The following is a 57,110-nucleotide window of genomic DNA, read 5'->3' as shown; positions in this document are numbered from 1 at the left end:
CATCAATTCCGCCGCGCGCATCGAGGCGTAGGCCTTGGCGATCGGGAACTGGATGCCTTGATTTTGGCCGATCGGCCGGCCGAACACGCTGCGCTCCTTGGCGTAGTTGGTGGCCTTGGCGATGAACCATTTGGCATCGCCGACGCATTCGGCGGCGATCAGGATGCGCTCGGCATTCATGCCGGAGAGGATGTAGCGGAAACCCTTGCCTTCCTCGCCGATCAGGTTCTCCGCCGGCACCTTCATGTCGGTGAAGAACACTTCGGTCGTGGCGTGGTTCATCATGGTGCGGATTGGGCGGATTTCGAGGCCCTTGCCCTTCACCTCGCGCATGTCGACGATGAACACCGAGAGCCCGTCGGTGCGCTTTCGCGATTGCTCCTTCGGCGTGGTGCGCGCCAAGAGGATCATCAGGTCGGAATATTCGGCGCGGCTGGTCCAGATCTTCTGGCCGTTGACGACGTAATGATCGCCGTCGCGGCGCGCGAAGGTCTTCAGCGACGAGGTGTCGGTGCCGCTGGTCGGCTCGGTGACGCCGAACGCCTGCAACCGCAACTCGCCGGTCGCGACCTTCGGCAGATATTTGGCCTTCTGCGCGTCATTGCCGTGCCGCAGCACGGTGCCCATCGTGTACATCTGGGCGTGGCAGCCGCCGCCATTGCAGCCGGCGCGCTGGATCTCTTCCAGGATCGCCGCCGCTGCGGACAGCTTCAGGCCCGCGCCGCCATATTCCTCGGGGATCAGCACCGAGAGATAGCCGGCTTCCGTCAGCGCATCGACGAATTCCTTCGGATAGGCCATCTGGCGGTCGAGCTTGCGCCAGTATTCGCCGGGAAACTGCGCGCAGAGTTTTGCCACCGCGTCGCGGATGTCGGTGTAGTCGTCGGTGTGTTGATCGTGTGCGGTCATTGTTTCTGTCTTGCCGAGAGGTTGCGCTTGACGCGGACAAAGCGCGCCCGCTGTTGTGGGGGCCCGGTAAACTCCCTATGCTGTTTTGTTATAGCGTATGAACCTGCCTTCCAGGATTGGCAAGTATGGATTTCCGCCAGCTTAGGACCTTTGCGTGCGTCGCGGAACTCGGGAGTCTGAGCAAGGCATCCGATACCTTGCGGGTCGCGCAGCCGGCGCTGAGCCGGCAGATCAAGCTCCTGGAGCACGAGCTGCGCACCGAACTGTTCACGCGCAACGGACGCGGCATGGTGCTGACCGACGCCGGCCGGCTGCTGCTGGCGCGCACCAGCGGTATCGTGCGGCAGATCGACCAGATCCGCGCCGACATCCAGTCCTCCGGCGGCGCGCCGTCCGGGCGCGTCGTGCTCGGCCTCGTGCCGACGGTGAGCTGCGTGCTGTCGGCGCGGCTGGCGCGGCGCACGGTGGAGCGCTATCCCGGCATCTCGCTCTGCATCGTCGAGAGCTACAGCGGCCATCTGATCGAGTGGCTGCACCGCGGCGAGATGGACCTTGCGGTGATCTACGGCCCCTCGGTCGACCTGCATCTGGCGGTGCAGAGCCTCGGCCGCGACTCGATCGTCGCGGTCGGCCCGCGCGGCAGCGGGCTGAAGCAGAAGAAGCAGGTGGATTTCGGCTGGCTGATGCGCCAGCGCCTGGTGCTGCCCAGTCATTCGCACGGCCTGCGTGCGCTGCTCGAGCATGCCGCGGCTCGAAAGAAGATCGATCTCGACGTCAAGCTCGAGGCGGATTCGTTTCGCGTCCTGACCAGCCTGGTCGAGGAGGGGCTCGGATACACCATGCTGCCGCCGTCCTCGGTGCGCGCCGAGGTGGCGGAGGACCGACTCGAGACGGCCGCCATCGCGCGCCCGGCGCCGCGGCGCGAGCTGACTTTGGCCTCGCCGGTCGAGCATCCCGGCTCCAATGCGATGACCCTGATCGCGAAGCTGTTGCGCGACGAGGTCGCCGCGCTGCGCGCCGAGGGTCTCTGGGACATCCAGCTCGCCTGAGCGCGGCTGCAGTTACTTCCGTCATTGCGAGCGAAGCGAAGCAATCCATCGTGCGGCGTGCGCGGAGGCATGGATTGCTTCGTCGCTGTCGCTCCTCGCAATGACGGCGGTGTGTGCATTAGATCTCAGCTCACCTTGAAGCCGAGATGGCCGCGGAAGCGGTTCTTGAGATAAGTGCCGTCGCGCGGCGGCAGCGCGCGCTCGACCTCGCCGGCGGCGATCCGGATCCGTGCCAGCCGCGGGCCGCCACCGAGGTCGCGCAGGCCGTTGCGCAAGCTCTCGATGCCCGCCATGTCGGCGATCTCCGAGACACTGCGGTTGCCGGCGCCATCAGCGATCACCTCGAGCTTCGCGCCGAGCCCGGAATGGCTGAGCTGCATGCCGGTCTCGCCGAAATGGCCGTTGTCGAGCACCGCGATCGAGAGATTGCCGGGCTGCTTGGTCGCGATGGTCAAGAGGCTGCCGATCCCCATCAGCTGCTCGCCGTCGCCGGTGATCACAAGCACCGGCCGCTTCGGCTGCGCCAGCGCCAGCCCGAGCCCGACCATCGCGGCGCCGCCCATCGCGCCCCAGAGATAGAAATTGCCGGGATGCTCGCCGGCATCGAACACGTCGTAGGAGGAGGAGCCGAGCCCGGAGATCACGAGCAAATCGCCGCGGTCGGCAAGCAGCGCCTTCACGGCGGCGCGGCGGTCGAGGGTGCCTGTTGCTGCGGACATCAATGCGTCTCCCTGGTCCACTTCTTGCGGCCGATCATCCGCTGCGCGATCAGCACGGCGACCTGCTGGTCGCCGTCATAGGCGAGCGAGGCGGCGGCCGAGATCACGTCCTCGGCGTCGTCGGGGTTCTCCAGCCGCAGCACGGTCGTGCCCATGATCTCGAAGGCCTGCCGCGTCGCCCGGCCCATCGGGATCTGCCAGGGATTGAACTCGGCCCATTCGCCGCGCATCGTCACCAAGGTCAGCAGCGGAAAGCGGCAGCTCGCCATCAGCGACAGCATGTTGATGCAATTGCCGACGCCGCTCGATTGCATCAGCAGCACCGCGCGGTCGCCGCCGAGCCAGGCGCCGGCGGCCAGCGCCACGCCTTCCTCTTCGGTCGTCAGCACCGTGGTCTTGATGTCGGCGTCTGCGTGCGACAGCTTGATCAGCTTGGAATGTCCCGCGTCGGGGACGTAGGACACCTGCGCCACGCCAAAGCTCTTCAGCGTGCGGTAGATCGCAACCGGCCAGTCGGTGCTGGTGGCGCTGTCCTGGTGAACGGCAATCTGGTCCATCATGGCCTCGGTACGGGGCGCGCAGCGGCGCGTCCTCGCCGAAGCCTTACTGCGCGAGCAGCTTTAATTCCCTTCGCATCTGGCTCGCGCAGCTATACCGGATTTGTATACCCGCGTCGCCGCGGCCGGCGACCTTCGAACTCAGGCGCTCGGCTGCAGGAACGCACCGTACTGCCTGCTCGCGATGACCGCGGCGGCGGCCTCTCCGATGACGCGCATCGCGGCCATCATCGGCCAAGGCCCAAGGCTGATCCTGCGAACACCGACCCGGGTGAGCTCCGGGATTTCGGGAACGCCCCGCGTCACCATGATGTTGACCGGCAGCGGCGTGAGCTGAACGAATTCCTCGATCAGCGCGAGGTCGGTGAGTCCGGGTACGAAAATGCCGTCGGCGCCGGCATCGGCATAGACCTTCGCACGCCACGCCGCCTCATTCAGGCATTCTTCCGGCGAGCCGAACTTCAGCAGAAACGGGTCGGTGCGCGCATTGATGAAGAGATGGATTCCGAACTGTTGCGCGGCGGTCCGCACCGCCCTGATCTTTGCGGCATGCTGCTCCGGGCTGACGAGTTGCCGTTTTCCGTCCAAAAGCCCGTCCTCGATGTTGATGCCGATGGCGCCGGCCTTCAGGATTCTGATCGCCGAATGTGCGGCCGCCTCTGCCGTGTCGCCATATCCTGCCTCCAGATCGATCGATACCGGAATCGAGACAGACGCGGTCATGCGCGAGACCAAGCCTTCCACCATGTCGAGGGGCGCATTTTCCCCGTCCGCATAGCCCAGCGCGGCTGCAACCGCGCCGCTGCTGGTCGCCACCGCCGGCGCGCTCTTTGCGATGGCCTTCGCGGTGGCGACGTCCCAGGCGTTGAACAGGACGAGCGGATCGCCCTGCCTGTGTAGAGCATGAAACGCTTCGGCGTATTGCTGCTGTGTGGTGGCGTCCATTGCGCGCACTCCTTTTGAGGGAAGCGAAAAGATATCGGCTGACGTGGCCGCTGCTCGCGGCGCGCCGGTTCAATCGTCGTGGCTCTTGAACCAGTCCATGATCAGACTGGTGACTTCGGCCTCGCGCTCGAGGTGCGGGAAGTGCCCGACGTCGGGCAGGACGATGCGCCGATGTGGCCCCTTGAAGAGCGGCTCTTCCTTGATCGAATAGCGCGCCGTCGGGTCGTTGCCGCCATAGATCGTCAGCGTCGGCGTATGCATGTCGGTGATCGGCAGCAGGCCCGCAACTCCCGCATCGATCAGGCCGTTATAGTATTTCAATGCCGCCTTCATGGTACCGGGCGAGCTGAGCGTCTGCTTGACCGAGCGGATATGCTCGTCGTTCTCCAGGGCTGGCGACCACAATTTCCAAAGGTAGTCGACGAAGGGAAGTCCCTCGATGTTGACCGCCGCGTGAGCGCCGGGCACCGTGAAGAAATAGACATGGAAGACCGATCGAACCGCATCGGGATCGCTCCTGAGGCTCGGGATTGTGATCGGATGCGCGGTATTCATCACCACCGCGGCCTTGATTGCCGACGGCGCGGTGGCCAGCGCCTGGAAGGTCGATGTGCCGCCCCAATCCATGCCGACGACGCAGGCTCGTCCGTCGTCGCTCAGCGTTTCGATCAGCGCTACGAGATCACGGCCCAGCGCGATCGGATCGAAAACGCCATCCGCCGGAATCTCGGTCGGCGCGTAGCCGCGCAGGAACGGCGCGACTGCGTGATAGCCGGCATCGGCGAACACCTGCAGTTGCTTGCGATACGACCAGGCGTTGTCGGGAAAGCCGTGCATGAACATCACGAGCGGTCCGCTGCCCTGTTCGAGATAGGCAAACCGCACGCCGTTGGCCTGCACGTATTTCAGCATGGGCTCGCTGACGGTCTTGTCAGGCGTTGCCAGCACGGTGCTTCGGATCGTCATCGCGGATCTCCATTTTTCGTCATCATTGCTCTCACGGGCAAATATGTGCGCAGCGCACATATAGGGTCAAGTTGTTTTTTGTGCGCAACGCACATATTATTTCCGGCATGGAGAACGGAATCGCCAATCTGCTGGGCGCGCTGTCGCTCGCCGTCATGGATCGCATTGAGCAGAGTGCACGCGAGGTGGTCGGCCGCGGCGGCGAGACGCCCGCGGCGCTCATCGTCATCGGCTACGGCCAGGGCATGACCAACGACAAGCTGAGGCGGATCCTCGGCCTGTCGCATTCCGGAACGGTCCGGCTGGTCGATCGGCTGGTGTCGGATCGGTTGGTCGAGCGCCGGGCGGGTAAGGACGGCCGTGAAGTCGCTTTGCACCTGACGGCTACCGGCGCTGCATCGCGCAACGAATTGCTGGCGTCGCGGATTTCAGCCGTGACGTCACTTCTCGACGTGCTGTCGGCGGCCGAACGGAAGCAACTCGCGACCTTGATCCGCGAGTTGCTGGCAAGGCAGGACACCTCTGAGATGGATCGCTTTACGATCTGCCGGATGTGCGACGACCGGGTCTGCACGAATTGCCCGTTGCCGACCAATAAAGGCCAGCACGCGCGCTAGCGTCCTGCTGTTAAGGTGCGCTCTTTCGCGCCGTGAATACGTACATGTCCCAGAACGTCTCGGGATGCTCGATCTCGAAGCGGTGCCATTGATCCAGGTTGGTCTCGTCGGCCGCGCCCGGAAACTGCTTGCGGAATTGGTCGAGCACTGACGGGTCGTCAAACGGCTCAAAGCCCCGGAACGTCAGGCCGTGCTCGCTGAGGAAGGCCGCGATCTCGGGGATCGTGAGGCGATGTTCCATGACGTTGAACAGGAGGTCGCGGCAGCCGCTCATGCTGTAGAAATCGCTGGCGCCGATCAGCGGTTTCCATTGCTCCGCCTCGCGGAAGATCTCCTGGCGGCACCGTCGGATGTCGTCGGCGGTGGCGCGATAGCCGCGCGCGGCGATGCGGGCGCGGGCTTCGACGATGACGCGACGCGCCAGCTCGCTGTACAGGCCGATGCGCATCGTGCCGCCCGGCCGCAGCAGCGAGACCAGCACGCGCCAGCCGGCAAACGGCTCGGCGAGATGATGCAGCACGCCGACCGATTCGATGCTGTCGAAGCTGCGATCGATCGCGCCCAATTCCAGGATATCCCCTTGCGCGTATTCGATGTTGCGCAAGCCCAGCTCGCGGGTCTTGCGTCCCGCATAGGCGAGGCTGGTCATGCTGATGTCGACTGCGAGCAGGCGGGCGTTCGGATAGACCTGCGCGATCTGGATCGCGTGCGAGCCGGTGCCGCAACCGGCGATCAGGATATCCCGTTCGGCTTGCTGTTCCGCGGTCGCGACGGTCCGCCCCCGCGCCCGATCGGCCGCGAATGCCGTCAGCGGATTGACGGTCCAGCGCGGATAGGGATTTTCCTCGTATTGTCGCATCACCTCGACGGAGACGTCGTTCTTGATCGGGGTGAGCGCCGCAATGGCGCTGCGTTCGGCGATCTCCTCGCGCGGCTCGCGAAGCTGCACCCGGAGCAGGCCGGCGATGGTCGCAGGCCAGTCCCGGTGCAGCAGCGCGTCCGCCGCGGGCAGGTCGTGAAGCGGGCAGTAGGCCGCAACGACCGCCAGCGTCAATGGCGCGACCGCAGCGCCTGACGCAAGGTCCCGCAGCAATCGATCACGCAATGCACCTGCGCGATCGCTGTCCGCCGCGGTCTGTCCATAGACATATTCGTTGATGAAGCATTGCCGGGCGAGCGCGCAGGCAAAGCCGACGATGTCGTCATCGACGTCGTCTGCGTTGGTCGCGAGCCGCAGCAGCTCGGCCCGTGCATGTCCCAGCAGCAGCTCGAGCTGCATGCTGGCCAGCGTCGTCGCTTCCATCGCCGAGCGCAGGAACAGATCGCTCGCAAGCGGGGCGATCCCCTCGCTGCCGAACAATTCGGCGTTCGCGATCGGCAGCGGCCACTTGCCCGCGATCCGTTCGACATAGCGGGTGACGGTCGGGCTCTGCAGGATGAAGCCGATCGCCTTCGTATCCATGCCGAGCGCCAGCGCCTTGCCGAAAAGCGCCGCCGCCTTGGTCCGATTGCCAAGCGCCTGGTAGGAGTTACCGGCGTTGTAGTGGCAGGCGGCGTTCACCTCGTCTGACGCAATCGCCTTGGTGAACAGCTTCGCCGCGGCCCGGTGATCGCCGGCTGCCTGGGCCATCAGGCCGAGCAGGTTCAGGCTCTGCACATGGCCAGGTTCGCGCGCAAGGATTTGCCGGCAAATCTCCTGCGCGTCGCCAAAGCGGCGCATCGCGTAGAAGCGGCTGGCCTCGGCGGCAAGGCCGGCAATGCTGACGGCCGTGGAGCCGAAAACAGGTGCGTTCCTGGCGGAGGCGTCCCGTCGCTTACCGGCCGCACGCCGTTCTTTTCGGTTCATGTTTCGTCACCGGCCAAATCATGGAGCGCCGCAGCGCGCGGCTGACGGTGTCTACCACATTGCGGGCCGGATGGCGGAGCAGCAGGCGCTTACCACCGATAGCGCACCGTGCCCCTGCCGGCGTAGGAGGTCGTCACGCTGGAGAATTCGCCGTCGAAGACGGCGGCGGCCGACCAGCCGTTCAGCCAGTTCATCTCGATCGAGGCCGTCGTCAGCGCGGCATCGCTGGCCTGCGCAGCGCCGTTGACGACGAAGCTCGCGCCCGGCAGCGACTGGAAGGTCGCCCCGATCGAGCGATCGGGATCGAAATCATGGGCCCAGGCGAGGCGGCCGCGCAGCGTCAGGACGCCATCCGGCATCGCAAAGGACTTGTCGGTGCGAACGCCCAATTCGCTGCGGACGTCGGTGACGTTCTTGGCAGCGTAGGCCAGCGCAAAGGCGGGCGAGCCGACCGCTGTCTGCTCGGCATAGGCCGGCAAGATGAAAGTGGTGAACTGTCCCGCCGCATAGGGCGTGATGCCGACGCCGCCGACAACGGGCGCAACGAACCGGTAGCCGCCTTCGAGACGGCCGGACCACGCATTGGCGTTGAACTCGGCGCGCAGCTGATCGAGACCCGCGATCGTGACGCTGCGGTTGGTGGTGATGTCCTGCCAGCCATAGGCCAGCGCGGCTGAGAGGTAAGCGGCACCGTCATTGTGACGGAGATAGGCACCCGCCTGGAACAGGTCGGAGCGGCCGTAGCCTGCGCCGTTCACGCTGAAATTGGTGCCGCCGCCGGCCACTGCAAAGCCCGCGACGGTGTTCGGCGAGAACAGATAGTCGGCGCCGACGGCCGTGCCGACGATGCTGCTGCTGGTGTTGTTCGATCCCGTCGCCGCGTTGCCGTCAGTGGTTTGCGAGCCGCCGAAACCGGTCGCCCACACGCTCCAGCGCTGCGTGAACGTCGCCGGGGGCGCCTTGGTGAGCATTGCATAGGCATCGCGATGGCTCGCCGCGTAGCCCAGTGACGGATCGGCATAGCCGTTCCCGGACGGCATGGAGGACGACGCGCCGTTCCGGTTCTTGAAGGGGCCGGTCAGGATGCCCATGAACTGGTTCATCGCGCTGAACGTCGCCTGTTGCGCACCGCTGCCGAGCTCACCTGAGGCCTGCGAAAGGCCCGACGGCGTCAACGTGCCGTACACCAACGGAATGCCGCCCTCCTGTTGAAGAAATTGACCAGCGCATTGCCGACGGCCTGCTGATTGCCGGACAGCCCGCTGCCGAAATCCGGAGCGGACGGTGGCGGGGTGTAGTTGAGCGTCAGGTCGAGATAGGCGTGACTGGCGTCGTAGCTCAGCCCGGCTGCAAAATTCGACGGCAGGTTGCTGTTGACCAGAGAGCCGAATGTGCCGGAGACGCCGCTGCTTGCCGTGACGATGGTGTACTGCTTGGAGACGTAGCTGCCGTTGGCGAAGATCGCGCCGACCGTCGCGCCGCCGAGTGTCGCGACACCGTTCACGCTGATCGAGGCGGATGCCGACGGCGTCACGTGCACCAGGTAGGATGCGCCTGATTGCAGCACGAGATTGCCGTCGATTGCCAGCGCTCCGGTCGGATTGGACGCATTGCCCGGGGCGAGTGTGCCGCCGTTCATGATCGTGGTCGACACCGGATCGACGGTGCCGATGCCCGACAATGTGCCGCCGGAGCCGACGGCGACGCTCGCGACATTGAGGCTGCCGTTCACGTCGACCGTGCCATTGTTGATCGTCAGGGCAACCGGACTGGCGCTATTGCCCGTCAGCGTCCAGACGCCGCCGACCACGCCGAAGCTCGCAAAGCCCTGGTATTGCCGGCCGCTGCCGAAGGAAGCGAGATTGAAGTTGGCGGTGCCGCTGCCGCCGAGCTGGAACGCGTCGTTGCCGGTGCCGACCACATTGCCGACGATGGTGGAGCCGGACTGAAGCTGCAGTGTGTTGCTGCCGCCGGTGAACTGGATCGCGTTGGCGCGCGTGACGCCGTCGCCGCCGAGGCCGCCGGAGATCGAGCCGCTGTTGATGATTGTGAGATTGGCGCCGCTGACGCCGACGCCGCCGAGACCGGCCGCCGCCGACGCGCCGGCTGTGCCGGTCGCAGTCCCTGACGTGCCGTTCGTGCCGGCCAGGCCGTTGCCTCCGGAGGTGCCGTTCTGGCCTGTGGCGCCGTCCGCGCCGGGCGGGAGGCCCGGCCCGGGACTTGCTCCTCCCGCGCCGCCCGCACCACCTGCGCCTCCGGCGCCGCCGATGCCGCCGATTCCTCCGCTGCCTGCGCCGCCCGCTTGGCCTGCGCTGCCCGCCGCACCGGCGGCGCCGCCATTGCCGCCGGTGATACTGCCGCGATTGATCAGCGTGCCGCCATTGGCGAACGTCGCACCGGCGCCGCCATTGCCGCCATTGCCGGCGTTGCCGCCGTTGCCCGAGGCCGTGCCGCCGTTACCGGCATTGCCGCCGGCCCCGCCGGGGCCGCCGAAGCCGCCAAGACCGCCCGCGCCGCCGGTGCCGCCGGGCACTCCAGAGGAACCGCCAGCCCCGCCATCGCTGCCGCTGCTGCCGCTTCCGCCTGCTCCGCCGTTGCCGCCGCTGCCGGCATTGCCGGCGTTGCCGCCATTACCGCCGTGACCACCCGCGCCGCCGGTGATCATCCCCAGATTGGTCAGCAGGCCGCCGTTCGAGATCGTCGCGCCGTTGCCGCCGTTGGCGCCGCTGCCGCCATTGCCGCCATTGCCCGAGGCGTTGCCGCCGTTGCTTCCGGCGCCGCCGCCGGCGCCAAAGCCGCCGCCGTTGCCGATGCCACCGGGCACGCCGCTGAGGGGAGTGCCGGCGGTACCCGGCGCGGATGTGGCGCCGGCGCCGCCCACGCCACCATTGCCGCCATTGCCGGCGCTACCGGCGTTGCCGCCATTGCCGCCGTTGCCGCCTGCGCCGCCGATAATCGCGATCGAGCTTGTCGCGTTGCCGCCGCTCTCGAGCCGAAGGCCGTCGCCGCCCTTGGCACCGTTGCCGCCGACGCCGCCATTGCTGGTCGCGTCGCCGCCGTTTCCGCTGCCGCCGCCATTTCCGCCTGAGCCGCCAGTGAATATGGATCCAGAGCTGACGCCGCCTGCGCCACCTGCGCCACCATTGGCGCCGGCGCCGCCGTTTCCGCCATTCCCGCCATTGCCGCCGGCACCGCCATTACCGCCGGTCACGGTTTGCGAAATCGCGAGTGTGGCGGCGCTGATTGCCTGCAGGCCGATCGCACCAGCGCCGCCATCGGCGCCGCGTGCGCCGTCGCCCGACGAGACGCCGCCGGCGCCGCCGCTGCCGCCTGATCCACCCAACCCGCCGATCGCTCCTGGCAAGCCAGCAAGTCCGGGGGGGCCGCTGCCGCCGTTCCCGCCATTGCCGCCGGCGCCGCCGCTACCACCGATTCCGCCAGCGCCGCCGCTGACGGCTTGCGAGACGGTCGTGGTGCCTGTGGTCGTGACCTGCAGGCCGGTGCCGCCGGAAGCTCCGCTGCCGCCGGCGCCGCCTTGAGCGATTCCAATGCCGCCGATTCCGCCCGGAATACTGAAGATGCCGGGCGCTCCCGGAAAACCATCAGTCCCGGCGCCACCGTTACCGCCCGCGCCGCCGGAGCCGCCCGTGCCGGCACCGGCTGCGCCTTCACCGCCACCACCGCCGCCGCCGCCGTTCAGGGAGGATGATGTGCCTGTTCCGCCGTTCGCACCATTCGTGCCGTTGCCGCCGATGCCGCTGCCGCCATCGCCGCCATTTCCGCCATTGCCGGCGTTTCCGGAATCTATGCCGCCAAGGCCGCCGGCGCCGCCTGCGGCGCCGCCACCGCCACCACCCGCGCCCTGGCCGGTTGAATTTCCACCAACCCCGCCGTTCGGCGAGACACTGGTACCTGCCGTACCTCCGCTACCGCCTGCGCCGCCACCGCCGGCCCCGCCGACGCCTCCATCGGCGTATGCCGCGGCGACCGCCGCCATCAGGGCAACGGCCGTGCTCGTCAGGAGTGCAAGGCGATGGGTAGCGCGATGACTTCGTGCAATGGGCTTGGGCGAACGGTTCATGACCGGCAGTTTTCTTGGCCGACTGGACTTGGACGTATCCTCGCCGGCGAATTTTAGTTCGGATCGTGGTGACGATAATTCATCGAAAGTCTCAAACACGCGATTTTTGTCGCTCCGGCTCTGCAATCTTATCGTGTGATGCGCAACGGCCACAGCCAGGACGCCACATGCGTGGGATGAGAAGCGAGCGGCCTCGTCGCATCACCGCAACGGTGCGATCAAGCAGTCCGAGCTGATCGCCGTCATGGCGGGAGCGCGAGGTCGAGCTGGCGTTGTTCCTCAGCCCGGGATCCGGACCGGCAGGGTCTCGATGCCGCGGACGAAGCTGGAATAGACCCGCTTCGGTTCGCCGACCACCTCGATGCGGTCGAATCGCTTCAGCATCTCCTGCCAGACGATCTTGAGCTGCAGCTCGGCGAGCCGCATGCCGACGCAGCGGTGGATGCCGAAGCCGAACGACAGATGGATGCGCGGCCGGGCGCGGTCGATGATGAATTCGTTCGGGCGCTCGATCACCTCGTCGTCGCGGTTGCCCGAGACGTACCACATCACGACGCGGTCGCCCTTCCTGATCGTCTTGCCGCCGAGCTCGGTGTCGACAAGGGCGGTGCGCCGCATATGCGCCAGCGGCGTCTGCCAGCGAATCACTTCCGGCACCATGGTGTCGATCAGGTCGGGGTTCTCCTTCAGTTTCTGGAATTGGTCGGGATGCTCGTGCAGCGCCAGCACCGAGCCGCTCATGGTGTTGCGCGTGGTGTCGTTGCCGCCGACGATGAGCAGGATGATGTTGCCCATCAGATTGTCGGGGTCCATGTGCCGGGTGGCGTCGCTATGCGCCATCATCGACAGCAAATCGTTGCGCGGTGCCGAGTTGACGCGTTCGTTCCACAGCTTGGAGAAATAGCCGTAGCACTCGTCCATCTCCTGCCGGCGCTGTTCCGGCGACTCGACGATGCCGCCCTTCGGCAGCGCGGTGGAGACGTCGGACCAGCGCGTCAGCTTGCGCCGTTCCTCCCAGGGGAAGTCGAACAGCGTCGCCAGCATCTGGGTGGTCAATTCGATCGAGACGCGCTCGACGAAGTTGAAGGTCTCGTTGCGCGGCAGATTGTCGAGCACGCTGGCCGAGCGCTGGCGGATCAGCTTGGCGAGTTCGTCGAGGTGCGTCGGCGTGAACATCGGCGACACGGTTTTGCGCTGATGGGCGTGCTTCGGCTGATCCATCGCGATGAAGCTCGGATAGTCGTAGCCGGGCGGCACGTCGCGGATCGAGATGCCGCCGAGCGTGGAGTCCGAGGAGAAGATGCCGTGGCTGGTGTCGACATGCATGATGTCGTTGTATTTCACGACAGACCAGTAGGGCTCGATCGGCGCATTGGTGCAGTAGTGCACCGGCTCTTCCTTGCGCAGCCGCTCGAACCACGGCCACAGCGTGTCGTTCTGGAACAGTTTTGGCGCGCCGGGATGAAAATCCTTCAGCGGCGTCGCGTAGGCTTCCTCGCGCGCCTGGCGCTCCAGTTCGGCCCGGTCGGCACGGATGGCGGTCTGGACGTTCATTGATCTCTCTCTTCGCAATTTTCCAAAGCCGCACGGGACGTGGTCGGGCTCTCTCCCCCCTTGCGGGGGAGAGTTGGAGAGAGGGGTGAGCCACGAGAGCTGTCTGCGCGGCTTACCCCTCTCCCTAACCCATCCGATTCTGCCTTCCTGAACGCAAATGTATCAACACGACAGCGAATGCACCCTCACGCGGCAATGCGCACGGGCAGCGTCTCGTAGCCCTTGATGAAGCTGGAATACACCCGTTGCGGCTCCTCCACCACCTCGATGGTGTCGAAGCGCTTGAGGATCTCTTCCCAGATGATCTTAAGCTGCAACTCGGCGAGCCGCAGGCCGACGCAGCGGTGGATGCCGAAGCCGAACGAGATGTGGGTACGCGGCCGGGCGCGATCGATCAGGAACTCGTAGGGCTTCTCGATCGCCTCCTCGTCGCGGTTGCCCGAGACGTACCACATCACGACCTTGTCGCCCTTCCTGATCTGGCGGCCGCGGAATTCGAAGTCGGAGAGCGCGGTGCGCCGCATATGGGCGAGCGGGGTCTGCCAGCGGATCACCTCGGGCACGAAGCTGTCGATCAAGGCCGGGTTGTCGCGCAGCTTGCGGTACTGCTCCGGATGCTTGGCCAGCGCATAGATGCTGCCGGACAGCGTGTTGCGCGTGGTGTCGTTGCCGCCGACGATCAGCAGGATCAGATTGCCGAGGAAGTTCTTCGGGTCCATGTTCCGCGTGGCGTCGCTGTGCGCCATCATCGAAAGCAGGTCGCTCTTCGGCGGCTGGCTCGATCGCTCCTTCCAGAGCCGCGCGAAATAGCTCGCGCATTCCATCAGCTCGGCCTGCCGCTCGTCCTCGGTGGCGACGAGGCCGCCGGCGCCGGGCAGGGTGGTCGCGACATCTGACCAGCGCGTCAGCTTGCGGCGGTCCTCCCAGGGGAAGTCGAACAGCACCGCGAGCATCTGCGTCGTCAGCTCGATCGAGACCTTGTCGACCCAGTCGAACACCTCGCCGCGCGGCAAATTGTCGAGGCACTCGGTCGAGCGCTTGCGGATGTTGATGGCGAGCTCGTCGAGATGCGTCGGCGTGAACATCGGCGCCACGGTCTTGCGCTGCGCCGAATGGCGCGGCTGATCCATCGCGATGAAGCTTTCGCGGCGCAGATCCGGCGGCACGTCGCGGATGGTGATGCCGCCGAGCGAAGCAGCCGAGGAGAACACCGAATGGTTGGTCTCGATGTCCATGATGTCGTTGTAGCGGGTGATCGACCAGTACGGACCGAACATCGAGTTCTTGCAGTAGTGCACCGGATCCTCGCGGCGCAGCCGGTCGAAATACGGCCAGAACGTATCGGTCTTGAACAGCTCGGGATTGCCGGGATCGTAGTCTGCGAGCGGCAGCGTGTTGGCGCGTTCGCGCGCGGCGTCCAGATTCCTGTCGTCGACGAGATCGATGGTCCCGTGCATGAGCGGCTCCTCAACCGTTGCCGCGCGCGGGGCATCGCCGGCGCGGCATGTTTTACGGAATTACATTCCCATTCCGGCGTTCGCGCAAGGGCTGTCGACGCGCATTTGGCCGCATTGATGTCAGGCCAAAGCGGCCGAATCCGGACCTTTCCGGTCGTGGAGGCGACGATGCGTGTTTGAAACGGCGTTTGATTCGGCTGGACGGCGTCGGTGCTGGTCTCTATTGGCTGTCGCTTTTTTCGCCGCCGGCTTTTTCGCACGGATAGGTGTCCTGCATGCCCCACAGCAGCAGGAGAGCGATCGCCATGTCGCCTTTCGCGGATCGCTTGTCGGCGGACTTGAGCATGATCTCTTCGACTTGCTCGCTGCTCAGTGCAAGGTCGCCGGGCATGCAGAACAGCATTTGGCCGCCATGCCGCTTCAGCCAGGCATTGGAGGCCATCAGGCCGCCCCTGACGCCGTCCAGGTACATATGATTGAAGATACGAAAGTTCTCGTTCTTCGGATTGCGATAGGACTCCAGCCGCACATCGACGGCGGCAGCGGGAGCTGCCGTCAGCGCAATGAAGAACGTCGAGAAGCATGCCGACATGATCCACTTGTTCATCGCGACTTTCCTCGGTTGCGGCGACGTCTTGCTTGCAGCGCCTCATCCATAAGTCATCTGGTTCCCTCCTTGGGTTCGACGCTCACGCACGACGGGGTGCAGGCGGCGCCCTTGCCCGACGGGGGATACCGGCACCGGGGATCGCCCTGTTCCGGCAATCCCGTTAAGGCATGGCCAACCGCATCAGGCCAAAAATCGCCCGGCGATCTCGACCTTGTGTGAAACCTGGATCACACTCGGAGCGACAAACCTGTGCTTTTGATGCGCAGAGATTGTCCCGTCCTGGAGTGACGCCGTGAACGATATGAGCTGGACCCCGCTGGGGCCGCCGCAGCCGCCCCCGCAACCGCCGCCGATGCCGGTGGCGTTTTCAGGGAAGCGGAAGGAGTTCTTCCGCCTGGTGGCGCGTGGCGCCGGGCTCGAACTGATCACCGTCGGCTTCTACCGGTTCTGGCTCACCACCGACATCCGCCGTCACCTCTGGTCGAACACCCAGATCGACGGCGACGCGCCGGAATATACCGGCCGCGGCAAGGAGCTGTTGATCGGCTTCCTGGTTGCGTTGGCGATCCTGGTGCCGATCTATCTCGGCTACTTCCTGATCGGCATCGAGGCCGAGCATCTCAAAGCGTTCGCCTCGCTGCCGCTGGTTGCCTTCTTCTACCTGTTCGGCCAGTTCGCGATCTATCGCGCGCGGCGCTACCGGCTGACCCGCACGGTGTGGCGCGGCGTTCGCTTCTGGATGAGCGGCTCGGGCTGGATCTATGCGCTCAAGGCCTCGCTCTGGGGCCTTCTGGTCATGATCACGCTCGGCCTGGCGCTGCCCTGGCGCGAGGCGGCGCTCGAGCGCTACAAGATGCGGCATTCCTATTACGGCGACCTGCAAGGTTCGTTCGAGGGCCGCGGCTGGGAGTTCTTCAAGCGCGGCTGGTGGCTGTGGCTGTTGATGCCGTTCGCGCTGTCGTCCTACGTCTTCGCGCCGTTCGCCTATGCCGCGTTCAAGGCGGTCGAGTGGCGCTGGTGGTTGTCGGGCATCCGCTTCGGCGAGGTGCGGCTCGAATCGACGCTGAGCCGCGGCGCGCTGGTCGGCCTCTACTGGAAGGTGATCGGCTGGATCTTGCTGCTCGTCGTGGTATTTGCGGTCTACGTTATGCTCTGCGTCTTCCTGGCCGCCAGCATCAACGGCTCTTCGATCGATGCGTTCTTCAAGACCGAAGCGTTCGCCAAGAGCATTCCCCTGATCGTCCTGCTCGGTATCGGCTATCTCGCCTTTGCGCTGACGATGAACGTGGTGATGCGGGTCTATCTGATGCGCGATCTCTGGGTCCGGGTGCTGTCCTCGACCATCGTGCACAACATCGCTGCGGCGGCCAACGTCACCGCGCGCGGCGATCTCGCCAATGCGCTCGGCGAAGGTTTTGCCGACGGCCTCGATGTCGGCGGATTCTAGCATCATGGAGTCCGATGCCGGCGCGGCCAACTCCGCAGCGCCGCCGGATCCCGGCGGCGTCTTCTTCGACGGCCTCTCGAACCGGCGGCGCGTCGTCGGGCTCAAGCTGACCGATGCGCTGGAGATCAGGCAGGATGCTGAGCTGCTCGCGCGCTGGGCGTTCCACGATATCCGCCGCGCCGACAGCCCATCCGGATTGTTGCGGCTGAGCTGCCAGAGCGCGCCATCTTTGGCGCGGCTCGAGATCCGCGATCCCCAGCTGATCGCCGAGCTTGTCGCGCGCTGCGATACGCTCGAGGCCGACCTGCCGAACCGCAGGGGCGTCGCCGCGATCGTCGGCTGGTCGCTCGCGGCCGCGGTGTCGATCGTGCTGGTGGTGCTGTTCGGCGTGCCGCTCGCCGCCGAGCGGTTGACGCCGCTGGTGCCGGAGTCCTTCGAGCGCCGGCTCGGCGATGTCGCGGAGGCGCAGGTCAAGGTGGTGTTCGACGGCAAGCCGTGCAGCAACGCGGCGGGACAGGCGGCCTTCGCGAAGCTGGTCGGCAAATTGCGGGACAGCGCAGGCCTCGACAATTCGGTGCATTCGGGCGTGCTGGCGACGTCGGTGCCGAATGCCTTCGCGCTGCCGGGCGGCAAGGTCTATCTGTTCGACGGGCTGCTGGAGAAGGCGGAAAACCCCGACGAGATCGCAGGCGTCCTGGCGCATGAGCTCGGCCATCTCCGGCATCGCGACAGCATGCGCGAGCTGATCCACAATGGCGGCACCTCGTTCCTGATCGGGCTGCTGTTCGGCGACGTCACGGGCTCCGGTGCGCTGATCTTCGCCTCGCGCTCGCTGGTCACGTCGTCCTATTCGCGCGACGCCGAGACCAATGCCGACACCTTTGCGATCGAAACCATGCACAAGCTAGGCCGTCCGGCGAAGCCGATGGGCGAACTGATGTTCCGTGTCACCGGCAAGGAAGGCGGCAAGGGCCTCTCGCTGGTCTCCAGCCATCCGCTGACCGAGGACCGCCTTGCGCGCATGGACAAGGCCGATGCCGGCATCCGGCCGAGCGGCCCGCCGCTGCTGTCACCGGCCGAATGGCAGGCACTGAAGGGCATCTGCGGATCGGGCAAGGGCAAGGTGTGAGGTAGGGATTTCGAGACCGGTAGCCCGGATGAAGCGCAGCGAAATCCGGGGCCGGTGCTCCCGAATTGCGCTTCGCTTCATCCGGGCTACGTCTTGTTGGACGTCCTACTTCACCAGCCGGAACTTGCCGCCGTCGACCTTGATCACGAATGCTGACCGCTCGTCATAGCCGTTGTGGTCGGTCGGGCTCATGGTGGAGAGGCCGTTGTTCAGATAGACGTCCTTGCCGCGTTCGAGCTCGTCGCGCAGCGCGGCGCGGAATTCCGGCGTTCCGGGCTTCGCCGTCTTCAGCGCGATGGCCGCCGCGCGCTGGAACAGCGTCACGGCGTCCCACAGATGCGCGCCGAAGATATTCGGCTTGTGCCCGTTGACCTTTTCGTAGGACGACACGAATGCGTCGCGCACCTGGCGGAACGGATCGTTCGCCGGCAGGTCGTCGGCGATGGTGAAGGCCTCGCCGGTGAACACCGCGCCCTCGACATTGGCGCCGCCGAGCTTGATGAATTCCTCCGACGCCACGCCATGGGTCTGGAAGATCTTGCCGGCATAGCCGCGGCTGCGCAGCGCTTCCTGCGGCAGCACGGCCGGCGTGCCGGCGGAGGCGATGAACACCGCCTCCGGGTTGGTCGCGATCACCTTCAGCGCCTGGCCCATCGCGCTGGTGTCGGCGCGGGCATAGACCTCATGGGTCGTGACTGTCAGGCCGAGGGTCGGCGCCAGCCGCGACACCTCGTTGTAGTAGCCTTCGCCGTAGCCGTCGGAGACGCCGATATAGCCCAGCGTCTTGACGCCGGACTTGGCGATGTATTTCAGGATCGCGGCCGCCATCAGATCGTCATTGGGCACCACCTTGAAGGCCCAGCGGCGGCGCTCGTCGATCGGTCGCACGATCGCAGTCGCCGCCGCGAGCGAGATGATCGGCGTCCTGGATTCGAAGGCGACGTCGAGCATCGGCATGGTCACGGGGGTGAGCGAGGAGCCGATCAGGATGTCGACGCCGTCCTGGATCACCAGGCGCCGCGCATTCTGCGTGCCCTTGGTGGGATCGGATTCGTCGTCGAGCGCGATATAGCTGACCTTCTCGCCGCCGATCTCCTTCGGCAGCGCCGCGATGGTGCGCATCTGCGGCTGGCCGAGCGCCGAGCCCGGTCCGGATGCCGACACCACGACGCCGACCTTGATGTCGGCCCGCGCGTCCGGCGCAATCAGGACGGCACCCGCGAGCACCCAGATTCCGGCCATCGCCAGCTTCATCGCAAATCCTCCCAGCAGGTTGCTTTTGTGCGACCGGATAGCCGGCCGCCGTCCCGCTCCGCATCATATTGATTCCGCAGGCTGTGTCTGTCCCCTTCGCGGGGGACATGATCGGCTGCCGCGGGGTCGCGAAACTTCGCGTTTACCACGTCCTTAAAGGCCGCGCGAACCAGTTTCCCTAAGCGGACGGCAACGACCTGCTGCTATCGATGGAGGAGAAGAGGGAGTACGAACCATGTTCAGCATTGTTCGGATCCTGGTTTTGATCGCATGTACGCATGCGGGATCCGCGTTCGCGGAAATGCCGTCTGACGGCTCGCGGCCTTTGCAAGCAATTGACGTCCAACTGGTCCACGTCGATGCGTGAGCCTCATCTGATCGCGCCCGAGCACGCACGCGCCATCTGCGAAGAGATCGGCGAGCGGCTGCGCCACGCCTTGCGCGGCGATTACGCCGATCTGCCGCCACGGCTGCAAGAACTCCTGGACGAGCTTGCTCTGCAGGATTGCGAGGCGCCGTCGCTGGTGCCGGCAATGGCTGATATGACGAGACCGGTGGTCGTGGCTGCCTAGGTCGTAGCCCTGCGCCGCTCACACGTTCTTCGCGACCTTGCGCGTCCGCGTCGGCCCGGCGCCGGCGATCGCCGGCTTGATATTCCACACCGCGCGCACCGCGGCGTAGGCGTGGGCGATCACCGGCTCCTGGCGGCGGGCGGCGAGGCTCGCGAAGGAGAGATCGCAGGTCAGCTTCACCCTATCGGCGATCACGAATTGATGCGGGCGCGCCATCCGCGGCGCCAGCACGCTGTCGCGCGCGAGGCTGAGGCAGAGGCCGGATTCGACAAAGTCGATCATCGCCTCCTCCTGGTCGGTGTAGCCGACGCGCTTCGGCAATGCGCCGAGCGGGCGGAAGACGTCGTCGAGCAGCCGCCGGTGACCGGAATGCGGCGGTGTCGCAAGCCAGGGCAGCTCGGCGAGCTCTGCCCAGCCTTTGCCGATCACCCGGTCCCGCCAGGCGATCGGCGCGATCACGCGGTAGTCGTAGCAGAGCAGCGGCGCCAGCTGGTAGCGGCCGTCGGCGATGGTCCGCTCGGTGAAGCTGTGATGGACCAGCTGCTCCGGCGGCGTGGCGTCGACATAGTAGCCGACGTCGAGTTCGCCCCTGCCGATCTGCGCCAGCACGTCGTCGCTCACGCCATGGCGCAGGAACACTTCGGTGCGTTGCGAGGACATCGCAAGGCTGCGCACGAACGGTCCGAGCCGGGTGAATTCGGGGTCGAGGATGGTGCCGACGCGCAAGGTGCCGCGCTGCGCCTCGTTCAGCTGATCCGCCATCGCCTTGAAGTCGGATGCCGCCGCCACCGCGCGGTGCGCCAGCGGCAGCAATGCGGCGCCGGCCTCGGTCAGCGTGAATCCGGCAGGCGTGCGGTTGAACAGCAGCAGCCCGGTGCTTTCCTCGAGCGCCTTCAGTTGCAGGCTGACCGCCGGCTGGGTCAGTTTCAGCATCGCGGCGGCGCGCGATACAGTGCCCTCACGGGCGACCGTGATGAAGCAACGCAAGGCCTGGGTACGGGGAAGCTCGCTCATTGTGCGAGCTTATAGCACAGTTTTTTGCCGCGCATCCGACCTGAGTCGTGCATTGTTGTATGATTATAATACAACTCATGCGAGAAGTCATGACGGCCGCCACGCGACCATGCCCGCAGTCCGCGCGCGCACCTCCGGCGCGGCGAGGCAGGTCGCGACCGCTTCATAGCCCAGCGCGCCCGGAATCGGCGCGACGCGGATCGGCGGGCTGTGGTTGGCAGGGCACAGGATGATCGCGTCGTCGTCACCGACCGCGTCGAGATCCAGGATCGCGTTGGAGCGCGTCAGGAAGAACAGCGGCCGCGCCTCCGGCCCACACCGGCGCAGATGCGCGATCACGGCTTCCTGGCTCGACGCATCGAGCCCGTGCTCAAGCATGTCGATCACCGGGATCGCGCCGTCGCAGGCCTCGAGCGCCGCGAGCAGGGTGATCAGCGCCGGCGAGTCCGTTGCGCCGTCGGCGAGCAGGACGGCAAGGCTCGCCTCGACCCTCGCTTTGTGCGCCGGGTCGGCATCGAGCCGCGCACGGACCGCCGCGCCGCCGTCGGCTGTGCGGTCGAGCCCCATGAAGCAGGCGCCCGGCAGCGCGTCCGCGAGCCGCTGCGCGAGGCGCGTCTTGCCGCTGCCGAGCGGGCCGACGATGTAGTTCAGCCGCTTGATCTCGCGCAGCTCGAAGCGCTCGCCGCCCCACGGCCACGGCAGATCGAACGCGACGCCGATCGCCGGCCGCACCTTGACCGCGCCGATCAGGTCGCGCGTCGCGGGCAGCTTGCCGCCGCCGAGGTCGGTGCGCAGCCGGCGTATTCTGGCGATGCTGTCGCCGCATTGGCGGATGCGCGCTTCGAGCGTGGCCTCGTGTGCGGCCAGCACGCGGCCGAGCACGCCGGCGTCGCCGTCCAGGATCCGCGCGACTTCGCTGACGCCGAGCCCGAGCGCGCGCAGCTCGACGATCTCGGCACCGCGCGCCATCTCGGCAGGGCCATAGGCGCGCCATCCCGCCGGCGTGCGGCCGGGTGCAATCAGGCCGCGTTCCTCATAGAGGCGGAGCGCCTTCGCCGAGATGCCGAGCTGCCTTGCAGCTTCGGACGGACTGAGGAAACGGGTGGCAGCAGCATTCATCGAATCACCTCGCGTCATCTGACCGCGCCTCTATGGAGGCGGCCGCAGGGGCAGGGTCAAGCGGGGAGGTCGGTGATTCCGCATCCTGCGGAGCGAACAGTAAGGTGAGCAAGCTGCACAGGCTCCCTCTCCCACGCAACCGGGGTCTACCCCGGTTGCGCATCATAAATTCGCGCAAGTCGGGCAAGCCCGACTTGCCGGCGGGAGAGGGCGGGGAGAGGGGTGGCCCCGGGCGAACTGATCGATCAGCGCATCGCTTTGGCAACTTGTTGGCTTGTCGTCGAGTCGAATCCGGAGAGTGCACGTCGTGTGGCACCCCTCTCCCTAACCCTCTCCCGCAAGGGGAGAGCTCACCCTACTGCCGGTGCTCGCCTCACGCGCGCGTGAGCGCGAAGCTGCGTCCGCATCCTCAGCCGTCATCGCCCGGCTCGACCGGGCGATCCAGTACGCCGCGGCTTCTCGGTTCAAGCACTGCTGCCTCTGGAATACTGGATCACCCGCTTTCGCGGGTGATGACATCTTCATGTGTTGCGAGCGTTGGCGCCTGTCACAGTACCCTCACTCCAGATGGTTCACCTTGGCCACCCAGGCGCGGACGTCGGTGAGCACGGCGGGCAGCACGGCCTTGACCTCCTGCACGTTCATGCCGGGCTTGATGCGGGGGTCGTAGAGCAGGTTGAGCAGATACTGGTCGTAGACGTCGAAGAAGCCCATCGAGACGCTGTCGTTGAACATGGTCCACGGCACGGTCGCGGTGTCGTTGATCGGGCCGAGCGACTGCAACAGCTCTTCATAGGCGCAGTCGAGGAAGACGAAATCGCCATTGTCGACGGTGAGGATCACGTCGGAATGCTCGATCTCGTAATTCTCGTTCTTGCGGAAGCCGGACAGGCATTGCGGATCGAGCGAGGAGCGGATCTCCCTGGCGCGCTCCTGGCCGTAGAAGGTCGCGATGGTGCGGTAGAGCTCGCGGTCGCGCACCAGCTTGACCACGACATTGGCGGCGTCCTGGTCGTCGGTCATCGCGATGTCGAGATGCTGCACCCGGGCGCGGATGTCGGCGACGACCTTGCCGAGCTGCGCCTTGCGGTCGGCGCGGCTGCCGTCGGCGAACACGCGCACCGGTCCGTCGTATTTGCGGATGCGGTCGACCCGTCCGGCAAGATGATACTCGGCGCCGAACGCGGTCTTCAGGAAGCCTTCGACGATCTCGGCGTCGCTGAAGACCTTCTTCTCGTTGCGCTGGCGCGCCGCGATCGCCGGCACCTCGGTCGCGGCTGCGGGCACTGTGGTGTCGACGAGGCACGCAGCGAGCACTGCGGCGAGAAGGAACAGGATCGAGAGGCGGGGCTGGGACATCGTGACAACGCTGCCGCAAGCTCTGCGGCAGCGCAAGCCATGATCAAGGCGGCGCCATCAGTTGGAGTGCCGGATCGCCGCGCCGGATTCCGGCGAAATCGGCGCGATCAGTTCTTCACCACCACGGTGGTGCCGACCGAGACCCGATCATAGAGGTCCTGGACGTCCTCGTTGGTCATGCGGAAGCAGCCCGACGAGACCGCCTGGCCGATCGTCTCCGGCTCGTTCGAGCCGTGGATGCGGTAGAGCGTCGAGCCGAGATACATCGCGCGCGCGCCGAGCGGGTTCTCGATGCCGCCGTTCATGTGGCGCGGCAGATCGGGGCGGCGGCGCAGCATCTGCGAGGGCGGCGTCCAGGACGGCCATTCCTTCTTCGCGGAGATGCGGTGGACACCGCTCCAGCGGAAGCCGTCGCGGCCGACGCCGATGCCGTAGCGCAGCGCCATGCCGTTGCCCTGCACCAGATAGAGCCGGCGTTCGGCGGTATTCACCACGATGGTGCCGGGAGCGTAATTGGTCGGGTAGTTGACGGTGGTGCGCGGGATCGGACTTGCGCCGCCGCCGCCGCTACCGCCGAAGAAGGGCGAGTTGTCACCGTTGTAGCCCCGGGAGTCGAAGAACTGGGCCTGGGCCTGGCCGGCAGCTGCCAGGATCGTGAGCGCGGCAAACATCAAGGCAATCGGGCGCATGGTCGTCGTCCTCGCGAACAATCAAATATCTCTCAGAGAGGCCACAATTGCCGGCGCTTCGCAAGCGATGAAGCGGTGACATCAGGCACTTTCCGGCAACACGGTTTAAAAAGGCAACAGACCGCAGGCGATACCTGCATTGTCCGGCCAAGCCTTTGACGAGGCGGGTGAAGAATGGTTGATCTGGAGCGATTTCAAGCGAAGTGGGTACCGGTTCGCGTAAAGAAAACGCGACCAAACAAAAGGATAAGACCATGATCTGATTCAACCGGATCAGCTCATGGTCTGGAGTGACCTCAAGAACACCGCGGAACGGGAGCGAGAGCATGAATGGTGCGGAAAGTCTGGTGCGGACATTGGTCGCAGGCGGCGTGGATGTCTGTTTTACCAACCCGGGCACCTCGGAGATGCATTTCGTCGCGGCGCTGGACAAGGTCCCGGGCATGCGCTGCGTGCTCGGCCTGTTCGAAGGCGTGGTGACGGGGTCTGCCGACGGCTATTTCCGCATGAAGGGAACGCCGGCCTCGACGCTGCTGCATCTCGGGCCCGGCCTCGCCAACGGCCTTGCCAATCTGCACAACGCCAAGAAGGCGCATTCCGGCATCGTCAACATCGTCGGCCAGCATGCCACCTACCATATCGGTTACAACGCACCGCTGACCTCGGACATCGAGGGCCTGGCACGGCCGATGTCGTCCTGGGTCCGCACCTCGCCGGATGCCAGGTCGGTCGCCGCCGACGGCGCGGCCGCGATCGCCGCCGCCAAGAGCGCGCCGCCGCAGATCGCAACCCTGATCCTGCCGGCCGATACCGCCTGGAACGAGGCCGACGGTATCGCCGACGTGCCGGTGGACACGCAGCGCCCAAGCTACTCGCCGCAGGCGGTCGACACCGCAGCAAAGATCCTGCACGGCGATGCCGCGCACACGCTGCTGCTCGTCACCGGCAGCGCGCTGAGCGAGCACGGACTGGCGCTCGCCGAGCGCATCGCCGGCAAGACCGGCTGCACCGTGATGGGCCAGACCTATCACCCGCGCATGGCGCGCGGCCGCGGCCGCTTCTCGATCAACCGGATTCCCTATGTGATCGAGCAGGCGCTGCCGATCCTGAAGAATTTCCGTCACATCGTGCTGGTCGAGGCCAACGATCCGGTGGCGTTCTTCGCCTATCCGAACAAGCCGAGCATGCTGAAGGCGGAAGGCTGCGAGGTGCATCGCATGACCGCCTGGGGCGAGAATTCGGTCGCCGCCCTCGAGGCGCTGGCCAATGCGCTGCATGCGACGGCAAAGGACGTCAAGCCGCAGCAGCATCCGGAGCTGGTCAAGCCGACCGGCGCGCTCAACCACGGCTCGATCGCGCAGGCGATCGCCTGTGCCATCCCCGACAACGCCATCATGGTGGACGAGTCCGTCACCACCGGCCGCGGCTTCTTCCCGCCGACGGCGGGGGCCGCGCCGCACGACTGGTTGCAGAACATGGGCGGCTCGATCGGCTTCTCGACTCCGGTCGCGACCGGCGCGGCGGTCGCCTGTCCGGACCGCAAGGTGATCTGCATGGTCGGCGACGGCAGCGCGATGTACACGATCCAGTCGCTGTGGACGCAGGCGCGCGAAGGGCTCAACGTCGTGACCATCGTGTTCGCCAACCGGATCTACCAGATCCTGCGCGGCGAGTTCGACGGCGTCGGCGCCGGCGAGCCGGGCAAGCGGGCGCAGGACATGCTGAAGATCGACCGGCCGACGCTCGACTTCGTCGCGCTCGCCAGGGGCATGGGTGTGCCGGCGGTGGCGGTCACATCAGCGGACGAGTTCAACAAGGCGCTCGCGGACGTGGTCGCCGAACCGGGGCCGCGGTTGATCGAAGTGCAGATGTAGCAGCGCAATCTCAAACGGCCGTGGCGGCGGTCCAGTCCAGTCGGAGGCGCCAATGCAGACCGAGCTGAACAAGGTGATCGCCGCCGTCGCGGAGTTCTATGCGCAGGAGACGTTCCTGCTGGAGCGCGATCTCGGCGAGCGAACGCTTACTCACCGCCTGGCGGTCTATGTCGAGCGGCAGTTTCCGGGCTGGCAGGTCGATTGCAACTACGACCGGCTCGGCGAGCGCACGCTGCGGCTGCCGCGGGGCTCGGGGAGCTCGACCGATGACCATCTCGGCAAGTCGATCTACCCTGATATCGTCGTGCACCAGCGCGACATCCCGAACAATCTGCTCGCCATCGAGCTGCGCAAGGACAGCAATCACCAACCGCTCGAGCACGATCAGCGCAAGCTGCAGGCGCTGACCGACCCGAATGTCTGGTTTGCCTATGCGATGGGTGTTCTCGTGATCGTCGGGCCGAACGGCGTGAGCTCGTCCGAGGTCTATGCCGGCGGCATCATCGACAGCGCCGCGTCGCGCTGGTTTGCGGAGCGGCTGCGAGAGAGCGGGGTTGGGCAGAAGCGCGACGACGGCGCGCAGCGTTAAGTCTGTCGCATGATTCCTTCCGCGCATCGCGGTGATAGCCCGTTTGGATCATGCGCCACCCCTGCACGCGCGGCAGAACAGAAGGCGCGGGAGGTGGAGCAATTCCTGGAGCCGGTGGTCATTTTTCAGAACGATCCAATGGCGGTGCGGATTATCGGCTCTGCGCCTCTTTCGCTCCCTCTCCCGCACTTCAATTTCGCTGGTCCAGCTCTCGACTGGGCCAGGCTTCACTGTTTCAAGCCGGCGGCGCAGTTGAATGCGACGTCACAGGCCGAGGCAGCATCCGCACCGGGACAGTGAAAAGGCCGCCTGCGGGCGGCCTTTTCCTCAGCTGTCGATTTCCTTAGGTGACGATGTCCGGCATCGCCGCGGACGATTGTTTCTATTTATTGCTTGGCCGCATCGTCGCCGGTCGTTGCGGCGCCGGCCTTGGTGCTCGATTTCTTGGCGGCCTTCTTGGCTTTCTTCTTCGGCGCCATCTTGGTCGCCTCGCCCTTGGTTGCCGTGTCTCCGCTCTGCGCGGCCGGGGCCGCGCTGCCGCCCGCCTTGTCCTGCGCGAGCGCGGTGGACGAGACGAAGGCAAGCGCCGTGGCGGCGAGGATCAATGTTCGCATCGGATGGTTCTCCCAAGTTGGTTCCTATCGGGCCCTCAACGGGACAGAATGTCGCAGGGTTCCGCGGCACCGATCAGCAGTCCGTGAGCCGGGCGTGAACGGCGCGGCGGACCGCACAGGGGCGGAACCCGGGAACCATGATGCGCGTTATGTTGCCGGGCAGGAGTTCCGAGGAGAGACGCCATGCGCTGGCGGTCAATGACGGAAACCACCAACATTGTGCTCGACACCACCCCGGAGAACACATTCTATGCGGTGGGCTGGACGGTCAGCGGCGTGGCGACGCTCGCCACCATCGTCGCGGTCTGGATGTTCGGCATCTGAAGGCAGGCGGTCCGTCCGTGCAAACAATCGGCGTGCCGGTACCGGCGGGCCGACGCGCGGTGACCGCTTACTTCCGCAGGATGGCCAGCGCTTCCCGGTAGAGCTGCGAGAAACTGACCAGGAGCGCGCTCGACAGCAGGAACATCGCCATGCTGTCGTAGTCGTCGGCGGTCGGCCAGGAGAACTCGAAATAAGGCGGCATGAACGCCCACCAGACGATCGGAACCGTAATGATCGTTGCAAAGGAGCCGGCCGGTGCGCCGCCCGCCAGTCCGGCGATCAGGATCGCCGGCACGAAGCCCGCGAAATAGAGCTGCATGCCGAAGCTTGCGAACATCTCCTGCGTCGCGGTGGCCAGCACCACGGCCAGCAATGCGACGACGAAGGTCGACAGCGACCACGGTCGCAGCTTCAGAATGTAATCATTGCCCTTGCGCATCGAGACGTCCCGGCCCCCTCGCGAGTTCCGGGAAGGTAGCCGAGGAGGCCTGCAAACAAAACCCCGTATGACTCCGTGGGGCAGGATTGTGTGCGATACAGTGAAAAGGAACCGGCCCGGTCAAGCCGCTGCCGCATTGTCGCGCTTATTGCATTGCGGCAGGGTGATGGTGGGACAACACGATGCTCGAGCTCCTGATTGTCGTTCTCGTCGCCGGGATCGGGTTCGTATCGGGGTATGGCGTCCGCGCGCTGATCTCGTTCCGCAAACGCCGGTCACCGCCGCGCGGACGCGCGCCGCGGCTTCGGGCCGCGAATGACGACATCTCCGCGCGCGGCTGGTCCCGGTCGACCGGCACCCAAGGCGCCGATCAAGCCGCCCCGCCATCCGACGAACTCGACGGCGCCGTGCGCGACCTGCTCGGCGAGCTCAGCCGGCGCACAGCCAACCCGTCACCCACGCCGCAGCGCCGCCGGCAGTGAGCCGGGAATGCCGGCCGCTCCTTTGCATGGGGTTGTTTTCGACATTTTTGATGAGGCGGTGCCGACGGGGCACCGGCACCGGAATGTCGACAATCGTCCGACTGACGGTTCCGGAAGGGATCAGGCGGTTCAGGAAGGGGAATGGTGGACGCACAAGGGATCGAACCTTGGACCTCTCCCGTGTGAACCACAATCCGTAGATCCAGGTTGACCCAACGCGGCCATAGTGTTGTCGAAATAATTCATTATAATGCAGTAGCTTATGGCCGTTTGAGCCTCGCGGGGCCATAAGCGGCCATACCGCATTTTGTGTGCCCCCGTTGTGCCCGCCGCAGATTTTCCCTTGGGGCACACAAATCGGGGAGGGATCTGTGCTCCCTCTGTTCTTCAAGGCGCCGTTCTTCCGCGCTGGTGTGCCCCGGGGCGGAAAAGCGAAGGAAAGTCAACGCAAGCTTCCCGTCGCTTGGATGATCCGGGCGTCTTCGGGGCACACCTCGATAGGAGCGCAAGGGCCATGCCGGAGCCTACCAACCAGCTGACACTCACTGATGCAGTAATCCGTAGCGCCACGGTGCCGCCGGGCAAGGCACAGCATTATCTCCACGACGACAAGCTGCCCGGCCTCGCCCTGCGCATGCGCATCACCGGCGGCCGGACTTGGGTCTACCTCTTCACCAAGCCGGGGGTGAGAGGAACCCAGCGCAAGACCCTCGGACCATGGCCCAGGTACAACGAGAAGGCCGCGCGCAAGGCCGCCACCATTGCCGCAGGCGAGGTGTTCAAGGGCATGGACCCAAACGACGCGAAACGCGAGGCGAGGCGACAACAGGCGGTTGAAAAGCAGCGCACAATACTGGCTGACCTCATCGTTGAAGATGGTCCTTACCAGACGTCATTGACGGGACGGCAGGTCGTCAACTGGAAGCCGGCAATGTCGGCGCTGCGGCGCGGGCTCAAGGAGCACGCCGATAGTGGGGTCGGAGACCTGACGCGACGGAAAATCATGGCAGCAGTGGACAAGGTTACCAAGACCGGCAAGCGGGGCGCGGCCAAGGACCTGCGCAAGCACACCCACACCTTCCTCGAATGGTGCGTTGGCGAGGGCTACGTCGACCACAATGTGCTTGCCGGTTATCGCGAGCCTAAGGAAACCCGTGCGCAAAGGATTGGGCGCCGAACGAAGGGCCGTGCTTTGACCGATGAAGAAATCATCAAATTCTGGCACGCATCCGGCAAGCTCGGGACCTTCGGGCTTCTGGCAAGGACGTGCCTGCTCGGTGGTCCGCGCCGAAGCGAGCCAACCATGATCGAGTGGTCGAAGCACGTCATGGAGGATCGCATTACGTTCGATGCGGCATGGACTAAGATGGGCCTACACCACGATGTACCGCGTACTCACATCGTTGATGAGGTGCTCGCGGCCGCGAAACATTTTCAGCGCGCCACGTCCGACTACGTCTTCCCGTCACCAAAAACCGGTGGGCAGATGTCCGGCTTCACCAAGATGGTCAACCGCCTGGTCAAGGAGGCGGGTGTCGCAAAATTCACCATGCATGACTTACGGCGCAGTCTGCGTACCATCATGTCCCGCTGTGGCTACGACAATGAGATCCAGCGGCTGTGTGTCGGGCAAAAGCCAAGTGGAATCGATCAGGTCTACAATCACGACGAACAGTGGATCATTCGCAAGATGGCATTCGAAGCGGCTCATGATTACATCGCGGAGCTGGTCGGCGCGATACGGGTTGGCAAGGCCGTGCGCCTGCGGAGAACAAACCCGCTCGATCCTATCAAGGCCGAGCTACTCGGCCGTCTCCGGGAACACTATGCGGCTGAGATGGCTTAGTGGTTTTGTCGCATCCGGCCAGATAGTTGCGCACCGCGTCTGCTCGATAGAGCGGGCGGCCGTCGACATAGCGCCATTTCAGCGGGTGGTTCGGATCGCGCCGCCACTGCTCCAGCGCTCCGGGAGTGCGACGGACGACTGCTGCCGTCTCCAAGGCGGTCAAATTGGAGCTGCCCGGGAGGGTATCGATATCGAAAGTTGCGGGTGGCGGCATGCCACGATTTTTGCGCGGGCGCTTCTCGGCGGGCGATATTTTCCAGTGGTCTGGCGATCCAAACGCCGGGGGGAGAGCCTCTTCGTTTTTCTCGCGCATGCCTCAACCCCGAGCTCCGACCAGTCTTTGATCAACTAAGATCGGGGCTTTCTCAAGCAAGAAAGAGATCTAAACGGCAGGTGCGGCAGTTGAGTAGCTGTAGCGTACAAAAAGGACGAATGGTCTGCGGGTTCGAACTGATATGATTTTCAGTCGAGGATCGCGTTTTTCGATTAACATCTAACGGATCAGAGTTTAGCCCCAATAGTGCGTACATGGCACCCGTACCGAGGGTTGTCGAGACTCATTTCCGCAATTTCATAGACTCGATTTGTCTCTGTTGGGCTCGTTGAACCGCGGGCTATTCGTCGCGCATGTCGGCTGTTGCGCAGGTTGTCGACGCGATGTCCCACTGCGGAATGTTTACGGTGGCGGGACTTCAGGCCACATCAGAGGTTTGAGCCAGCTTAAGTTCCAGGATCTCGGCATGGCCGAGCTGGGTGGAAAGGTCTCGCTCGATGAGCGGCTTGAGCCAACCAATGTTGGACGACCCTCCCGACAGCAATACGATGGTGATCGGACGGCCTCCGAGCTCCTGCTCTGCCCGCTTGAGCACTGACCGCAGTCTTGTCCACCGAGCGGTCGATCCCGCGAAACAGCAATTCTCGCGCGATGGCGTGGTTTATCATGAACCCACGCGCGCAGCCGCGGCGCGCGCGCCGACTTCGCAGCGCGGCAGTTTGCGAATTTCGCGCTGCGCCGTTTGTGGCTAGGTCGCCATAGGCGCGCGCCTCATTGGCCGGTGCGTGTCCCTGGATGATGTTCTGGATGCGCTCGTCCATGAACGAGAACCGCCCTGCCCCGTGGTCGAAGCGCTTCGCTCAGCGGATCATCATGTCCGGCGCCGGCTTGTGCAGCTCGGAATGGAAAGCTCGCCTCATCAAGAGTCGGGCAAAGGTTATTGATCGTAACCGGTATGAGCTCCCACGTCCGCGATGATTAGCGGTCGCGTGCGTAGCGGATGGGCATCCAGTGCTGGCGCAGCGCCTCAACGACGGCTGGGATATCGAGATAGGCGCTACGGAGGAAATCCTCGGTTTTGCGACCGTTTCGTGGCGGTCCGAGCAGCGGACGGGCCTGATCGTCGCGACAAAATGAGTTGCGTCTTCCCATCGCAATCGGGCGCATGGAACGCTCGACTGTGTTGCTGTCAACTTCGACACGGCCGTCGCGGAGAAACAGCGTCAACCCGTCACAGTGATTGAGCGCATAGTTGATCGCCTCCGCCAGCTTCGATTGGGAGAAGAGTTGGCTGACCATTGCGGTCAGGCGCGTCCTGAGCGCCTCCATCAATGGAGCGGACCTGGTGCCGCGGGTGGCCAGCCGCTGCTCGGCACTGCTGCCACGGATCTCTGCTTCGATGGCATAGACCGCCTGCAGGCGCTCGATCACTTCGCGCGCGAACGGCGACGCGGTCGTCTTGAACACCTCAATGAATTTGCGGCGGGCATGGGCGAGACAAAAGGCGAGTTGGATCGCACCGCCATGATCGCGGGCGAGCGCTTTGTAGGCGGCATAACCGTCGACCTTCAGAATGCCGGAAAAGCCCGTTAACTGTCTGGCGATCTCCGCCGTGCCACGGCCGTCGGCGAACACGTAGGCCACCGCCGGCGGCGAGGGGCCGCCCCATGGCCGGTCATCCATGGCATGCGCCCAGAACTGGCAGATGCGCGGGCGATGTCGTCCGGGATCGAGCACCGGCATCGGCGTCTCGTCGCAGAACAGGCGCGGCGCGGCATGGATCGTGCGCAGCTGGAGCGCATAGAGGCTCCTGAGCCACCAGGCCGCACGCACTCAGCCGGCGAGCGTCGCCCTGTCGAGATGGACACCCTGGCCGGCCAGAATTTGCGCCTGTCGGTACAGCGGCAGATACCAGGCGAACTTCGAGACTACCACGTGGCTCACGAGTGCGGTCGAAGCCATGCCGCTCTCGATCAGGCGCGGCAGCACCTTCGCCTGGATCACACCATCGGTGCAGCGGCGGCAGCCGTACTCGGGACGGACCGTCCGCAGCACCCGCAGGATCGCCGGGATGATGTCCAGCACCTCGCTGACGTCCTCGCTGATCTTGTGAAGCTGGCCCTGGCAACAGGGGCATGCGGTCGCCTCCGGCTCCAGCACATGCTCGCAGCGCGGCAGGTGCTTTGGAAGCGCGCCGATGTTGCGGCGCGCCTTCTTCCGCAGTGGCTTGCCGGGCGGCTTTGCCGCAGCCGCATCGTCGTTGGCAGCTGCAGGCGGCGTGACGTCGGTCTCAAGATCGCCAAGCTCAAGCGCGAGCTGCTCGGCCACGAGCGCGGCAAGCCGCTCCGAGCGCTTCCCGAAGATCATGTCCTTGAACGTCTGCATTGCTACGCGCAGCGTCTCGTTCTCAGTGCCAAGCGCGAGCACCATCTCGGTGAGAGCTGCCGGATCGGTCGGGAGAGCGTCGGGGCGAATCGCCATGACCAGACGATACATCCGTGCGACCCATGCTCCAGTGAAATCCTCACTTCTCAGCCGACAATGGCCGGCTGCTTCACAGGCTTGGGCGACACACGCGTCCACTCGAGCCCGTCGAGTAGCATCGCAAACTGCGTCGCGCTGAGATGCACAACGCCGTCGCGGATCGGCGGCCAAGTGAAACGCCCCTGGTGCAACCACTTCGTTACCAACACCATGCCGCTGCCGTCCCACGCCAGAAGCTTCACTCCGTCGCCGCAATATGGGTTCGCGCGCAGTGCTTAGCTCGCCAGCGCCGACAGCGTATGCACCGACTTACGAAAGTCGACCGGCTGGGCCGCCAGCACCACCTTGATGTCTGACCGTAGAGCAATCACCGGATGCCCCGAAGCGCCGATAGCACCACCGAAAGCGTCGCCGGTTCCACGCCCGGCTCGACCCGGATGCGCCCCCCTTCACCTCAATCTCGACCACTCCACAGACCTTGGCCGGCGGCGCAATCTCCACAGCTTCATCTGTACCTGCGAAATACACTCGGACTTGCCAACCCTCCCGCCACCGCTCTCGGCGCCAATTTGGATAGGCACGAAGTTCTGGGCTTTGCCGGCGAGCGCCGCCGCCACCTGGCGTCGCTACACCGTGAGCAGTCCGCGAGAAACGCCATTGCGCCGCGCCACCTCGGAGATGTTCGTTCCCTCCTCAAAGCTCTCCGCCGCGATCCGGGCCTTCTCCTCGCTCGTCCACCGTCGTCGCCGGCGCTCCCCAGTGGTCACCTCAACGCGGCTATAAGAGTCACCTTCCTGCCTGGCATCAAGCATGGCATTTGCCATCGCGCCACCTCCACCGATCAGCTCTTGCCAGCCGGTATCGCAGACAAGCTTCGTCAGTGCGAGGTGAGGCCCTCATGCCGGTTACTCTTGGATGGCAATTGCAGATCGAGGAAATCAGCAGGCGTGGTGAACCCGCCCAGCATCGGTGACGCAGTCGTGCTCAAGTCTGCCGGTGTAACCTGATCTTCTCGCCGCCCTTCCGGGCCGGGTCGATCCGACGGCTCTGCAAAATAGTCAAGCGTTTCCATCGACGGCAATTGCCGCAAACGATCAACTACCAATGCTCGCAGTTGACCATGCTGATGGAGGCATGACCAACTTAGATAATGATCGTCATTGAAAACCTCCGGCTGCATCGTATGCGTTGGGGCATAAAGTTATCATCGGCCGATGCGCACGAGAAGGATAGGGCTACAACACACTTGGTATGTTTCCTTCAACCATTCGAAGGGGCCAAATCGATACCCCATTCGAGAAACCAGAACCTTTGCAAGTGAGGCTGACGCGAAGAGTTTCGCGGACGAACTGCTGAACAGCCCGCCGGCGAGTTCGCCTACGATACTGGCAGGCACGATAAACCCACAAAATCCAAGGCGCGCAATTGGGTCGAGCGACATAGTACTTTGGATACGTGGTCGCAACTGACATAATTGACAGCGCGTACGAAAAGCGTGTGTTGGCGTCATTCAGTCGACCCATCAGAAAATTATCTCGAGCGCTTCAGATTTCTGTGGGACGCCGATCGTGAGACTACGATCCACGACCATCTCTGAACCGGTAATCTAAGAGGATGCTCGCAGGAGTGGGAACGCAGTCACGGCCGAACTACCTCGATATCGCCCGCAGGACGCAAACGCCGTCGCGTGCGGGCGTCAGCTTTCGTTAGCTCTTTCCAGCCTTCGCTGCGCAAGCGACCTTCGCGGATTGACTGTTTGTTTCCAGCACGAACAACTTCGTCGAGTGCGCGGCTGACCATGCCGCACTCCTCTTCAAGTACTTTCACCGACTTCTTTAGCTCGGCCGCCCGAGGATGAACAGAGGATGAGTGGCCAGGGAGCGACGCCCCCCAGAGCAGGTAGGAGCCCGATCCAATGTTGATGCTGTACCGTCAAGCGTCGTTAGCCTTTCGGGCTGGAATTCGTGGAGCATCAGGATCCGACGATGTCTAAAACGACCGCCAACTTGCGCCCAGAAGTTAAGAAGCGCATTGCCCAGATCGAAAGTATGACGCTGGTCCAGATTCAAGAGGTCATGATGGATTGTGTGTCCGAGCGGTCTGCTGGCAGGATGACGAAATGTGAGGGCAATGCGTTGCGCCGAGCACTGAACAAGCGGGTCAGCATCCTCAGACGAGACCTTGTCGCATAAGTTCGCGAGCTGGTCAGGCGAGGCACTGATGTCGCACAGCCATAGGACACGCATTTAGCTGGGGAGAGCCTAGATAAATGAGGGCTTCTAGGTGGGACTTGCCAGGCAAGCGATTTACCCGATGGTCTAAGCTGGACGACCAGCGGGTAATCGAACTGTGGGAAGCCGGGCGAGCTGCGAAAGAGATCGCGAGTGAGCTAAAGCGCAGTGAGTCGGCGATCAGGGCCCGGGTCGCCACCCTTGCACGCCTAAAAAGAGAACCCACGGTGAGCTGCTGCCGGTTTGATGGACACCGAGATTAGGTGTTTCATGAAGCCGGAGGTGGGCGATGAAGAGATGGAAGTTCAGTCGCGAATTCAAGACCGAGGCGGTCAAGCTGGTTAGGGAGCGTGGGGTTTCGGTGGCGCGCAAGCCGGCCGCGACCTGGATGTTCATGAGAACGTTCTGCGCAAATGGGTGAAAGAATTCGGCTCCAATCCGGTGCAGGCCTTTCCCGGCCACGGGCAGATGAAGCCAGAGCAGCAGGAGATCGGGCGGTTGCGCCGTGAGGTCGCCAAGTTGAAGGCCGAGCGGGATATCCTAAAAAAGGCCGTAGCCTTCTTCTCGAAGGAAGCGACATCAAGTTCGTCGTCATCGCGAAGCACCGGCTAATCTGGCCGGGTGGCATGGCTATGCGACGCGAATCGCTCGCCCAGCGCCAGATCCCGCAGCGACGAAGAGCTCAGCGGCAAGGTAAAGGCCAGCTTCATGGCGAGCGACCGCACCTATGGTGCGCCCCGTGTGTGGCGTGATCTGCTCGCCGATGGGGCGGCTGTGGCCTGCACCAAATCGAACGGCTGATGCGCCTGCAAGGCTTGCGGGCGCGGCCGCGACGCCGGCGCTTACTTAGATCGACAGCTCGAGACTGTGCCGGCGAACCTCCTTGACCGGCAGTGCGCCGCCGAGCGATCGAACCAGAAGTGGATCGCCGACTTTACGTATCTCTGGACGGCCGAGGGCTGGCTCTACGTCGCAGCAGTGATCGACCTGTTCTCACGCCGGGTGGTGGGTTGGTCGATGAGCGCCGCGATGACAGCTCTGTTGGTAACCGATGCCCTGCTGATGGCTGTCTGGCGACGCGGCAAGCCGGACGCCCTGTTGCACCACTCCGACCAGGGCAGTCAGGGCGGACAAGGCTTACGACGCCAACAGCCTGCGTCAGCTTCTCGCCGCCACGCAGGCCAAAGCCGTCATTCCCTCACGACGAGCCGTAGTCAGCCAATCCCTTATGACAAGCGGCTCTACCGTCAGCGCAACCTGATCGAGCGCATGTTCGCTCGCCTCAAGGACTTCCGCCGCATCGCCACTCGCTACGACAAGCTTGCCAGAAACTTCCTCTCAGTAGCCTTCATCGCCGCCGCCGTCGTCTGGTGGCTCAATTGAGTCCGGACCTTAGCACTACTTTGGCAGATCGTTGATTTTGCCGTGCTTTATGGGACTCCCGAATCAATTTTTCAATGAGGTCGGCTCTTGGCTAACCATGGCGGAATGGCAAGACGAACTCGAACGCTGGCTGATGCCGTTCTTGGACCGGTTGGGTCATAAGACTCGGCAGCGGATGTGTCCTCTGTACGTTGCGGGATTGATCGGTCCTGGCGATCGCAAGAGCGTTCAGCCGATGGCAGAACGCGTTGCCACGGGCAACTACGACCAGCTGCACCATTTCATTGCGGACGGTGTCTGGGACGCGACACCGCTGGAGACAGAGTTGCTCAACCCGGCGGACCGACTTGTCGGCGGCAGGGATGCGGTGCTGGTTATTGATGACACCTCACTGCCGACGAAGGGTGAACGCTCGGTTGGTGTTGCGGCTCAATACGCGTCGGCTCTCGGCAAAACGGCAAATTGCCAAACGCTGATGTTTTTGACGCTTGCGCGCGGCGAAGTGCCAGTGATGGTCGCGTTACGTCTCTTTCTGCCTGACAATTGGACAAGCGACGTGTCTCGTTTGAAGCGCGCTCGCGTGCCAGTCGAACACCGAACGCCACGGTCCAAACCGGAGATTGCTTTGGCCGAGATTGATCGCGCGATGACAGCCAACGTGCGCTTGGATGTGTGCTGGCGGATGCGGGATACGGACTTAGCGCACCGTTTCGACAAGGGCTGACAGAGCGCGGGCTGGCCTGGCTGTCGGTATCCCTCGGCACCTGAAAGTGTATCCGGTCGATGTGAAGCTCATTTGGCCGATTACCAAAGTCCGCGGGAAACCACGAAAGCACCACGTGCCCGATATCTTATCGATTGCGGCAGAACAAATGCTGGCCGGCGCCAAATGGAAAGCCGTGAGTTGGCGCAGCGGGGCGAAAGGTCGGCTGAAAGCCCGATTTGCTGCTCTCCGTGTCCGCACCGCCGACGGCCCTCCTCAGCGGATTTGGGATAAGGGTCAGCAGCATCTCCCGGGCGACGAAGCTTGGCTCATTGGCGAGCAACGTGCCTCAGGGGAGAAGAAATACTATCTTGCCAATCTCCCTGCGGCGACGGATCTGCGCACACTAGCCGCCACCATCAAGGCAAGATGGATTTGTGAGCAGGCGCATCAGCAGTTGAAGGAGGAGCTTGGACTTGATCACTTCGAGGGGCGATCATGGCAGGGTCTTCATGGCCACGCCCTGATAACAATGATTGCCTACGCCTTCCTGCAACATCGTCGCCTCGCACACGCGGGGCGGAAAAAAATCAACGGGCCTCCGCCTCAGCCAACCATGCCCGCCGTACGTCACGCCATCGTCGATCTCATCCTTCGGCCGCCGTCTCAACGGTGTCCATACTGCCGAAAACAAGTCCCTGAAAAACACTAACGCAAACAATTCTGCCAAAGTTGTGCTAGGTCGTTCTGATCCGCGCGTCGCACGAGATAAGTCGGTCGATCGGCGCGACCCGCCTACCTCGCACACTGGCGCGCGTACTATCGCAATATCACGGAGCGAAGAGGCCTGAAGCTGGCTACACGCGTGATCTTCTCATTCGAATCTATAGGACGCCTGAAAGAACGTACCCCAGCGCTCCATGCTGAACTTCGAAAACTGAATACCGCTGATGTTTCCCGGACCACCACAGCCTGTGCATTTCTCTTCGCTGTCCTTTTGGGTCCACATTGCCCAATAGCGCCCGCCGACGCCGACGCTGAAGTTATTGGTGATGAAGTAGGACAGCACGCCTTCAACCTGTACACCCCCGCCTCCGTGCCCGCGTTGATCAATGAAGGTGGTCGTCGGGCGCAAGAGATGATTGTCGCGGCCTTTGAAATCGGTCCAGGGCAGGTAGGCGACGTCAGCGTTCAAGCGCCAGCGCTCGGTCAGCATGTTTTCGGCGCTCAGGCCGACGCGAGGTGCATTCCACTGCGTGTTCTGGCTGCCAATTATCCTGTCGTCGCCGGGCGATAAGCATGCAAACACTGGGTTGGCGATCTGGGCGCATCCCGTCGAATCGGAGCTCTGGCCGTAATAGGTCCAACCGATGAATGCGCCGATCTTGTAGTTGGCGCCGCGCAGGAAATCGTATCCGGCATCAGCCGTATAGTACGTGAATGTTCCGTTTGCCTGGCCTGATACGTTGTTGATGTAGGGAAAACTGCGTTCGATGCCCCAGTCTTCATTGTTGATGTTTCCTGCGTTGAAGCGTCCGGTGCCAATATTGCTTTTCAGGAATACTCCCCACGGGCTGTCAAGACGGCCAAATAATTCCCCGGAAAGTCCGTCCAATCCGTGATAGGTGAGCCTCGATATGAGAATGCTTGGGTCTAGAGGGCTGCCATCGGGCACTGCGCTACTGTCCCATTGGAAGCGTCCCCGGCTGAGCCAGAGCCGCGATCCGCCTTCGAACGACCAACCGGCCGCGTAAGCAATTGGCGCGCCGGCGGGTGCTTTCGTGTACAGCCGCGCATCGGACCATTTCGCCGTCCATGAGGCGGCGCCAAAATGGTAGTTCAATCCGATCATTCCGACGTGATAGTTGCTGGACAGGCTGGTTGTGTTCGCCGGAAGAATTGCGAACGGCGGATTCTGCACCGTCGGAGGAGTCGTGACACTCGGTCCGCCGAAATGCAGATAGTCATACTCAACTTTGACCGACCATGCAGGTGTAAGCGCTTGCTCGACGCCCAGCCCTATGACGCCCCCGACCCGACCATAGTCGAAATGGGTTTTGTGCTGTGGCCAGTCGCCATAGAACTCGTTGTTATTGAGGACGTCGCCCCGATTGTTTTGCCAAGCCACGCCTCCCTTGAGATAGGCCTGCGTGCGGCCCAGCACGCCAAACGCGTAACCGACGCGGCCGGTCCCGGTGGCAAAGACGTTGGGACCTGCCTTGCAGTTTGCGCTCACGACGAAGCCGGACGTCGCTAGGCAAGTATTTGTGCCGTCGGAGACAGCACCGCTGGCATCAAGTTCAACGCCAAACACCCAGCCGTCCTTCTGCCAATTGTAGCCGATCTGGCCACCTGCGAGGAACACTGGGGTGTCGACGACATCGCCATAGATTGACGGACCGTAGGGATTTCTAAAGGAAGTCCGGCCGTAGCCGCCGCCGAGGTGGCCGCCAATATAGCCGCCGGACCAGTCCCACGCCGCCGGTGGCAATTTCAGTTCTGGCTCAAGGTTTGCCGCATTCGCTGCACCGGTTGCGACGAGCGCAATTGTCGTGGCTCCCAAAAGAAGAACTCCAGATCGCATCCAACACGTCCCTGTATTTTCTCGGTCCACGACCGAGCGTCCTTAACTTATCGCGCAGCAAACCGTCGGGGCGGACCAGACGCTAACAGCGACGCACGCCGCATCCGTCCCGAAGACCATCGCACTGCGATTGGTGATGATGCCGTGAACAGTGCAAACCACGTGCCGAAGTGAATTCGTAGGCTCTGCAGGCACTTCGTCGCGGGGTGTGGCGTAAAGTTGCTGACAATGGTCCGAATACCGACAGCGCGCAACCTGTGCAATACGTTGGCTCCGCGCGATATCATGCGCCTACGTCCACAACGCCCTGTTTTCCTTGGCTAGCGAAAGACGCGTGTAGGATATAAACATGGCGTAGCATTGCTGCGACGGCGGATTCTGCTGAGCGCATCGACAAGATCGAGCAACGGACCGGTATGAGCAAGCCGCATTGGCGTCCCGCCCGCGCGTGTGACCTTGCTGCGATCAGCGCGATCGCCGCGCGCATCCATCCTGATCTGTTCGGGCGCCCCGAGGCGTTCGCGGAAAAGATTCGGCTTTGTACTGATGGCGCCCGCGTGCTCGCCGCGGAGGAGGCGATCGTCGGCTACGGGCTCGCTTATCCCTGGAAGCAGCATCAGTTTCGCCGCTCGACGGCTTTCTCGAACGATTGCCTGACGATGCGGATTGCCTTTATGTACATGACATCGCTGTGCTGCCCGACGCCCGCGGCGGTATGGCACGCGCTTATGTCGCGACGATCGAGAAACTCGCGCGCTCGTCGGGCATTGCGGCTCTCGCGCTGGTCTCAATCTACGCCGCGCGACCGCTATGGGAACGTCTCGGCTTTCGGCCCGTCACGACGAATGCGGAGTTGAGCGCAAAGATCGCGTCCTACGGCAAAGGCGCGACCTACATGCTCCGCAATCTCGGTGCGGGGTAGTGCCCGCCGCCTACTGCGTGAAGCGAAGCCACGTGCTCGAACCGGTCTCGGACAGCCTCCGTCAAACAATCGCGTATGCCGTTCCAGTCGCGCCTATCGCGACTCGCAAATGTCCATGAAGCTCACATCCGCATAGCCATCGGGAAAGGTCACGGTCGCTGGACTGTCGAGGTGATCGTTGAGCTGCTTGCGGGCATCCTCGAAACATTCGCGCGCCCGCGGCGGCATCCACTCCTTTTCATAGATGCCGGCGAGCGAGGCGATCGAGAGCCTGTCATTGCGCTGGCTGAAGATCCGGTGACGTGTGCGAGTTGCCGCGGCCGTCAGGTTGGGACCTCGATCGGGTCTTTGGTCGAGCTCTTGCCGGCAGTCGAATCCTTGCGACCGCAAGGCAGGGGCCTCGGGAGGGCGGAAGGCTCGAGGTGCCCGGATCATCCGATGTGGGATATGGCTGCGGCTTCCGCCACGATAGTCGAATCCTTGCTGGCACGTCTGCGCAACCGGCGACCGACCCGCGACGCGCAAGCCCCGATCGCGGGGCGATGACGGCGGGCGGCCCTCGATGTCCCCCAAGGATTCAAACGCAACCAAATTTGGCGCAGGTTATGCGCCGCGCAGTTCGCCGGCCGTGACGCACGGTCGAAGAGAGCGCTGGGTTTGACTGCAACGTCCCCGGGCAATTGAAACGGGCGGTTCAGGTGGCGCGCCGCGAGCGGGCCGAACTGGTCACGCGGCGATCACGGTCATGTGAATGACCAGGGGCACGATTGTCGGATGGGTGGTGTTTTTGGCTGACCGGTCGGGCACGGTGCGGACGTTGGGGCGCGGTCTCGAGCGGCAAGACTCAAGTCTAGGCGCGTGCGGATTGGGCCGCAAGGTCGGTGGTTGGCTCGACTGCTTTCGAGGGAGTGCGTATCGACGAAGGTGCTCGCACGCCGTGCCCGCGGCGTCGAAATCGCAGGACGAGATATTAGCACGAAATACAACCAGAGATCATTTTCGCGTGCTGCTTTTTCCGGTTGCTGTCCGGTTGCAGGATGGAACCAGAGCGGAGCCGATATTGGCCATGAAACGCCCGGCAAAGCGGGCGCGAGCGAGCAAAACCGGCGAGAACCGGTGCAACTTGGGAGGCGGTCAGACAGGCAGCCGGCGTGATTGCCGCAAACGATGACGGCGGACAGATGCGACGATGGCGTTGCTCTCTCGACATCGCGCCGGCGTTGGTCTCTAGACCTGACGCGCGCGGCGATGACACACCTGACGTTGCGGACTGGCGCCCGCGCACAGGCCTGTCCGGTTCGGCTGTCTGGCTTGCCGGGCGGATTGGCTCGGGTACGCGGCCTGGATAAGCGGCTCGGCTAAGCAGCTTTGCTGTTCGGCCTGATCGTGGGCCGTTCGGACGTTGCGCGCTTGCGCGGACGGTCCGGCGGCTGGGCCTCAAGGCCAAGCTTGTAGAGGGGGATGGTCCTGGCACCGGCCATACTGTGCCCACAGGCGCCGCCAGAACTGGGCGCAGGTTTCGCCATCGGGGCGCGCGTGCCAGCTTTGAACGAGGATGCTCCGCTATGCCTTCCAGCCCGCGATGCGGGATAGGATTTCAGGCCGAACTTCTTGGTCGCGCTGCGGACGAGGGTCTGCGTGGTCCTGAACAGGAAGGCGATCTCGATCGGCCTGATCCTGCTGCTCCGGTGCAACGCAAGCAGTTAGGAAACCGTTCCTCCCGGTCGACCGGCGAAGCGAGTTTCCGCTCAAAAGCGTACCTCTCGGGGTGGGTCGGCTTGCTGGCCGCCCATTTCCGACGGATGCAAATGCGCGCCTTCGATTTCCCGCGACGGAGGGCGCCTTCATGCGACCAAGACCCGAGTGTCTTTCAATGTTCCTCCGCATGAGCGTACACCTGTGCTGCTCGCGGGGCTTGCCGAATGACTTTATGCGTAAGATTGGATGAGGTATCGTAGGTTTGGTCGCTGTGGGGAAAGGCGGTAGCGCTCTCCCGCTACCAATCATTCGATCCTTTCAGGTCAAACGGCGATCTCCTGCGGGTTCCGCGTGCCCGAACGGCAGGCGGTGCGCGGCCGGATCGCCATGATCGTTCGGCCAAAGGCGTCGAACGTCGCAGCCGCAAATGCCGGCCGGTCAGGCGCGGCACCATCAGGGACCAGCAAATCACCAGCTGCATCGGCTTTGTGCGTCGGCGCGCCCGACCGCTGATCAATGAACTGCATCTGTCGGAGGCGGATTGCGCGCCGAGGGGCAGTTTCAGGGCAGGTCTTGTACATCCCGCAGGAGCGTCTGCCGCAAAATCGGTCAAAAGCCACATTCATCGGCCCAAAATTTCCGAGAAATTCGAACTGGCACACCTCCTGCATGACCGTTTTGACCGATTCTCTGGTCGTTGCAAAAAAGGGGAATGTCGATGCATCCGAAATTTGACCGCCGCCACTTTCTGAAGGGGGCAGCGGGAGCTGCGGTTGCTGCGGGCTACACGCAGATCAATCCAGACTTCTTCATCCGGCAAGCCCATGCGCAGGCCGGCAAGACCATGACCTTCCTGTCGGCCGAGAACATCACCGGCAATTGGGATCCGACCGCCCACACGACGCTGTCGCAGAAGAACATCGAAGGCTTCGTGATGGGTTTCCTCACCCGCACGCCGATGAAGCTCGAGAACCCCGGTGAGGTGGTCTACGAGCTCGCCACCGACATCAAGTTGCTCGATCCCAATCGCCTGCAGATCAAGCTGCGGCAGGGCGTGCTCTTCCACGACGGCAAGCCGTTCAAGGCGGAGGACGTCAAGGCCACGTTCGAATACGGCTCAAAGCCCGATCGCCCGGCGCAATGGTACCCCGGCCCGTCCGACACGCTGAAGATCGAGACGCCCGACGACTACACCGTCATCGTCGACACGTCGAAGGGCGGCTATCCGGCGCATCTCTTCATGTTCCTCGCGGCCTTCCTGCCGATCATGTCGGCGAAGGATATCGCGGGCGGCCCGGGCGGCGTGCTGTCGCAGCGGCTCAATGGCACCGGTCCCTTCAAGTTTGTCGAGCAGCGCGGCAACGATACCGTGATGAAGGCCTTCGACGGCTACTTCAAGGGCAAGCCGGCGATCGCGGGCATCAATTTCACCTTCACCGGCGACTCCACGACGCGCATGCTGTCGTTGATGAACGGCCAGGCCTCGATCGTCGAGCGCCTCGAGCCCGAGCAGGTCGATACCGTCAAGGGCAATCCCAACATCCACATCAATCGCGTGGTGTCCGTCGAGAACAAATATCTCTGGTTCCGCTGCTCGAAGCCGCCCTTCAGCGATCCGCGCATCCGGCTTGCCGCCTGTCACGCCATCAATCGCGACCTCATTCTCGAGGTGCTGGGCTCGGCCGGGCATGCGTCGTCCAACTTCGTGTCGCCGGTCAAGTTCGGCTACATCGATCTCGAGAACTATCCGAAGTTCGACCCGAAGAAGAGCCAGGCGTTGCTCGCCGAGGCCGGCTTTCCGAACGGCAAGGGCCTGCCGCCGCTTGAATACATCACCTCCGTGGGCTTCTATCCGAAGACCAAGGAGTATGGCGAGATCATCACCGCGATGCTCAACGAGCAGGGCTTCAATGTCAGCCTGACCGTGCTCGAGCCTGCCGCCTGGAACGAGCGGCTGTACCATCGCCCCGGTGGTGGCCCCGGCCACATGGTCGACTGCGGCTGGTCGACCGGCTCGCCCGAGCCCGACCTGGTGCTCCGTACCCATTTCCATTCCTCCTCGCATCGCATCTGCGGCATCGAGGATCCGGCGATCGATGCCAGCCTCGACAAGGAACGCAGCGCGCCGACGCTCGAGGAGCGCAAGAAGATCCTCCAGACCGAGACGATGCCTTTGCTGGCTTCGAAGATGCCGGCGCTCGCGCTGTTCACGTCGGTGATGATCCACGCGATGCAGAAGGATTTCGAAGGCCTGTACATCTATCCGGACGGATCGATGGATGCCTCCAGGCCCGTCGCCTGATCACGGATGCTCGCCGCGTGCCGCGCTTGGCCGGCACGCGGTTTGCCATGTCTCTTCCGGAGCTTGCGAATGTTCGTCCTGAATTTCCTGCTGCGGCGTCTGGCTCAGGGCGTCCTCATCATATTCCTGGTGTCGCTGTTGATCTTCACGCTGCTGCGAATCGTGCCGGGCGATCCGGTGCGCCTGATGGCGGGCGGCATGGCGCCGGAAGCGCTGATCGAGAAGATTGCGACCGACATGGGTCTGCGCGACCCGATCGTCGTCCAGTTCGGACGCTACATGGGCGGTGTCGTGCGCGGCGATCTCGGCCAATCCTTCGTGCGGCCCGCCAACGGCGCCGCGACGGGCGGGGCGACCTTCAACGACACCACGCGCGGTGAGCGGGCAAAGGTCATGAGCCTGATCCTGGAAGCGCTGCCCATGACGCTGCAGCTCGCCGCCGTGACGCTGGTGATCGCGCTGATCTTCTCAGGTGTCGTCGGAATTGCCGGTGGTCTCGCGATCGGACGATGGCCGGACAAGCTCGCATTCTACATTTCGTCGATCTTCATCTCGCTGCCGAACTTCTGGCTCGGAATCGTCCTCGCCTTGCTGTTCTCGGTCAAGCTCGGGTGGTTGCCGGCGATCGGCTACAAGGGGTTCGCCTATACGATCCTGCCGGCCATCGTGCTCGCCGTCGAACTGTCGCCGGTCCTGATCCGGACCCTCGTCAGCTCGGTGTCGGCGCAGATGACGGAGCCTTATGTGGCGGTGGGGCACGTTCGCGGCCTTGGCCGCGGCCGCATCATCGCAAACCATGCGCTGCGCAACGCCTCGGTGCCGCTGCTCAATCTGCTCGGGATTCAGTTCTCGAGCCTGCTCGGCGGGGTGATCATCGTCGAGTACATCTTCGACTATCCGGGGCTTGGCCTCTTGACCATCAACGCGGTGCTGCAGCGCGACTTTCCGCTGATCCAGGGCATCGCCATCGTCACCAGTGCCATCTTCGTGCTGATCAACATCGTCGTCGATCTCGTCGCCACCACCATGGACCCACGGCTGGAATATTGAGGTTCGAATATTGATGTCAGTCGCAACTGCTGCCGATGCGCCGATCATGCGCAAACCGGCCCCCCGCTCCATCGCCCGACGCATCCTGGACAGAGCGGCATCGACGCCGGGCTTCCGCGTCGGGCTCGGCATTTTCGTCGTGCTTGCGCTGGCGACGGCACTCTATCCGGAATTGAGCAGCCTCGATCCGACCAAGATGGACATCAAGGCCCGTCTGCTGCCGCCGCTGTTTCTCGGCAATAACTGGAGCTGGGCGCATCCGCTCGGCACCGATCAGATCGGCCGCGACATGCTGGTGCGCTCGCTGGTGGGCTTGCGCTACTCGTTCCTGATCGGCGTCGCGTCTGTCATCGTCATGCTGGTGATCGGCTGTGCGCTCGGCACGGTCGCCGGCTATTTCGGTGGCCGAACCGACGCCGTCATCATGCGGCTGACCGACGCCCAGCTCTCGATCCCGATGATCATCCTCGCGATCTCAGTGCTTGGCGTCTCCCGGCCGACCATCCCCGCGATCATCCTGGTCCTCGGGGTGTCCAACTGGCCGGTCTATGCGCGCATCATGCGCAGCATCGTGATGACGGAGCGGCAGCGCGAATATGTCCGTGCCGCGAAGATCGGCGGCTCGACCGATTTTCGCATCATCCTCAGTCTGCTGCTTCCGCTGCTGCTGCCGCCGGTGCTGTTCACCTCCGTGCTCGACGTCGCCCGCATGATGATCTTCGAATCGACGCTCGGCTTTCTCGGGCTCGGCGTGCAGCCGCCGACCCCGACATTCGGCAATATCATCGCGGATGGGCGCAAATACCTGCTGAACGCATGGTGGATCGCCACCATGCCCGGCCTGTTCCTCGGATTGACCCTCACCAGCATCAACCTGATCGGGGCCTCGCTCGAACGCGCGCGCAACACGGTTCATGGAGGGGCGGAAGCATGACGCAGCCGCTGCTCGCACTCAGGAACGTCACGGTGGCCGCCGGCCGCACCGGATCGGCGAAGATCATCCTCGACAGCGTCTCGCTGAGCCTCGCGCCGCGCGAGATCGTCGGCGTCGTCGGCGCCAGCGGATCGGGCAAGACCGTGCTGTCCAAGGCCGTGGTCAACTGGCTCGAGCCGCCGCTGACCAAGCGGTCCGGCGAGGTGCGGTTCGAGGGACAGGACATCTACGCGATGCGCGGCAGCGACATGCGCCTGCTGCGCCAGCGGGTGTCCTATGTCGGCGCCAACCCGATGGGGGCGCTCGATCCGACCCTGCCGGTCGGCGCCCAGATCGTCGAGAAGATGCGCGCGGTCGTGCCCGGGGTGTCGCGGCGAGAGGCCGAAACCCGCGTCGTCGAGCTGCTCGATGCCGTGCGGATTCCATCGGCGCGCAATCGCTTTCACGACTATCCCTCGCAATTCTCCGGCGGCATGATGCAGCGGGCGCTCATCGTGGACGCGCTGGTGACCAATCCCGCGCTGCTGGTGGCCGACAACGTCACGCAGCCGCTCGATGTCACCGTGGCGGCCCAGGTGATCCGGCTGATGAAGGAACTGACGGCGACGTTCAACACCGCCGTGCTGTTCGTATCGTCTTCGCTGCCGGTGGCGCGCGAGGCCTGCTCGCGCATCCTGGTGATGGATGCAGGCCGCATCGTCGAGGAGCAGTCAAGCGAAGACCTGATCGACCGGCCGGTCTATCCCTACACCCGCGAGCTGGTCCGGCAGACGCCGAAAATATGGGGTGAACCGGCGGCAACGCCGCGTCTCGACGCGCAGCGCGAGGTGGTGCTCAGTCTCCGCGACGCTTCGCAGATCTACAAGGTCAGGAAGAAGACCGGCTTCGGCGGGGTCAATCTGGTGCGCGCGGTGCGCAACGTCACTTTCGACATCCGCCGCGGCGACAGCTTCGCCATCGTCGGTGAATCCGGCTGCGGAAAATCGACCCTGATGCGGCTGCTCAGCCGGCTCGAGCTGCCGAGTTCGGGACAGATTCTCTGTGCAGACAAGGATATCGCGACGCTGAAGGGCAGGGCGCTGCTCGAGTTTCGTGGCAAGCTGCAAATGGTGCTGCAGGACCCCTTCGGTTCGTTGCCGCCGCGGACCGGTATCGGAACGATGCTGGAGGACCCGCTGCGGACGCACGGATGGCGCGACAAGGCCAGGATCCGCGAGCGCGTGTTGAAGGTGATGGGAGAGGTGGGGCTGCCGGCCGAGCTCTACGAGGAGCTGCCGCTGGGCTTGAGCGCGGGGCAGCGGCAACGCGTCAATGTTGCCCGTGCACTGGTGCTCGAGCCGGAAATCCTGATCATGGACGAGACGCTGTCGGCGCTCGACCAGTCCGAGCAGTTCAAGCTGCTCGACCTGTTCCAGAAGCTCCAGAAGGAATACGACCTCACCTACATCTTCATCTCGCATGACCTCGCCATGGTGCGGAAGGCCTGCAATCGCGTGGCCGTGATGTATCTCGGCGAGGTCTTCGAACTCGCCGACAATGAGCGTCTGTTCTTCGATCCGGCGCACCCCTATACGAAGGCGCTGCTGAGCGCGATGCCGACACTCGAGCAGCGGCGCTATCGACCGGAGGAATGCCTGCTGGAGGGGGAGCCGCCGAGCCCGCTCGACATTCCCGTCGGCTGCAGCTTCAGGTCGCGCTGCCCGCAGGCCATGAACAAATGCGGCCGCCTTCAGCCCAGCCTGACGGTGCGGGAGCGGCAGGATTTCGCGGCCTGTCATCTGGTGGTGCCGTCGACGGCGTCCGGCAGCTTTGCCGAAGCGGGTGCCGCTGTGCCATGAGATGGGTCGGAAACGAAAACATGCATCGTGAAACGGCCGGCAGTGCCGTGACAACCGGGGAGCGGCCATGAGCTTTACGGAGCATCGCCTGGAGCTGATCCGCGATCTGCTGCGTCAGAAGCAGCGGGTCCACGTCAAGGATCTCGTCGATCAGTTCAAGGTCAGCGAGGAATCGATCCGGCGCGATCTCAGGGAGCTCGAGACCCAGGGCTTTGCCCGGCGCGTCTATGGCGGTGCCGTGCTCGACTGGCAGGAGAGCGATCAGCCGTTTGCCGAGCGTTTGCGCGTCGGCGCGAGGGAAAAGGCGCGGATCGGCGAGGCCGCGGCGGCGCTGGTCAAGGACGGCATGAAGATCTTCGTCGACGAGGGGACCACGGCGCTGGCGTGCCTGAAGCATCTCGAAACCCGCAGGGATCTGACGATCGTGAGCAACTCGCTCGCGGTCGCAGCTCACTTCTACTATTCGTCGACGCCGAGCGTCCGCGTGCTCGGCGGGCGGTTGCGACCGGACTATCAGGCGACCTTCGGGCCGGAGACGGTGGCCGCGATGAAGGAGCACTTCTTCGATCTTGCGATCATCGCGATCAGCGCGGTTCATGCCGAGCGGGGCTTCATGGACTATGGCGAGGACGAGGCGATCATCCGACGCGTGGCGCGCGGGCAGGCCAAGCGTTCGGTCATCGTTGCCGACAACTCCAAATTCGGCCGCCTCGGCTCGATCCACACCTTCGGCCTGCACGACGTCGATGGGGTCATCACGGGCGGTACCCTGACCAAAGCCTTCTCCGAGCAATTCCTCAAATCCAACGTGGAAATCATCTATGCCTGACATCGCCCCAAGCCGCGCTCCCATCAATCCATCGCGTCTCCAGGCGATGATGGACGAATTGTCGACGATCGGCGGCGGGCCGGACGGATCCATGACGCGGCTCGCGCTGTCGAAGGAAGACGGGGCAGCGCGCGACTGGCTCGGCCGCTGGTTCGCCCGCAACGGCTTTGCCGAGGCGGTGGATGCGATCGGCAACCAGTTCGGCAGCCTGTCGATGGCGGGCACCAACGCGCCGGTCGTCATGGTCGGATCGCATATCGACAGCCAGCCCAATGGCGGCCGCTTCGACGGCGCGCTTGGCGTGGTCTCGGCCTGCGAAGCGGTGCTCGCCGTGTCCGAGAGATTGAAGGCGGAGAACAAGCTGCCGATCTGCAATTTCCAGGTGGTGAACTGGACCAACGAGGAAGGCGCACGGTTTCAGCCGAGCCTGCTGGGCAGCAGCGTGTTCGCCGGCGCGACGGAGCTCGAATGGGCGCTCGACCGCAGGGATGGCGACGGCGTGACCGTGCGCCAATCGCTTGCCGAGATCGGCTATGCCGGCAAGGACAAGGTGGCGATTCCCGGCGCGCTGATCGAACTGCACATTGAAGGCGACAAGGCGCTGTTCGAGGCGGGTGAAAGCTTCGGAATCTTCACCCGCTTCTGGGGTGCAACCAAATATCGTCTCGCCTTTCTCGGCCGGCAAGCCCACACCGGCGCCACGCCGATGGCGGAGCGCAAGGACGCGGTGCTCGCCGCCGCCTATCTCATTGCGGATCTGAAGCAGATCGCCGGCGAGCACGGCCTCGATCTGCATACGTCCGTCGGCCGCCTCGAAGTGTTTCCGAATTCGCCCAATACAGTGCCGTCAGAGGCGGTTCTGTTCATCGAATTGCGCTCGGGATCGCCCCAGGTTCTCGCCGAAGCCGAACGCAAGATGAAGCTCCGGATCGAGGCCGCGGCGGACAAGGCCGGCGTCACCTACCAGGTCAGGGCGGTCGACCGCCGCAAGGCCGGCGGATTTGCGCAAGGGCTGATCTCGCTGGCCGAGCGGACGGCGGCCGCACACGGCGAGACGGCGCGCCATCTCGATACGATCGGCGGCCATGATGCCGTGGCGATGTCCGATGTCTGTCACTCGGTGGTGATGGCCGTGCGCTCGCGCGACGGCGTCATCCATCATCCGACCGAGTTCACTGACGCCTCCGACCAGGCGACCGGAACGCAGATCCTGGCGGACATGCTCTACGCGATCGCCAGCGAAGGCCTGCGGGCAATCGACCCGATCGGGACGGCGGCATGAAAGCGCTCGGCGATCCCAACACAGCCCTTGAGCAACGCGCCGAGCGCGCGATCGCAAGCTTGCCGGTCATCGATGCCGCGCGCGCGGCCTATGCTGCGGCCACGTTCCCGGTGGCCTCGCCATCCTACCATGCCGTCGAGTCGACCTCGTTCAACGTCGCCCCCGAGGGCGGCGATGCGACGCTGTTCCTGCGGCTGGCAAACGACGAGGTGGCCGAGCTGGTCGACGACGACGTGGCCTTTGCGGCGGCGCGCCGGCTTTACAGCCTCGATCTGTCGCCGCAGCCGATCGCCTGCGCGCCGGCGGAGAGAGCCGTGCTGTTCGCGCGGCTGGGCGACGGCTGGCGCACGGCGAAGATCGACGATCTGATGCAGCAGGACGCGCTTGTCCGGCTCGTCGAGATGCAGACGTCGATCGCCGCGGGCGAGCCGTTCGGACGGCCCTGGTCGGTTTTCGACGGCATCGATCGGCTGCGGTCGCTGGTCACCGCGGCGGGAGCCGTGCTTCCGGCCGATGCTGAGTGGATGCAGGCGTGGATGACGGCGATCCGCGAAGCGATCGCTGCGACCGGAGTCGAACTGAAGCCCGCGCACGGCGATCCGCATTCCTCCAACGTGATGCTCGGTCCGGATGGAGCGATGATGCTGGTGGATTTCGACATGGCCGGCGATCTCGATCCCTACTACCAGCTTGGTGTCCAGATGAACGAGCTGTTCCAGTTCGAGAGCCAGATGAAGCCGCTGCTGGAGATCCATGATGGGCGCTTCAGCGATCAGGCGTTCGGTCGATGCAGGCTCTATGCCGCGGCGGACGATCTCTATTGGGCGTTGCGCAGCCTGCTGCAGCACGCGCGATCGCCGCTGCGTGGCGTCGAGTTCCTGAAATATGCGGAATGGCGGTTCTTGCGTTGCCGGATGCTGCTCGGACATCCGGCGTTCGAGCAGCGGCTGCGATCGCTCTAGCGGAGGCAAAACAGCAACATGATCGAAGTTGGCATGGGCCGGTCGGATTCGGAGCGGGCGCTCGAGGCCGCGATCGTTCAGGTCGGCGCCTGGAAGGGGCGCCGTTTGTCGTATCAGCCGGTGTCGGGCGGCATCAGCAACACCAATTTCCGCGTCGCGGTCGAGCATGATCCGGTCGGATATTTCGTGAAGATCCCGGGGCGCGGCACCGAGATGTTCATCGATCGGGGCGCGGCGCGGGCCGCCAGCAGACAGGCCGAGGCGATCGATGTCGGTCCCCGCACCTTCGACTTCCTCGACCATCTCGACATCGAGGTCTCCGAGTTTCTCGATGAGCGGCGGCCATCGACCCACCGCGATTTCGTCGATCCGGCGTTTCGCGCCAATGTGGTGCAGATCTATCGCCGCTTCCACGAGGCACCGCCGCTGCCGCTGACCAAGACCGTGTTCGACATGATCGAGGAACATTATGAGCAGGTGAGGCACCTCGGCGGTTACTGGCCCGAGGACCATGCCTGGCTCTACCGCCAGTATCAGCAGGCGCGCGCGGCGCTCGAGGCGGCCGGGCTCGACCTCGTTCCCTGCTTCAACGATCCCATGCCGGGAAACTTCCTGGTCGGCGCGGACGGGTCGGTCAAGCTGATCGACTTCGAATATGCGTCCAACAACGAGCGGCTCTACGACCTCGCGATCTGGAGCAGCGAGCATTTCTTCTCCGAAGACGTCGAGAAGGAGATCATCGAGGCGTATTTCGGCCGCTACGACAAGCGCTGGCATGCGCGCTTCGTCGTCCACAAGGCGCTCGCCGATATCAAATGGAGCACCTGGGCGATGGTGCAGAACCGGATCTCGACGCTGGATTTCGATTTCTACAAATACGGCATCTGGAAGCACATGCGCGCGCGCTCCATCATCCACGATCCGCGATGGCCGCTGTTCCTGAAGGCGTTGTAATGGCCCAGCACGCCGTCACGGCAGACGATGCCGACGTCTATCTCTCATTCGCTGCCGAGCTCGCGGATTCGGTCAGGCCCATCGTGCTGTCCTATTTCCGCACGCCGCTGGACGTTGCCGCCAAGTCCGATGCCAGCCCGGTGACGATTGCCGATCGGGCCGTCGAGCTGCGGCTCCGGGAAAGGATCCAGGCGCGCTTTCCGGAGCATGGCATCATCGGCGAGGAGATCGGAGCCAAGCCGGGCGGCGCGTTCACCTGGATCGTCGATCCGATCGACGGCACCAAGAGCTTCATCAGCGGCTTCCCGTTGTTCGGCACGCTGATCGCCCTGACCTATCGGCAGCAACCGTTCTGCGGCCTGATCGACGTTCCCTTTACCGGCGAACGGTGGACGGCAAAGCCCGGCTTGACGCGGTTCGGCGGTGGATTGGCACGGACCAGCGCGTGCGCGAGCGTCGCGGATGCGCGTTTCTACACTACGTCACCCGATATGTTCGTCAAAGGCGAAGCGGAGGCGTTCGAGCGGTTGTCGCGCGCTGCGCGGATGCGCCGTTTCGGCGGCGATTGCTACACCTATGGCCTGCTCGCGTCGGGACATTGCGACATCGTTCTCGAAACCGGGCTTCAGCCCTATGACTACATGGCGTTGGTACCGATCGTGCAGGGCGCCGGCGGCTGCATCACCGATTGGGAGGGATGCCCGCTCTCGATTCATTCGCAAGGGCGCGTCCTGGCGACGGCAACGCAGCGGCTTCATGCTGAAGCGCTCGCTTTGATCCAGCGGTAGCTATCATGTCCTACAAGACGACCATCGAAGGAACGGTCTACGACTTTGCCGACCTCAGGGACCTGCTGGCCAAGGCGACGCCGGAGCGGTCGGGCGATCAGCTCGCCGGCATCGCCGCGGACGGTCCGGTCGAGCGGCTTGCGGCGCAGATGGCGCTCGCCGATCTGCCGCTCAAGGCCTTCCTGGCCGAGGAGCTGATTCCAGCCGAGATCGACGATGTCTCGCGCCTGATCATGGATCGCCACGATCCGGCGGCCTTCGCGGTGGTCTCGTCGCTGACGGTCGGCGAATTCCGCGAATGGCTGCTCAAGCCGGAGACCGGCCAGCGGCAGTTCGAGGCGGTGGCGGGTGGCCTGACGCCCGAAATGGTCGCTGCGGTCTCGAAGATCATGCGGTTGCAGGATCTGATCTCGGTGGCGTCGAAGCGGGAAGTGGTGACGACATTCCGTTCGACGATCGGGCTCAGCGGACGGCTCTCGACGCGCAATCAGCCAAATCATCCGACCGATGATTCCTATGGCATTGCGGCTTCGGCGATCGATGGGCTGTTGATGGGATCGGGCGACGCGGTGATCGGGGTCAATCCGGCGACCGATACGGTGGACGACTATATCCGGATCGTCTCCCTGCTCGACGAACTGCGCAGCCGCCTGTCGATCCCGACGCAAACCTGTTGTCTGGGGCATGTGACGACGGCTTTGAAAGCCGTCGCGGCGAACGCACCGGTCGATCTCGTGTTCCAGTCGATCGCCGGCTCGCAGAAGGCCAATGAAGGGTTCGGCGTCAGCCTCGCTCTGTTGAAGGAGGCCCATGAGGCGGTGCGCGGGCTGGGGCGTGGCGCGACCGGCGCCAATCTGATGTATTTCGAGACCGGGCAGGGCGCAGCCCTGTCGGCCGAGGCGAATTTCGGCGTCGATCAGCAGACCATGGAAGCCCGCGCCTACGCGGTCGCGCGCGAGTTCAGCCCGCTGCTCGTCAACACCGTGGTCGGGTTCATCGGGCCGGAATATCTGTTCAACGGCAAGCAGATCATTCGCGCGGGGCTCGAGGATCATTTCTGCGGCAAGCTGCTCGGCCTGCCGATGGGCGTCGACGTCTGCTACACCAACCACGCGGACGCCGACCAGGAGGACATGGACGCGCTGCTGACGTTGCTCTGCGCGGCCAATGTCAATTTCGTCATCACGGTGCCCGGCGCTGACGATGTGATGCTGAACTACCAGTCGCTCGCGCATCACGATGCCGTCTATTGCCGTGAAACGCTGAAGCGGCCGCCGGCGCCGGAGTTCGAACGCTGGCTCGTCGAGATCGGGCTGACCGATCGGGCCGGCCGCCTGCTGGAGACGCCGCCGCGGCTCGCGGACTACATGGCGAACGCGCGATTGCCCGGTGCCTGACATGACCGACGACCACGAACCGCCGGTTCCGGTATCATTCGACTTGCGCCAGATGACCGACGCGCGGGTGCTGCTCGGCCGGTTCGGCGCGGGGTTGCCGACGCGGGCGGCGCAATCCTTCCTGCTCGATCATGCGCGTGCGCGGCAGGCGGTCTGGTCCGAGGTCGATTGGACTGCCCTGCGGGGCGCGTTGGACGAAGTGAAGCTCGGCGTCGTCGAGGTCGAAAGCCAGGCCGTCGACCGTGCCAGCTATGTCCGCCGTCCCGATATGGGCCGGAAGCTCTCGGCCGATTCCGCGAAGCGCCTTGCCGGCATCGCATCGGATGGTGCGATCGTGATCGTGGTGGCGGACGGATTGTCCGCCAGTGCCATCGAGGTCAACGCCGTGCCGCTGGTGCGGACGATCGTCGAGCACCTCACGGCACGTCGGCTCGCCCTCGCGCCGCTTGTGCTGGCATCGCAGGCGCGGGTGGCGCTCGGCGATCCCATCGCGGAAGCGCTTGGCGCGCAGATCTGCATTACGGTGATCGGTGAACGTCCCGGCCTCTCCGCGGCCGACAGCGCCGGGATCTACGTCACCTGCTGGCCGAAGCCCGGTACGCCGGATTCGCGGCGCAATTGCATCTCCAACATCCGTGACGGCGGGCTCGCAATCGACGACGCGGCGAACGCTGTCGCGTCACTGGTGGCGGATATGCTCAAGACCGGCATCAGCGGAGTTGGATTGAAGGCTGCCCTGGAGGCGCACGGCCGAGCAGCAGTCGCGGATGGCACAAGGCAGCCAAAATCCTGACCGTACCTGTCGGGTTGTTCAGGCCCAGGCGGTGACGATCGGTGAAGCAAGATCGCATCGCCGATCGCCGTCCTATCGAGCCATTGCGCGCGGCTACTTCAACATCGCCGCGACGTTGTCCTTTGTCACGATGTCGAGACCGGTGTGGATGATCTGCGGCACCTTCTGCCCCTTCTTGATGGCGAGCAGCGTATCCATCGCCTTCTCGCCCATCTCGAACGGACGCTGGCCGATCAGCGCATTGGCGTAACCCTCATTCAGCAATTCGAGCTGCATCCGGAGGGTGTCGGCGACGACAAGCGTGAACTTGCCGGCGTCGATGTCCTTCTTGCTTTTGCTGGCGAAGGCCTTGAAGCCTTCCGGAGCGAACATCGGCCAGCCGCCGACCGGGATGATCGCCGCAAGGTCGGGGGTCGCGGTGCGCAGATCGGTCATCTGCTGGACGCCGAGCGCGGGGTCATCGTTGCAGAAGGTCGGCGAGCCACCGACTTCGGCCCATTTTGAGCCCTTGAGGGCTTCCCGGACGCCGTCGACCCGTTCGGCCAGGTTCTCCGCACCTGGCCCGCCGGAGATCATCGCGTACTTGCCGCCATCGGGCCGCAGCTTCAGCAATTGCTTGCCGAGCGCGATGCCGAACTCCTTGTTGTCGGTGCCGATATAGCTGATCCGCTTCGAGCCAGGTGCGTCCGAGTCGAACGTGATGACGGGAATGCCGGCTGCCGTTGCCGCCTCGATCGACTTGGTCATCGCCGCGACATCGGCGACCGAGATGGCGAGACCGTCCACCTTCTGGGTGATGAAGTCCTGGATGATCTGCGCTTGCGTCGCAGGCTCATGCTCGACCGGCCCCTTGTAGATGCATTCGATGTTGCCGAGCTCCTTGGCGCGCTTCTGACATCCATCGCGCGCGAAATCGAAGAACGGATTGTTCATCGCCTTGGGCACGATCACGAATTTGTAGCTCTGGGCAAAGCCGGGCGTCGCCATCATGGCGAAGACCGCGGCGGCAAGAAGTGCCTTCCTCATTGCGTCCCTCCACATTGTTTTTGTGCCCGTCCGTTGCAATCAGCGGCTCCCGGAGGCGGACAGGCGGACATTCGCGATCCTCCGGGACGAGCTCTTTCAGGCCATGCGCGAGCGCAGGCGGTCGACCAGCACCGCGGCGATGATGATCACGCCCACCAAGGTCTGCTGCCAATAGGAGTTGACCTGCGCGAGCACGAGGCCGTTGCGGATCACCTCGAGCAGCACGCAGCCGACGATGGCGCCGAGCGGGCCGCCGGCACCGCCGGCGAGATTGGCGCCGCCGATCACCGCGGCGGCAATGACGTTGAGCTCGTAGGACGTCGCCATGTTCGCCGGCGCCGATCCCAGCCAGCCGCAGATGATGATGCCCTGCAAACCCGCGGCAAGCGCGCAGATCACATAGATCTCGATCTTGACGCGCACCACCGGAATGCCGGTGAGCGCGGCCGCCTTCTCATTGCCGCCGACGGCAAAGACGTGGCGGCCGAAACCGGTGTGGTGCAGCACGACCGCCATCGCGACCGCGAGCACCACGAGATAGATGAACGGCGCCGGCATGCCGAACACGACACCCGATGTCAGCGTGTAGAAATAGCTGGCTTCGGGACCGCTCGG

Annotated in this window: 47 protein-coding genes and 5 pseudogenes (1 of these 52 running past the window's edge); 25 read left to right on the top strand and 27 right to left on the bottom strand. The window is 64.3% G+C overall.

Translation table 11 applies throughout. From position 1 onward, the window contains the following. Window positions 1–909: the 5' portion of an acyl-CoA dehydrogenase family protein gene (locus tag ACVW17_RS00260; protein WP_456749929.1), read on the bottom strand. Its footprint begins 261 nt before the window's first position; the window shows 909 of its 1,170 coding nt (coding positions 1–909); it begins with the start codon at window positions 907–909; its stop codon lies beyond the left edge, outside the window. A 125-nt stretch (window positions 910–1,034) separates the two neighbouring features. On the opposite strand from ACVW17_RS00260, the gene ACVW17_RS00255 reads away from it, so the two are divergent. Then, window positions 1,035–1,958 (top strand): LysR family transcriptional regulator, encoded by a 924-nt coding sequence (locus ACVW17_RS00255; protein WP_456749928.1) that lies wholly within the window; start codon window positions 1,035–1,037, stop codon window positions 1,956–1,958. 125 nt (window positions 1,959–2,083) lie between these two features. Here the strand turns inward: ACVW17_RS00255 and ACVW17_RS00250 are convergent, their stop codons facing one another. The 4 genes from ACVW17_RS00250 to ACVW17_RS00235 form a co-directional block, all read right to left on the bottom strand. Beyond that, complete coding sequence (locus ACVW17_RS00250) at window positions 2,084–2,677, bottom strand: thiamine pyrophosphate-dependent enzyme (protein WP_456749927.1); 594 nt, start codon at window positions 2,675–2,677, stop codon at window positions 2,084–2,086. Then, window positions 2,677–3,237, bottom strand: coding sequence for a thiamine pyrophosphate-binding protein (locus tag ACVW17_RS00245; RefSeq protein ID WP_456749926.1), 561 nt, complete (start codon window positions 3,235–3,237; stop codon window positions 2,677–2,679). The genes ACVW17_RS00250 and ACVW17_RS00245 overlap by 1 nt, the downstream gene beginning before the upstream one ends. A gap of 138 nt (window positions 3,238–3,375) precedes the next feature. Beyond that, window positions 3,376–4,179, bottom strand: a complete 804-nt coding sequence (locus tag ACVW17_RS00240) for an isocitrate lyase/PEP mutase family protein (protein ID WP_456749925.1) — start codon at window positions 4,177–4,179, stop codon at window positions 3,376–3,378. 69 nt (window positions 4,180–4,248) lie between these two features. Next, entirely contained in the window at window positions 4,249–5,145 is an 897-nt protein-coding gene (locus tag ACVW17_RS00235) for an alpha/beta fold hydrolase (RefSeq protein WP_456749924.1), read from the bottom strand. On the opposite strand from ACVW17_RS00235, the gene ACVW17_RS00230 reads away from it, so the two are divergent. Continuing rightward, window positions 5,118–5,762, top strand: a complete 645-nt coding sequence (locus ACVW17_RS00230) for a MarR family winged helix-turn-helix transcriptional regulator (RefSeq protein ID WP_456796664.1) — start codon at window positions 5,118–5,120, stop codon at window positions 5,760–5,762. The genes ACVW17_RS00235 and ACVW17_RS00230 overlap by 28 nt on opposite strands. Window positions 5,763–5,772: 10 nt before the next feature. On the opposite strand, the gene ACVW17_RS00225 is transcribed toward ACVW17_RS00230, so the two are convergent. The 6 genes from ACVW17_RS00225 to ACVW17_RS00200 form a co-directional block, all read right to left on the bottom strand. Then, window positions 5,773–7,608 carry a methyltransferase domain-containing protein gene (locus tag ACVW17_RS00225; RefSeq protein WP_456749922.1) on the bottom strand — a complete coding sequence of 612 codons (1,836 nt, stop codon included), beginning with the start codon at window positions 7,606–7,608 and terminating at the stop codon, window positions 5,773–5,775. 89 nt (window positions 7,609–7,697) lie between these two features. Beyond that, window positions 7,698–8,795, bottom strand: coding sequence for an autotransporter outer membrane beta-barrel domain-containing protein (locus tag ACVW17_RS00220; RefSeq protein ID WP_456796663.1), 1,098 nt, complete (start codon window positions 8,793–8,795; stop codon window positions 7,698–7,700). After that, window positions 8,780–11,605: a PE family protein gene (locus ACVW17_RS00215; RefSeq protein ID WP_456796662.1), complete on the bottom strand. Its 2,826-nt coding sequence runs from the start codon at window positions 11,603–11,605 to the stop codon at window positions 8,780–8,782. Before ACVW17_RS00215 ends, ACVW17_RS00220 begins: the two co-directional genes overlap by 16 nt. 363 nt (window positions 11,606–11,968) lie before the next feature. Continuing rightward, window positions 11,969–13,243, bottom strand: a complete 1,275-nt coding sequence (locus ACVW17_RS00210; protein ID WP_456749920.1) for a cytochrome P450 — start codon at window positions 13,241–13,243, stop codon at window positions 11,969–11,971. Between the two features lie 185 nt (window positions 13,244–13,428). Further along, the gene (locus tag ACVW17_RS00205) at window positions 13,429–14,700 is read right to left on the bottom strand and encodes a cytochrome P450 (RefSeq protein WP_456749919.1); all 1,272 of its coding nucleotides are present in this window, start codon (window positions 14,698–14,700) and stop codon (window positions 13,429–13,431) included. Between the two features lie 220 nt (window positions 14,701–14,920). Beyond that, entirely contained in the window at window positions 14,921–15,307 is a 387-nt protein-coding gene (locus ACVW17_RS00200) for a hypothetical protein (RefSeq protein ID WP_456749918.1), read from the bottom strand. Window positions 15,308–15,611: 304 nt separating this feature from the next. On the opposite strand from ACVW17_RS00200, the gene ACVW17_RS00195 reads away from it, so the two are divergent. Together ACVW17_RS00195 and ACVW17_RS00190 are read left to right on the top strand one after the other, a co-directional pair. Next, window positions 15,612–16,757 (top strand): DUF898 family protein, encoded by a 1,146-nt coding sequence (locus tag ACVW17_RS00195; protein ID WP_456756281.1) that lies wholly within the window; start codon window positions 15,612–15,614, stop codon window positions 16,755–16,757. Between the two features lie 4 nt (window positions 16,758–16,761). Further along, a complete protein-coding gene (locus ACVW17_RS00190) occupies window positions 16,762–17,886 on the top strand; it encodes a M48 family metallopeptidase (RefSeq protein ID WP_456796661.1) in 1,125 nt (374 codons plus the stop codon). Window positions 17,887–17,991: 105 nt separating this feature from the next. Here ACVW17_RS00190 and ACVW17_RS00185 read toward each other — a convergent pair whose 3' ends face one another. After that, on the bottom strand, window positions 17,992–19,140 hold the full coding sequence (locus tag ACVW17_RS00185) for an ABC transporter substrate-binding protein (RefSeq protein WP_456749916.1): 1,149 nt from the start codon (window positions 19,138–19,140) through the stop codon (window positions 17,992–17,994). A gap of 359 nt (window positions 19,141–19,499) precedes the next feature. On the opposite strand from ACVW17_RS00185, the gene ACVW17_RS00180 reads away from it, so the two are divergent. Beyond that, window positions 19,500–19,712 carry a hypothetical protein gene (locus ACVW17_RS00180; protein ID WP_456749915.1) on the top strand — a complete coding sequence of 71 codons (213 nt, stop codon included), beginning with the start codon at window positions 19,500–19,502 and terminating at the stop codon, window positions 19,710–19,712. 18 nt (window positions 19,713–19,730) lie between these two features. Here the strand turns inward: ACVW17_RS00180 and ACVW17_RS00175 are convergent, their stop codons facing one another. From ACVW17_RS00175 to ACVW17_RS00160, 4 genes are all read right to left on the bottom strand, one after another. Further along, window positions 19,731–20,726 carry a LysR family transcriptional regulator gene (locus tag ACVW17_RS00175; protein ID WP_456749914.1) on the bottom strand — a complete coding sequence of 332 codons (996 nt, stop codon included), beginning with the start codon at window positions 20,724–20,726 and terminating at the stop codon, window positions 19,731–19,733. A gap of 87 nt (window positions 20,727–20,813) precedes the next feature. Next, complete coding sequence (locus tag ACVW17_RS00170; RefSeq protein ID WP_456796660.1) at window positions 20,814–21,845, bottom strand: MerR family transcriptional regulator; 1,032 nt, start codon at window positions 21,843–21,845, stop codon at window positions 20,814–20,816. Window positions 21,846–22,403: 558 nt separating this feature from the next. Then, window positions 22,404–23,204 (bottom strand): DUF2927 domain-containing protein, encoded by an 801-nt coding sequence (locus ACVW17_RS00165; RefSeq protein ID WP_456796659.1) that lies wholly within the window; start codon window positions 23,202–23,204, stop codon window positions 22,404–22,406. A gap of 107 nt (window positions 23,205–23,311) precedes the next feature. After that, window positions 23,312–23,893: a L,D-transpeptidase gene (locus ACVW17_RS00160; RefSeq protein ID WP_456749911.1), complete on the bottom strand. Its 582-nt coding sequence runs from the start codon at window positions 23,891–23,893 to the stop codon at window positions 23,312–23,314. Window positions 23,894–24,219: 326 nt separating this feature from the next. Between ACVW17_RS00160 and ACVW17_RS00155 the strand changes: the two genes are divergently transcribed. Together ACVW17_RS00155 and ACVW17_RS00150 are read left to right on the top strand one after the other, a co-directional pair. Next, complete coding sequence (locus ACVW17_RS00155; protein WP_456796658.1) at window positions 24,220–25,767, top strand: acetolactate synthase large subunit; 1,548 nt, start codon at window positions 24,220–24,222, stop codon at window positions 25,765–25,767. 52 nt (window positions 25,768–25,819) lie between these two features. Next, the gene (locus ACVW17_RS00150; protein ID WP_456749909.1) at window positions 25,820–26,356 is read left to right on the top strand and encodes a hypothetical protein; all 537 of its coding nucleotides are present in this window, start codon (window positions 25,820–25,822) and stop codon (window positions 26,354–26,356) included. 386 nt (window positions 26,357–26,742) lie between these two features. Here the strand turns inward: ACVW17_RS00150 and ACVW17_RS00145 are convergent, their stop codons facing one another. Continuing rightward, a complete protein-coding gene (locus ACVW17_RS00145; RefSeq protein WP_456796657.1) occupies window positions 26,743–26,970 on the bottom strand; it encodes a hypothetical protein in 228 nt (75 codons plus the stop codon). 183 nt (window positions 26,971–27,153) lie between these two features. On the opposite strand from ACVW17_RS00145, the gene ACVW17_RS00140 reads away from it, so the two are divergent. Beyond that, on the top strand, window positions 27,154–27,294 hold the full coding sequence (locus tag ACVW17_RS00140) for a hypothetical protein (RefSeq protein WP_456749907.1): 141 nt from the start codon (window positions 27,154–27,156) through the stop codon (window positions 27,292–27,294). A 67-nt stretch (window positions 27,295–27,361) separates the two neighbouring features. Here the strand turns inward: ACVW17_RS00140 and ACVW17_RS00135 are convergent, their stop codons facing one another. Further along, window positions 27,362–27,733, bottom strand: a complete 372-nt coding sequence (locus tag ACVW17_RS00135) for a DUF4118 domain-containing protein (RefSeq protein WP_456796656.1) — start codon at window positions 27,731–27,733, stop codon at window positions 27,362–27,364. Between the two features lie 182 nt (window positions 27,734–27,915). Here ACVW17_RS00135 and ACVW17_RS00130 point away from each other — a divergent pair, with 182 nt between their 5' ends. Both ACVW17_RS00130 and ACVW17_RS00125 read left to right on the top strand, forming a co-directional pair. Continuing rightward, a complete protein-coding gene (locus ACVW17_RS00130; protein ID WP_456796655.1) occupies window positions 27,916–28,215 on the top strand; it encodes a hypothetical protein in 300 nt (99 codons plus the stop codon). A 514-nt stretch (window positions 28,216–28,729) separates the two neighbouring features. Next, window positions 28,730–30,061, top strand: coding sequence for a tyrosine-type recombinase/integrase (locus ACVW17_RS00125; protein WP_456796654.1), 1,332 nt, complete (start codon window positions 28,730–28,732; stop codon window positions 30,059–30,061). A 692-nt stretch (window positions 30,062–30,753) separates the two neighbouring features. Here ACVW17_RS00125 and ACVW17_RS00120 read toward each other — a convergent pair. The 4 genes and pseudogenes from ACVW17_RS00120 to ACVW17_RS00105 all read right to left on the bottom strand — a co-directional run bounded on the left by ACVW17_RS00120 (window position 30,754) and on the right by ACVW17_RS00105 (window position 33,643). After that, a complete protein-coding gene (locus ACVW17_RS00120) occupies window positions 30,754–30,930 on the bottom strand; it encodes a hypothetical protein (protein ID WP_456749903.1) in 177 nt (58 codons plus the stop codon). A 383-nt stretch (window positions 30,931–31,313) separates the two neighbouring features. Next, window positions 31,314–32,720 (bottom strand): annotated as a pseudogene (tnpC, locus tag ACVW17_RS00115) (IS66 family transposase). A 146-nt stretch (window positions 32,721–32,866) separates the two neighbouring features. Beyond that, window positions 32,867–33,190: pseudogene (tnpB, locus tag ACVW17_RS00110) on the bottom strand (IS66 family insertion sequence element accessory protein TnpB). 255 nt (window positions 33,191–33,445) lie between these two features. Then, the gene (locus ACVW17_RS00105; protein WP_456796653.1) at window positions 33,446–33,643 is read right to left on the bottom strand and encodes a transposase; all 198 of its coding nucleotides are present in this window, start codon (window positions 33,641–33,643) and stop codon (window positions 33,446–33,448) included. A gap of 1,161 nt (window positions 33,644–34,804) precedes the next feature. On the opposite strand from ACVW17_RS00105, the gene ACVW17_RS00100 reads away from it, so the two are divergent. The 3 genes and pseudogenes from ACVW17_RS00100 (at window position 34,805) to ACVW17_RS00090 (ending at window position 37,838) form a co-directional block, all read left to right on the top strand. After that, entirely contained in the window at window positions 34,805–35,011 is a 207-nt protein-coding gene (locus ACVW17_RS00100; RefSeq protein ID WP_456749900.1) for a hypothetical protein, read from the top strand. A 328-nt stretch (window positions 35,012–35,339) separates the two neighbouring features. Next, window positions 35,340–36,433 (top strand): annotated as a pseudogene (locus ACVW17_RS00095) (IS3 family transposase). Window positions 36,434–36,482: 49 nt separating this feature from the next. After that, a pseudogene (locus ACVW17_RS00090) lies at window positions 36,483–37,838 on the top strand (IS701 family transposase). A 172-nt stretch (window positions 37,839–38,010) separates the two neighbouring features. On the opposite strand, the gene ACVW17_RS00085 reads toward ACVW17_RS00090, so the two are convergent. Next, a complete protein-coding gene (locus tag ACVW17_RS00085) occupies window positions 38,011–39,720 on the bottom strand; it encodes an outer membrane beta-barrel protein (protein WP_456796652.1) in 1,710 nt (569 codons plus the stop codon). Between the two features lie 416 nt (window positions 39,721–40,136). Between ACVW17_RS00085 and ACVW17_RS00080 the strand changes: the two are divergent. Then, window positions 40,137–40,642 (top strand): annotated as a pseudogene (locus ACVW17_RS00080) (GNAT family N-acetyltransferase). A gap of 93 nt (window positions 40,643–40,735) precedes the next feature. Here the strand turns inward: ACVW17_RS00080 and ACVW17_RS00075 are convergent. Continuing rightward, window positions 40,736–41,032: a hypothetical protein gene (locus tag ACVW17_RS00075; RefSeq protein ID WP_456796651.1), complete on the bottom strand. Its 297-nt coding sequence runs from the start codon at window positions 41,030–41,032 to the stop codon at window positions 40,736–40,738. Window positions 41,033–42,663: 1,631 nt separating this feature from the next. Then, on the bottom strand, window positions 42,664–43,011 hold the full coding sequence (locus tag ACVW17_RS00070; RefSeq protein WP_456796650.1) for a hypothetical protein: 348 nt from the start codon (window positions 43,009–43,011) through the stop codon (window positions 42,664–42,666). 47 nt (window positions 43,012–43,058) lie between these two features. Here ACVW17_RS00070 and ACVW17_RS00065 point away from each other — a divergent pair, with 47 nt between their 5' ends. From ACVW17_RS00065 to eutC, 11 genes are all read left to right on the top strand, one after another. Further along, complete coding sequence (locus ACVW17_RS00065) at window positions 43,059–44,642, top strand: ABC transporter substrate-binding protein (protein WP_456796649.1); 1,584 nt, start codon at window positions 43,059–43,061, stop codon at window positions 44,640–44,642. A gap of 69 nt (window positions 44,643–44,711) precedes the next feature. After that, the gene (locus tag ACVW17_RS00060; protein ID WP_456796648.1) at window positions 44,712–45,692 is read left to right on the top strand and encodes an ABC transporter permease; all 981 of its coding nucleotides are present in this window, start codon (window positions 44,712–44,714) and stop codon (window positions 45,690–45,692) included. Between the two features lie 13 nt (window positions 45,693–45,705). Continuing rightward, the gene (locus ACVW17_RS00055) at window positions 45,706–46,626 is read left to right on the top strand and encodes an ABC transporter permease (protein WP_456796647.1); all 921 of its coding nucleotides are present in this window, start codon (window positions 45,706–45,708) and stop codon (window positions 46,624–46,626) included. Beyond that, window positions 46,623–48,464, top strand: coding sequence for an ABC transporter ATP-binding protein (locus ACVW17_RS00050; protein ID WP_456796646.1), 1,842 nt, complete (start codon window positions 46,623–46,625; stop codon window positions 48,462–48,464). Before ACVW17_RS00055 ends, ACVW17_RS00050 begins: the two co-directional genes overlap by 4 nt. Before the next feature lie 67 nt (window positions 48,465–48,531). Continuing rightward, window positions 48,532–49,293: a DeoR/GlpR family DNA-binding transcription regulator gene (locus ACVW17_RS00045; RefSeq protein WP_456796645.1), complete on the top strand. Its 762-nt coding sequence runs from the start codon at window positions 48,532–48,534 to the stop codon at window positions 49,291–49,293. Next, window positions 49,286–50,575 carry an allantoate amidohydrolase gene (locus ACVW17_RS00040; RefSeq protein WP_456796644.1) on the top strand — a complete coding sequence of 430 codons (1,290 nt, stop codon included), beginning with the start codon at window positions 49,286–49,288 and terminating at the stop codon, window positions 50,573–50,575. The genes ACVW17_RS00045 and ACVW17_RS00040 overlap by 8 nt, the downstream gene beginning before the upstream one ends. Continuing rightward, window positions 50,572–51,537: a phosphotransferase gene (locus ACVW17_RS00035; protein WP_456796643.1), complete on the top strand. Its 966-nt coding sequence runs from the start codon at window positions 50,572–50,574 to the stop codon at window positions 51,535–51,537. The genes ACVW17_RS00040 and ACVW17_RS00035 overlap by 4 nt, the downstream gene beginning before the upstream one ends. Window positions 51,538–51,555: 18 nt before the next feature. Beyond that, a complete protein-coding gene (locus ACVW17_RS00030) occupies window positions 51,556–52,491 on the top strand; it encodes a phosphotransferase (RefSeq protein ID WP_456796642.1) in 936 nt (311 codons plus the stop codon). Beyond that, window positions 52,491–53,279: a histidinol-phosphatase gene (hisN, locus tag ACVW17_RS00025; protein ID WP_456796641.1), complete on the top strand. Its 789-nt coding sequence runs from the start codon at window positions 52,491–52,493 to the stop codon at window positions 53,277–53,279. The genes ACVW17_RS00030 and hisN overlap by 1 nt, the downstream gene beginning before the upstream one ends. 5 nt (window positions 53,280–53,284) lie before the next feature. Next, window positions 53,285–54,676, top strand: a complete 1,392-nt coding sequence (locus ACVW17_RS00020; protein WP_456796640.1) for an ethanolamine ammonia-lyase subunit EutB — start codon at window positions 53,285–53,287, stop codon at window positions 54,674–54,676. 1 nt (window position 54,677) lies between these two features. Further along, window positions 54,678–55,469 (top strand): ethanolamine ammonia-lyase subunit EutC, encoded by a 792-nt coding sequence (eutC, locus tag ACVW17_RS00015; RefSeq protein ID WP_456796639.1) that lies wholly within the window; start codon window positions 54,678–54,680, stop codon window positions 55,467–55,469. 93 nt (window positions 55,470–55,562) lie between these two features. On the opposite strand, the gene ACVW17_RS00010 is transcribed toward eutC, so the two are convergent. Together ACVW17_RS00010 and ACVW17_RS00005 are read right to left on the bottom strand one after the other, a co-directional pair. After that, complete coding sequence (locus ACVW17_RS00010) at window positions 55,563–56,495, bottom strand: sugar-binding protein (RefSeq protein WP_456796638.1); 933 nt, start codon at window positions 56,493–56,495, stop codon at window positions 55,563–55,565. A 96-nt stretch (window positions 56,496–56,591) separates the two neighbouring features. Continuing rightward, the coding region (locus tag ACVW17_RS00005; RefSeq protein ID WP_456796637.1) for an ABC transporter permease at window positions 56,592–57,110 on the bottom strand (519 nt) is incomplete at its 5' end.

It is taken from the genome of Bradyrhizobium sp. USDA 4473 (assembly GCF_054063335.1).
Note: the sequence above shows the minus strand (reverse complement) of the source record. Positions and strands in the feature narration are given on the sequence as shown.

Excerpts from the sequence above, each read along its gene's own strand:
- ACVW17_RS00055 (WP_456796647.1), top strand. The coding sequence starts at position 45,706 with ATGTCAGTCGCAACTGCTGCCGATGCGCCGATCATGCGCAAACCGGCC.
- ACVW17_RS00245 (WP_456749926.1), bottom strand. The coding sequence starts at position 3,237 with ATGATGGACCAGATTGCCGTTCACCAGGACAGCGCCACCAGCACCGAC.
- ACVW17_RS00130 (WP_456796655.1), top strand. The coding sequence starts at position 27,916 with ATGCTCGAGCTCCTGATTGTCGTTCTCGTCGCCGGGATCGGGTTCGTA.
- ACVW17_RS00225 (WP_456749922.1), bottom strand. The coding sequence starts at position 7,608 with ATGAACCGAAAAGAACGGCGTGCGGCCGGTAAGCGACGGGACGCCTCC.
- eutC (WP_456796639.1), top strand. The coding sequence starts at position 54,678 with ATGACCGACGACCACGAACCGCCGGTTCCGGTATCATTCGACTTGCGC.
- ACVW17_RS00215 (WP_456796662.1), bottom strand. The coding sequence starts at position 11,605 with ATGGCGGCGGTCGCCGCGGCATACGCCGATGGAGGCGTCGGCGGGGCC.
- hisN (WP_456796641.1), top strand. The coding sequence starts at position 52,491 with ATGGCCCAGCACGCCGTCACGGCAGACGATGCCGACGTCTATCTCTCA.
- ACVW17_RS00045 (WP_456796645.1), top strand. The coding sequence starts at position 48,532 with ATGAGCTTTACGGAGCATCGCCTGGAGCTGATCCGCGATCTGCTGCGT.
- ACVW17_RS00050 (WP_456796646.1), top strand. The coding sequence starts at position 46,623 with ATGACGCAGCCGCTGCTCGCACTCAGGAACGTCACGGTGGCCGCCGGC.
- ACVW17_RS00100 (WP_456749900.1), top strand. The coding sequence starts at position 34,805 with ATGTCTAAAACGACCGCCAACTTGCGCCCAGAAGTTAAGAAGCGCATT.
- ACVW17_RS00065 (WP_456796649.1), top strand. The coding sequence starts at position 43,059 with ATGCATCCGAAATTTGACCGCCGCCACTTTCTGAAGGGGGCAGCGGGA.
- ACVW17_RS00165 (WP_456796659.1), bottom strand. The coding sequence starts at position 23,204 with ATGTCCCAGCCCCGCCTCTCGATCCTGTTCCTTCTCGCCGCAGTGCTC.
- ACVW17_RS00150 (WP_456749909.1), top strand. The coding sequence starts at position 25,820 with ATGCAGACCGAGCTGAACAAGGTGATCGCCGCCGTCGCGGAGTTCTAT.
- ACVW17_RS00125 (WP_456796654.1), top strand. The coding sequence starts at position 28,730 with ATGCCGGAGCCTACCAACCAGCTGACACTCACTGATGCAGTAATCCGT.
- ACVW17_RS00160 (WP_456749911.1), bottom strand. The coding sequence starts at position 23,893 with ATGCGCCCGATTGCCTTGATGTTTGCCGCGCTCACGATCCTGGCAGCT.
- ACVW17_RS00240 (WP_456749925.1), bottom strand. The coding sequence starts at position 4,179 with ATGGACGCCACCACACAGCAGCAATACGCCGAAGCGTTTCATGCTCTA.
- ACVW17_RS00200 (WP_456749918.1), bottom strand. The coding sequence starts at position 15,307 with ATGAACAAGTGGATCATGTCGGCATGCTTCTCGACGTTCTTCATTGCG.
- ACVW17_RS00145 (WP_456796657.1), bottom strand. The coding sequence starts at position 26,970 with ATGCGAACATTGATCCTCGCCGCCACGGCGCTTGCCTTCGTCTCGTCC.
- ACVW17_RS00210 (WP_456749920.1), bottom strand. The coding sequence starts at position 13,243 with ATGAACGTCCAGACCGCCATCCGTGCCGACCGGGCCGAACTGGAGCGC.
- ACVW17_RS00175 (WP_456749914.1), bottom strand. The coding sequence starts at position 20,726 with ATGAGCGAGCTTCCCCGTACCCAGGCCTTGCGTTGCTTCATCACGGTC.
- ACVW17_RS00135 (WP_456796656.1), bottom strand. The coding sequence starts at position 27,733 with ATGCGCAAGGGCAATGATTACATTCTGAAGCTGCGACCGTGGTCGCTG.
- ACVW17_RS00010 (WP_456796638.1), bottom strand. The coding sequence starts at position 56,495 with ATGAGGAAGGCACTTCTTGCCGCCGCGGTCTTCGCCATGATGGCGACG.
- ACVW17_RS00060 (WP_456796648.1), top strand. The coding sequence starts at position 44,712 with ATGTTCGTCCTGAATTTCCTGCTGCGGCGTCTGGCTCAGGGCGTCCTC.
- ACVW17_RS00035 (WP_456796643.1), top strand. The coding sequence starts at position 50,572 with ATGAAAGCGCTCGGCGATCCCAACACAGCCCTTGAGCAACGCGCCGAG.
- ACVW17_RS00250 (WP_456749927.1), bottom strand. The coding sequence starts at position 2,677 with ATGTCCGCAGCAACAGGCACCCTCGACCGCCGCGCCGCCGTGAAGGCG.
- ACVW17_RS00205 (WP_456749919.1), bottom strand. The coding sequence starts at position 14,700 with ATGCACGGGACCATCGATCTCGTCGACGACAGGAATCTGGACGCCGCG.
- ACVW17_RS00140 (WP_456749907.1), top strand. The coding sequence starts at position 27,154 with ATGCGCTGGCGGTCAATGACGGAAACCACCAACATTGTGCTCGACACC.
- ACVW17_RS00105 (WP_456796653.1), bottom strand. The coding sequence starts at position 33,643 with ATGGCAAATGCCATGCTTGATGCCAGGCAGGAAGGTGACTCTTATAGC.
- ACVW17_RS00195 (WP_456756281.1), top strand. The coding sequence starts at position 15,612 with ATGAGCTGGACCCCGCTGGGGCCGCCGCAGCCGCCCCCGCAACCGCCG.
- ACVW17_RS00235 (WP_456749924.1), bottom strand. The coding sequence starts at position 5,145 with ATGACGATCCGAAGCACCGTGCTGGCAACGCCTGACAAGACCGTCAGC.
- ACVW17_RS00020 (WP_456796640.1), top strand. The coding sequence starts at position 53,285 with ATGTCCTACAAGACGACCATCGAAGGAACGGTCTACGACTTTGCCGAC.
- ACVW17_RS00170 (WP_456796660.1), bottom strand. The coding sequence starts at position 21,845 with ATGAATGCTGCTGCCACCCGTTTCCTCAGTCCGTCCGAAGCTGCAAGG.
- ACVW17_RS00190 (WP_456796661.1), top strand. The coding sequence starts at position 16,762 with ATGGAGTCCGATGCCGGCGCGGCCAACTCCGCAGCGCCGCCGGATCCC.
- ACVW17_RS00255 (WP_456749928.1), top strand. The coding sequence starts at position 1,035 with ATGGATTTCCGCCAGCTTAGGACCTTTGCGTGCGTCGCGGAACTCGGG.
- ACVW17_RS00180 (WP_456749915.1), top strand. The coding sequence starts at position 19,500 with ATGCGTGAGCCTCATCTGATCGCGCCCGAGCACGCACGCGCCATCTGC.
- ACVW17_RS00085 (WP_456796652.1), bottom strand. The coding sequence starts at position 39,720 with ATGCGATCTGGAGTTCTTCTTTTGGGAGCCACGACAATTGCGCTCGTC.
- ACVW17_RS00040 (WP_456796644.1), top strand. The coding sequence starts at position 49,286 with ATGCCTGACATCGCCCCAAGCCGCGCTCCCATCAATCCATCGCGTCTC.
- ACVW17_RS00030 (WP_456796642.1), top strand. The coding sequence starts at position 51,556 with ATGATCGAAGTTGGCATGGGCCGGTCGGATTCGGAGCGGGCGCTCGAG.
- ACVW17_RS00185 (WP_456749916.1), bottom strand. The coding sequence starts at position 19,140 with ATGAAGCTGGCGATGGCCGGAATCTGGGTGCTCGCGGGTGCCGTCCTG.
- ACVW17_RS00070 (WP_456796650.1), bottom strand. The coding sequence starts at position 43,011 with ATGCAGGAGGTGTGCCAGTTCGAATTTCTCGGAAATTTTGGGCCGATG.
- ACVW17_RS00155 (WP_456796658.1), top strand. The coding sequence starts at position 24,220 with ATGAATGGTGCGGAAAGTCTGGTGCGGACATTGGTCGCAGGCGGCGTG.